We start from the raw sequence: 55483 nt of genomic DNA, 5'->3' as shown, positions 1-55483 counted from the left end.
CTACAAGACCGGTAACAAGCAACTGGCCTTCCTTCAGCATATCTATCGTGGTCTTAAGCCAGGTGGTCGTGCGGCGGTGGTGCTGCCGGACAACGTGTTGTTCGAAGCGGGTGTCGGAACCGAGGTGCGTCGTGACCTGATGGACAAGTGCAACCTGCACACCATCCTGCGCCTGCCCACCGGCATCTTCTATGCCCAGGGCGTAAAGACCAACGTACTGTTCTTCCAGAAGGGTACGCCAGCCAACCCTCGCCAGACGCAGGGCTGCACCCAACGTGTATGGGTCTATGACCTGCGCAGCAACATGCCCAGCTTTGGCAAACGCACACCGTTCGATGCGCACTACCTCGAACCTTTCGAAACCGCCTACGGCGAAGATGCGAACGGCGGCAGTGACCGTGCCGAGAATGTAGAGGGCATTGGTGAAACCAGCCGTTTCCGCGTGTTCACCCGTGAACAGGTCAGAGAACGGGGTGACTTCCTGGATATTACCTGGCTCAAGGACGCGGACAGCCTGGATCCCGCCGACTTGCCTGCCCCCGAAGTGCTGGCCAGTGAGGCGATGGCCGAGTTAACCGAGGCGCTGCACGAACTGGAAGAGCTGATGAAAGCGTTGGGGGCCGGCGATGAGGTGGCGGCTCAAAAGCAGTTGATGGCGGATATGATGGGGCTGGTGGTGGCTCAGGAGTGCGGCGATGAGTGAGTTGCCGGCGGGGTGGGTGACTTGCAGTCTGGCTGACATTGGCCAGATTGTTACCGGAAAAACCCCCAGCACAAAAGAACCGCGCTTCTATGACGGCGAAGTTCCGTTTATCAAACCCGGGGACCTTGACCACTCGGGTCCTGTTTTTCACACAGAGCGCTTCCTGACAGAAGCGGGCGCGGCCGAAGTGCCGAGCCTCCCACCGCTTAGTGTCGTGGTGAGCTGCATCGGAAACCTGGGGAAAGTAGGACTGACGACAACGAAGTCTGCAACCAACCAGCAAATCAATGCCGTTATTCCTGAAGACGGGATCAATCCAGGTTTTTTGTTCCATTTCTGCAAGACGCTAAAGCCTTGGCTTGAGGGGGAGTCCTCGGCTACAACAATTTCCATTGTTAACAAAAGCACGTTTTCCACCGCACCCATGGTATTGGCGCCACATGCAGAACAAATTCGTATCGCCGAAAAGCTCGATGAAGTTCTGACACAGGTCACCACCCTCAAAGCTCGTGTCGATGCTGTTCCGGCCCTTATCAAGCGATTTCGCCAGTCTGTACTTGCCGCTGCGGTTTCCGGGCGTTTGACGCAAGAATGGCGGGAAGCTGGTCAGCGCGGGTCGCTACTCGACTGGCGTCAAGTAACAGTAGGCGAACTGTGCACGCTTAAAAGCGGCATAGCTATTTCAGCTGAATATGAAAAAAACGCTGGCGACTACAGGTACTTCAAAGTTGGTGAGATGAATCTTGAGGGGAATGAGCTTTTCCTTCAACACACAGAGCGCTATCTGGCAAAAGGCGATGCTGCGGAAAAATCGTTGATGCCGAGCGGAAGTATTTTGTTTCCGAAGCGAGGCGGGGCAATCGCTACAAACAAAAAAAGGATTTTGAAAAAACCTGCCTTTGTAGATCTGAACATCATGGGGATTATTGTCCCGGTAGGTGTCGAGATCATGTATGTCTATCGCTGGTTCGAAACCGTTGATTTAGCCAGACTGAACACCGGCTCCACTATTCCTCAAGTCAACAATACCGATATAGCACCGCTTGAGATCCCGCTTCCTTCACAACCAGAGCAAGCCGAGATCGTTCGTCGCGTTGAACAGCTATTTGCCTATGCTGACCAGCTGGAAGCTAAAGTCGCTTCAGCCAAAAGCCGCATCGATCACCTGACCCAAAGCATCCTGGCCAAAGCTTTCCGCGGTGAACTGGTCCCCCAGGACCCGAACGACGAGCCTGCCAGCGTGTTACTCGAGCGCATCAAAGCCCAGCGTGAATCCGCACCGAAGGCCAAGCGTAGTCGTAAGGCTGCAGCAAGCAGCTAAAGGCGGGAGCTTTCTTTCAGGCATTAAAAAGCCGGCTTGTGGCCGGCTTCCAGGGGACGGCTTTGGCTAATTTATGGTAAGCCGCAACCGTCTTCAAAACGTTGTCTGGCGCGAGGGCCGACAGAAAGGGGCAGGGTGGGCAAGCAGTGTGTTGCCTCACCAGGCTCTCAGGTGTGCGTTGCAACCTGGAGCAAATGTGCGGCGTAGCATACTGGGTATGTGGCGCATTGCCCAGCAAAAAATGCGCGGCAAACGCTCAAGACGGGCGGTTGTTGCGCAAGTGACCCCACCAGAACACCCAGCCCAGCACACTGAGCTTCTGCGCTTTACGCTGGGCCGGGGTGTAAGTCTCTGTAGGGTGCTCGTCGCTGTCGTGGCTGTGCAATCGCAAGGCGCCGTTGCGCCGCTGGCTGAGGCTGTGGATGCGCACGCGGCCATTGTGCAGCACGGCGTACAGTTCACCCTCGACAATCGTGGTCATGCTGCAGTCGATGGCCAGCGGGCTGCCGCGCGGTAGCAAGGGGCTCATGTTGTTCGACGGCATGGTCAGGCACAGGGCCTTGCCAGGGTCGACGCCGACGGCGCTGAGGGCACGCGCCGGCAGGCGCAGGTAACGGTTAACGATGGGGCTGAGTTGCCGTGATTGCATGGCGTAGAAGGGCAGTTGAATGTCGTCTGCGCTGTGGGCAGCGAGCAGGCTCGGTTCTACCGGCGCGGGGCCGGGGCCACGCAGTGCCGCGTTCAGGCGCGGCATGGGGGTGGGGTGTTTGGGGCCTTCACCAGTGCGCAGCCATTTACTGCACACGCACAGCAAGTCGGCGATTTCATCGAGGCGCGCCAAGGGCACACCACGCCTGAACCAGTTGTTGACGTGCTGCGGCGTAACTTTGCGCTGCAGGGCAAAGTCGGAAGGCGACAGGTTGCATTCGAGCAGCAGGGTTTTAAGACGATCACCGGACGTATTCATGAGATCCGAGTCTAGAGCCCATCTGCCGGGGCAGCTATAAACAGGGAGTTCATATTTTGAGTGGGAAATTGGCGAAATCCTCGGGCATTGCCTAGGGCGCCGTAGGAATATTCATTTGAAGATAATCGCTGTTGCCGTCTCGACGCCAAGGGGGTGTTCTGCCCACAATCGGTCGGCTTTTTCTGGTTCGAAGGGTTTCGGACCGATCCTACGTTCGCTGTCGACCTTTCGTTGTTGTTGCGCAATTGCATCAGGGCTAATTTCCTCGGGTCGCCGTAGTTTGGCGATTTGGGCGTGAGAACCCTGGAGGAATATAGTTGCAACGCCTTTATGGCGGCCGTGCGCGGGCAGACTTCGGTCTGGCCGAGTTTCCTATGTTCCCTCGGTTCTCACTCCGCGTACGGCTGCCACCTAATTCCGTGAGAAGGTTAGGTGGTAGCTCCACATGGAAATAGGAGCTATGTCATGAAAAAAATCGTTCCCGATCCTCCGCTTCATCCAGTGCCCAATCCCTTCATTTCCACCCCTTACTTCTCCATCCACAGCGATCTGATCCCCCCTGACTCTTTGGCATTCGCCAGTGAACTGCTGCGCGGTATCCACGAAACCACCAATGAATTCTGTCGCGCCCATTGCAGTGAGCCGGGGCAGGGCATGCTGGTGAATGTGCTGCATTCGGCCGAGATGGCCAGGGCCTTGGTCGAGCATGCGCTGGGCAAGCTGCAGGAGGGCAGGCAATGAGCCTGGAGGCCGGCAAGACGGCCGGTGTGGTGGGTTTCATCCGTAGCCCGCAATTGCCCACAGGCCTTTTTCGCATTGCGCCGGGGGTACCCTGTGATTACGCGCTGGAGCAGGCTTCAGTGGTGCTCGGGTGTGTGCACTCGCTGCTGCGGGCGGGGCTGGTGGATGAAGAGGGCGACATGATGTGGGCCGCCTATTACCTGAGCGAATTCGCCAAGGCGATCATTGATGATGTGGGGCTGGGGATGAATCGCGTCAAACCCTAGCGTCTACAGAAAACAAAAAGCCCCGCATTAGCGGGGCTTTTTGTTAAGCGGTGCTTAGCCTTTGTAGGCAGCAACCGACTTGGTGATCGCAGCACGGGCAGCGTCAGCGCCGTCCCAGCCTTCGATCTTGACCCACTTGCCCTTCTCCAGATCCTTGTAGTTGGCGAAGAAGTGCTCGATCTGCTGGATCAGCAGCGCTGGCAGGTCGGTGTATTCTTTGACGTCGACGTACAGTTGCGACAGTTTGTCGTGCGGTACGGCGATGACTTTGGCGTCGCCGCCGCCGTCGTCGGTCATGTTCAGGATGCCGACCGGACGGGCACGGATAACCGAGCCTGGGGCAACCGGGTACGGGGTAACAACCAGCACGTCCAGCGGATCACCGTCGTCAGCCAGGGTGTTCGGGATGTAACCGTAGTTGGCCGGGTAGAACATCGGGGTGGCCATGAAACGGTCAACGAACAGGCAATCGCTGTCTTTGTCGATCTCGTACTTGATCGGGGCGTGGTTGGCTGGAATCTCGATGGCGACGTAGATGTCGTTCGGCAGGTCTTTGCCAGCCGGAATCTTGCTGTAGCTCATTGGGCAGTGCCCCCATGTTTGGCCAAAAATTGGTCGCGATTATAGGCACATTCCGCAGGGCTTGCCACGTCCGCCCTGATGTCCGGCAGCGTCAGTCGTGTGGCTGCTGGTAACGGGGGTGGTTGTGCTGCAACTGCTGCAGGCGCGCGAGCGGGTCCTGGCGGTAAAAACCGCGCAATTGCTGGTACACCGCGGGGTAGGCTTCGTTGAGCAGGTCGGGGGCGCTGAAGAAGTATTCGCTGGTGACGGCAAAAAATTCTGCCGGGTTTTCCGCCGCGTAAGGGTCGATGGCCGTTTCGGCGTCCGGGTTGCGGTCAAGCTGGCGGTTGAGGTCGTCGTAGGCCTCCTGCATGGCCTGCGCCCAGTCGTTGACGCGCATGTCGTTGTGCAGTGGCGGCAAGCCATTGGCATCGCCGTTGAGCATGTCGAGCTTGTGCGCCAGCTCGTGGATGACCAGGTTGTAACCTTCCCAGCCGCCACTCGCCAGCACACCCGGCCAGGCCAGAATTACCGGGCCCTGTAGCCAGGCTTCGCCGCTGTGTTCACCGTCCCATTCGTGTTCCACGCCGCTGGCGTCGCGATGGCGCTGGGGGCTGAGGAAGTCGTCGGGGTAAAGGATGATCTCGTGAAACCCCTGGTACCAGTTCAGCGCACCCAGGTGCAGCAAGGGCAGTTGTGCCTGGGCCGCCAGAAACAGCCGCTGTTCGCCGTCCAGCTCAAGCCCGGGCAGCGGGCTCAGGTGCTTGTCGGCGAGAAACAGTACGCAGGCTTCGCGTAGCCAGCGGTCTTCTTCGGCGCTTATGCCGTCGAGCATCGGCAGACGCGCGCGAACCCGCTGCCAGCGCTGCGGGTCGACAGGGTGGCGGGCCAGGGTGCGGCGACGGCGCCAGGCGCTGAGTGACCACATGGCCAGGGCTTAGTGGACTTTGGCGGTTTTACGGCTCAGACGGCCGCGCACCAGGCCAATGATCATCGGCAGCAGCGACAGCAGGATGATCGCCACGATCATTATCGACAGGTTCTGCTTGATGAATGGCACGTTGCCGAAGAAGTAGCCCAAGGTGACCAGGCCGCCTACCCACAGCACGGTGCCGGCAACGCTGAAGCCGAGAAAACGCGGGTAGTGCATCTTGGCGATGCCGGCGACGAAGGGCGCAAAGGTCCGCAGGATCGGCAGGAAGCGCGCCAGGGTTACGGTTTTGCCGCCATGGCGCTCGTAGAAGTCGTGGGTTTGCTGCAGGTAGTCGCGGCGGAAGATTTTCGAGTTGGGGTTACTGAACAGTTTTTCACCCGCGGTTCGGCCGATGACGTAGTTGGTACTGTCGCCAAGAATGGCCGCCGCCATCAGCAGGCCGCCAAGCAGCACCGGGTCCATGCCACCGCCTGCAGCCACGGCGCCGGCGATGAACAGCAGGGAGTCACCCGGCAGGAACGGCATGACCACCAGACCGGTCTCGCAGAAGATCACCAGGAACAGGATCGCGTAGATCCACGGGCCATAGTTGTTGACCAGCAGGTCCAGGTAAGTGTCGAGATGCAGAATCAGATCCAGCGGGTTGAAGTCCATGTACAGCACCTGTTGTCTTTGCCCCGCGCGGGGGTGTGCGATGTCTGGCTATGCGGGCGCGATCAACGGCTACCCATGCGATGGGTAAAGTTTCACACATTATGAGGGGGCGTATTATACGGAGGCGATAAGAAAGTGCCTGCGCAGTTTGTAGCGGCGGATTTCCGGGGCGGGGTTCGGGTTATTGGGGCCGCTGGGCGGCCCATTGCAGGCTGCGCCAGCTCCCACAGGAATTGCCGAGATCAGTCGGAATTGATCGGCAGGATGTAGCTTTTGAACTCGGTGTCTTCGTGAAAACCGATGGACTCGTAGGTCTTCATCGCCACTTCATTGTTGCTGCTGGTGGAAACCCGCATGCGCACGGCGTTGGTTTCCTTGGCCATTTTCTTGGCTTCGCGCATCAGGTGATCGGCGACCAGCATGCGGCGGGAGTCTTCGGCGACAAAAATGTCATTGAGGATCCATACACGCTTGAGCGACAACGACGAGAAGCTCGGGTAGAGCTGGCAGAAGCCCATCAGTTTGTTGTCGTCATCGTCCGCCAGGGCGAGGTAAATGACAGACTCATCATGCTTGAGGCGTTTCTCCAGAAACGCGCGGGAAGAGTCAGGAAATGGCAGCTGGCCATAAAATTCGCGATACCTGACAAACAACGGGGCAAGCAGGTCCAGATGTTCCAGGGTGGCTTTGATGATCCGCATAAGCAGGCCTCAGGGTCCATGGGAATGTGCGGCAAATCGCCAGCCGCCTTGGCAGATGCTGCCTCAAGAGAATTAGAAAGCGCAATCTACAAACGATTGCGCCTCAGGGTTTGCTCAACAGGAAGTTGCCCTTGTTCGGAGTATGGGGATCCGCCTCCAGCGTATGCACTTGCGCCTCATCCTTGAGGTTGACCCCGGACAGCTGCCGACGACAGGCCTCGCGCATCAAATACAACAGGCGATGGGCGGCCATGCCGTAGCTGAGCCCCTCCAGGCGCACGTTGGAAATGCAGTTGCGGTAAGCGTCGGTCAGGCCGACCTTGGGGTTAAAGGTGAAGTACAGGCCAAGGCTGTCGGGGGAGCTCAGGCCCGGGCGCTCACCGATCAGGATCACGGTCATTTTTGCCCCGAGCAATTCGCCCACTTCATCCGCTACTGCTACTCGGCCTTGCTCCACCAGGATTACCGGTGAGGTCGACCAACCATCGGCGGCCGACTGTTCTTCAAAACGGCTCAGAAACGGCAGGGTATGGCGGTGTACGGCCAGCGCCGAAAGGCCGTCTGCGACGACTATGGCAAGGTCGACGCCGCCGGGGTTGGCCTGGGCATGCTCACGCAGTTGCCGGGCCGACTCCGGGTGCAGGCGTCGGCCCAGGTCAGGGCGTTGCAGGTAGCTGTCGCGGTCAGGGGCGGCGCTGTGCAGCAGCAGGCTGGCGCGTTGGCGCTCGCTCAGTTGAGCCTGCAGCCCTCGGTGGTCGAACGCCAGGTGCACGGCATCGCGGGCCTGGGCATGGGCGTACTGGAAATCGAGCTGGGCACTGGTCGGCAGGCTGGTGCCGGTGCGGCCCAGGGCAATGCGTGCCGGGGTCAGGCGGCGCAGTTCCAGCCAGGGGTTGGTGCTGTTGTCATGTTGCGGGGTGTTGGCCATGGTCGCCTCGCTTATCCCAGTTGTGCCAGGGCCTGGCGGAACGCCGGCGGCAGGTTGTCGCCGAAGCGTATGCGGCCATCGGCCTGGGTGAAGATGCCGGTGCGCGCCAGCCAGGCCTCGAATTCCGGCGCCGGTTTCAGGCCCAGGGTCTGGCGGGCGTAGAGCGCATCGTGGAACGAGGTGGTCTGGTAGTTGAGCATGATGTCGTCGGAGCCCGGGATGCCCATGATGAAATTGATCCCGGCCACGCCCAGCAGGGTCAGCAGCGTGTCCATGTCGTCCTGGTCGGCTTCGGCGTGGTTGGTGTAACAGATGTCGCAGCCCATGGGCACGCCCAGCAGCTTGCCGCAAAAGTGGTCTTCAAGGCCGGCACGAATGATCTGCTTGCCGTTGTACAGGTACTCGGGGCCGATGAAGCCGACCACGGTGTTCACCAGAAACGGTTTGAAGTGCCGGGCCACGGCGTAGGCGCGGGTTTCGCAGGTTTGTTGGTCGACACCGTGATGGGCGTTGGCAGACAGCGCGCTGCCCTGGCCGGTCTCGAAGTACATCAGGTTCTGGCCGAGGGTGCCGCGGTTGAGGCTCAGGCCGGCCTCGTAACCTTCCTTGAGCACGTTGAGGTTGACGCCGAAGCTGGCGTTGGCCGCCTCGGTGCCGGCAATCGACTGAAACACCAGGTCCAGCGGCACGCCGCGGTTGATCGCCTCGATCGAGGTGGTCACGTGGGTCAGTACACAGGCCTGGGTGGGGATTTCATAGCGCTGGATGATGGCGTCGAGCATTTCCAGCAGGGCGCAAATCGACGAGATGCTGTCGGTGGCCGGGTTGATGCCGATCATGGCGTCGCCGTTGCCGTACAGCAGGCCGTCGAGAATGCTGGCGGCAATGCCCGCCGGTTCGTCGGTGGGGTGGTTGGGCTGCAGGCGGGTCGACAGGCGCCCGCGCAGGCCCATGGTGCCGCGAAAACGGGTGACTACGCGGATTTTCTGGGCCACCAGCACCAGGTCCTGTACGCGCATGATTTTCGAGACGGCGGCGGCCATTTCCGGGGTCAGGCCCGGCGCCAGGGCGCGCAGGCTGGTTTCATCGGCCTGGTCGCTGAGTAACCAGTCGCGAAAGCCGCCCACGGTCAGGTGGCTGACGGGGGCAAAGGCGCTGGCATCGTGAGTGTCGATGATCAGGCGGGTGACTTCGTCCTCTTCATAAGGAATCAGGGCTTCGCTGAGAAAATGCGTGAGCGGGATGTCCGCCAGGGCCATCTGCGCCGCTACACGCTCGCCATCATTGCTGGCTGCAACGCCAGCGAGAAAGTCGCCGGAGCGGGCCGGGCTGGCCTTGGCCATGACCTCTTTGAGGCTGTCGAAACGGTAGGTTTGCTGGCCTACCGTGTGTACAAAACTTGCCATACAGAATCTCCAGAACGCCGCAGGTCGGGCCTGCGGCGTAGATGGCGTTGATCAGTGCAGGGCCTCTTCGGCCTTCTGGATCGCGGCAAACTCTTCTTCCGGCGTTCCCGCCACCAGGTGGTGGCGGCTGTAGAACGCAAAGTAGGCAATCAGTACGCCATAGATTACTGCCGCACCTATCACTACCCGAGGGTCGACCAGGAAGCCTGCGACGACAGCGATGCAGGCCAGCACCAGCGCCACGCCAGAAGTGAAGACGCCGCCCGGGGTGCGGTATGGGCGCTCCATTTTGGGGCGTTTGATGCGCAAGGTGATGTGCGCGGCCATCATCAGTACATAAGACAGCGTAGCGCCGAACACCGCCACGAGGATCAGCAGGTCACCCTGGCCGGTCAGCGACAGAGCAAAACCGATGATGCCGGGTATCACCAGCGCCAGTACCGGGGCTTTGCTCTTGTTGGTTTCCGAGAGCTTGCGCGGCAGGTAGCCGGCACGCGAGAGGGCGAAGATCTGCCGCGAGTAGGCGTAGATGATCGAGAAGAAACTGGCGATCAGGCCAGCCAGGCCCACCAGGTTGACGAAGCTGCCCATCCAGGTCGAGCCGCCATAGGCTTTGGACAGCGCTTCGACCAGCGGGTTGCCCGAGCTTTTCAGGGCTTCGGCACCGGCGCCACCAGGGCCGACCACCAGGATCAACAGGGCAAACGCCAGCAGTACCAGCATGGCGCCGATCAGGCCGCGGGGCAGGTCACGCTTGGGGTTTTTGGTTTCTTCGGCGGCCAGCGGCACGCCTTCTACGGCGAGGAAGAACCAAATGGCGTAGGGAATCGCCGCCCAAACGCCGACGTAGCCGAACGGCAGGAAGCTGCTGGCGCCCACGGCGTCGGTCTTGGCGATGTCGAACAGGTTGTTGACGTCGAAGTGCGGCACCATCGCCACCAGGAACACGCCCAGGGCAATCGCGGCCACAGCGGTGATGATGAACATCAGCTTCAGGGCTTCACCGACGCCGAAGATATGGATGCCGATGAAGACAATGTAGAACGCCAGGTAAATCATCCAGCCGCCGATACCAAACAGCGACTCGCAGTAGGCACCAATGAACACGGCGATGGCGGCGGGGGCAATGGCGTATTCAATGAGGATCGCGGTACCGGTGAGGAACCCGCCCCAGGGGCCGAACGCGCTGCGGGCAAAACCGTAGCCGCCACCTGCGGTAGGGATCATCGATGACAGTTCGGCCAGGGAAAAACACATGCACAGGTACATGGTGGCCATCAGCAATGTGGCCAGGAACATGCCGCCCCAGCCGCCCTGGGCCAGGCCGAAGTTCCAGCCGGCATAGTCGCCGGAAATCACATAGGCAACGCCCAGGCCCACCAGCAATACCCAGCCGGCTGCGCCCTTTTTCAGTTCACGTTGTTGGAAGTAATCGGTGCCGACCTTTTCAAAGTCAACAGAAGAGCCTGCCGGCAGGCTGCCGGTGTGATCGCTTGGCATAGGGTTCACCTGTTTTTTTATCGTCACCGGCGGGTGCCGGATTATCGGGTGATGGTCTTGCAGGAAGCGAGCCAGAGCGGCCCCGTGTGGGGCCGCCCGGTATGGGGGTTAGAAGAAGCCCAGTGGATTGATGTCGTAACTGATCAGCAGGTTTTTGGTCTGCTGGTAGTGGTCGAGCATCATTTTGTGGGTTTCACGGCCGACGCCAGACTTTTTGTAGCCACCGAACGCGGCGTGCGCCGGGTACAGGTGGTAGCAGTTGGTCCATACACGACCCGCCTTGATGCCGCGGCCCATGCGGTAGGCGCGGTTGATATCGCGAGTCCAGACCCCGGCACCGAGGCCGAACTCGGTGTCGTTGGCGATGGCCAGGGCTTCGGCTTCGTCCTTGAAGGTGGTGATGCTCACTACCGGGCCAAAGATCTCTTCCTGGAACACGCGCATCTTGTTGGTGCCCTTGAGCAGGGTCGGCTGGATGTAGTACCCGGTCGACAGGTTGCCCTCGAGTTTTTCCACCTTGCCGCCGGTCAGCAGTTCGGCGCCTTCTTTTTCGGCAATTTCCAGGTAGGAGAGGATCTTGTCGAACTGTTGCTCGGACGCCTGGGCGCCGACCATGGTGTCGGTGTCCAGCGGGTCACCGCGTTTGATCTGTTTGATTTTCTTCATCACCGCTTCCATGAAGGAAGGGTAGATGGACTCCTGCACCAGGGCGCGCGACGGGCAGGTGCACACTTCGCCCTGGTTGAAGAAGGCCAGTACCAGGCCTTCGGCGGCTTTCTCGATGAACGCAGGCTCGGCCTGCATGATGTCTTCGAAGAAGATGTTCGGCGATTTTCCGCCCAGCTCAACGGTAGACGGAATGATGTTCTCGGCCGCGCATTTCATGATGTGCGAGCCCACCGGGGTGGAGCCGGTGAAGGCAATTTTGGCGATGCGCTTGCTGGTGGCCAGGGCTTCGCCGGCTTCGCGACCATAGCCTTGCACCACGTTAAGCACGCCAGGTGGCAGCAGGTCGCCGATGACTTCCAGCAGCACGCTGATGCCCAGCGGGGTTTGCTCGGCCGGCTTGAGTACCACGCAGTTGCCGGCGGCCAGGGCGGGCGCAAGCTTCCAGGCGGCCATCAGGATCGGGAAGTTCCACGGGATGATCTGGCCGACCACGCCGAGGGGTTCATGGAGGTGATAGGCGACGGTGTTGCCGTCGATTTCTGCTGCGCCGCCTTCCTGGGCGCGCAGGCAGCCAGCGAAGTAGCGGAAGTGGTCAGCGGCCAGCGGGATGTCGGCGTTGAGGGTTTCGCGGATGGCTTTGCCGTTGTCCCAGGTTTCGGTAATGGCCAGCAGTTCGAGATTCTGCTCGATGCGGTCGGCGATTTTCAGCAGGACCAGCGAGCGCGCCTGCGCCGAGGTCGTGCCCCAGGCGTCTGCGGCGGCATGGGCAGCGTCCAGCGCTTTTTCCACGTCTTCGGCGGTGGAACGCGGGAACTCGGCAATCAGCTGGCCGTTAACCGGCGAGGTGTTCTCGAAGTACTGCCCTTTGACCGGAGCTACGAACTCGCCACCGATGTAGTTCCCATAACGGCTCTTGAAAGAAACTTTGGCGCCTTCGGTACCGGGATGTGCGTAACGCATGGTGTGTCTCCTGGCTTTTGTGTTTGTTGGGAGGTTATTAACAGCATAGAGCAAGGCTTGGGCCAGTGTTGCCGGGGCTAGGTAAATCAAGGGGTTGCGGGATTTTTCCACAGGCTGGAGGCTGCGTGTGTGGCAGTGTCGGTACAGGGCGGGTGACACTTTGTACCGTTAATGGCACAGCCTGTGACTCGACGGTCAAGCCGGCATTGCAATGCGCGGGCGGGTGGAGGATGCTGGGTCCACTCGTCTGCGGAGAACAATAAAAAGTGCAGAACAACCACCTCAGCCGGCACGCCCGGCAAGTGCTCACGGTGACCCAGGGCAAAGCGCAGGTGCATGGGCCGGGCAGCGACCCGTCGATTGCCCGTTCATGGTTGCGCTGCCTGGAGGATTACCACCTCGACCCGGCGCAAAGCATGGCGCCCACCGTGCTTGAGCACGGCCGTGTGCTGGAGAGCCGCGAGCGTCTTCAGCAGGTATTGCAGATCGCCGGCAACGAGATGAACAGCTTGCACCAGCAGCTCTCCGGAGCCGGTCACGCGGTGCTGCTGACCGATGCCCGCGGGGTGATCCTCAATTGCGTCACCGCGCCCACCGAACGCCGTGGTTTCGAACGTGCCGGGCTGTGGCTGGGCGCCGACTGGAGCGAGGCCCGCGAGGGCACCAACGGCATCGGCACGTGCCTGGTCGAGCGCCAGGCGCTGACCATCCATCAGGACGAACATTTCCGTGGCCGCCACACCGGCCTGACCTGCTCGGCAAGCCCGGTGTTCGATCCGCATGGCGAACTGCTGGCGGTACTCGATGTGTCGTCGGTGCGCCCGGATGTTTCCCGGCAGAGCCAGTTCCATACCATGGCCTTGGTGAACCTCTCGGCGAAGATGATCGAGAGCTGTTATTTCCTGCGCTATTTCGAGAACCAGTGGCTGCTGCGTTTTCACCTGCAGGCCGAATCGGTTGGCCTGTTCAGTGAAGGCTTGCTGGCCTTTGACGGCGACGGGCGAATCAGTGCGGTCAACCAGAGCGCCTTGAACCTGCTCGGTACCATTCGCGGGGGCGCGCTGGGCAAACCGGTGGAGAGCTTCTTCGATTGCGCCCTGGACGAGTTGTTCAGCCGTGCCACAGCGCAGGCCAGCACCAGCTGGCCACTGCGTACCCGCGATGGCCGCCTGGTGTTCGCCAGCCTGCGTGGGCAGGTGCGCACGCCGGTACAACCTGCGCTACCCATTCAGGCACCCGTCGCCCAGGCCGAGAAAGCCGGGCGCCTCTGCCTGCTCGACCCTTTGCTGCAGAATGAATTCCGGCGCGCCGTACGCGTGTTCGAACGCGATGTTCCGCTATTGATAAATGGCGAAACCGGCAGCGGCAAAGAGGCGTTTGCCAAGGCCGTGCATCAGGCCAGCCAGCGCCGTGATCGGGCCTTTGTTGCCTTGAACTGCGCTTCCATCCCGGAAAGCCTGATCGAAAGCGAGCTGTTCGGATATCGCGGTGGCAGCTTTACGGGTGCGCGCAAGGAAGGCATGCGCGGCAAGCTGCAGCAGGCCGATGGCGGCACCTTGTTGCTGGATGAGATCGGCGACATGCCGCTGGCCCTGCAGACCCGCCTGCTACGGGTGCTGGAAGACCGCATGGTGGTGCCCATCGGGGGCGAACCGCAGGCCGTCAACGTGCGCATTATCAGCGCCACGCACCGTAACCTGCTGGAACGGGTCGAAGACGGCAGCTTTCGCGAAGACCTTTATTACCGGCTCAATGGCCTGGAGATCGAACTACCGGCCCTGCGCGAGCGCAGCGACAAATCGCAACTGCTCGATTTCCTCCTCGCCGAAGAGGCGGGCAAGCAAAGCGTCAGCCTCGAGCCCGAGGCACGGCGTGCGCTGCTTGAGTTCGCCTGGCCGGGGAACGTGCGCCAGTTGCGTAATGTGTTGCGTACCTTGGTGGCGCTATGCGAAGACGGGCGCATCAGCTTCAGCGAACTGCCGCTGGTGGTGCGCCAGGCGCCACAACCGGGCCGGCACGCCGAGGCTGTGGATAACCCCGCACCGCTGCTCGATAGCGCCGAACGCAATGCCTTGCTCAGCGTACTGGAGCAGCAACGCTGGCACATGACCCACGTGGCCGCGCAGTTGGGGGTTAGCCGTAATACCTTGTATCGAAAACTTCGCAAGCACGGGATTGCCCGCAGCCTTTGAGTGAAACTCAGGATGCGAATTCCTGCGCCCTGGGCTACCCTGCCTCGACGTTTTGCGAGGTCGATAATGCACATTCATATTCTTGGTATCTGCGGCACTTTCATGGGTTCACTGGCAGTGCTGGCCAAAGAACTCGGGCATCGGGTGACAGGCTCCGACGCCAATGTCTATCCACCCATGAGCACCCAGCTTGAAGCCCAGGGCATCGAGTTGACGCAAGGCTATGACGCCGCGCAACTGGACCCGGCGCCTGACCTGGTGGTGATCGGCAACGCGCTGTCGCGCGGCAACCCGGCGGTGGAGTATGTCCTCAACAAGGGTTTGCCGTACGTTTCCGGCCCGCAGTGGCTGGCCGATCACGTGCTGCAGGGCCGTTGGGTTCTGGCGGTAGCGGGTACCCACGGCAAGACCACCACCAGCAGCATGCTGGCCTGGGTGCTGGAGCATGCCGGGATGAGCCCGGGCTTTTTGATCGGTGGCGTTCCACAGAACTTCTCGGTGTCGGCTCGCCTGGGCGGCACGCCGTTCTTCGTGGTCGAGGCCGATGAATACGACAGCGCGTTTTTCGACAAGCGCTCGAAGTTCGTTCACTACCGCCCGCGTACCGCGATCCTCAATAACCTTGAGTTCGACCACGCGGATATCTTCCCGGACCTGGCGGCCATCGAGCGCCAGTTCCACCACTTGGTGCGGACCATCCCGAGCGAAGGCCTGGTGATTCATCCCACCACCGAACCTGCGCTTGAGCGGGTGATCAAGATGGGTTGCTGGACCCCGGTGCAAACCACCGGCGAAGGCGGGCAGTGGCAGGTCAAACTGCTCAGTGCCGACGGTTCGCGCTTTGAAGTCAGCTTCGAGGGCGAAACCCAGGGCGTGGTCGAATGGGAGCTGACCGGTCAGCACAACGTCGCCAATGCCTTGGCGACCCTGGCCGCCGCTCGCCATGTCGGTGTGGTGCCGGCGCTGGGTATTGCTGCACTGAGCGCGTTCAAAAGTGTGAAGCGGCGCATGGAGAAAGTCGCTGAAGTGCAGGGCGTGACGATCTACGACGACTTCGCCCATCACCCGACAGCCATTGCCACCACCCTCGACGGCCTGCGCAAACGCATTGGCGATGCACCGCTGATCGCGGTGATCGAACCGCGCTCCAATTCGATGAAGCTCGGTGCTCACCGTGATGGCTTGCCGGAAAGCGTCAACGATGCCGACCAGGTCATCTGGTATGCGCCGCCGAACCTTGGTTGGGACCTGGCCGCCACCGCCGCTGAGTGCAAGGTACCTTCGGTTGTCGCCGACAGCCTGGAAGCCATTATCGAGCGGGTAAAAAGCCAGGCCAAGCCGGGCACCCAGGTGGTGATCATGAGCAACGGCGGCTTTGGCGGATTGCATGGCAAGTTGGCCGAGGCACTGAAATGAGCGGGCCGGAACGCATCACCCTGGCCATGACCGGGGCATCGGGGGCGCAGTACGGGCTGCGCCTGCTCGATTGCCTGGTGCGCGAAGACCGCGAGGTGCATTTCCTGATCTCCAAGGCGGCGCAACTGGTGATGTCGACCGAGACCGATGTGCTGCTACCGGCCAAGCCTCAGGCAATCCAGGCCTTTCTGACCGAATACACCGGTGCTGCCGCGGGGCAGATCCGTGTGTACGGCAAGGAAGACTGGATGTCGCCGGTGGCATCAGGTTCCGGTGCGCCAGCGGCGATGGTGGTGGTGCCATGCTCCACCGGGACCCTGTCGGCGATTGCCACCGGGGCCTGCAACAACCTGATCGAGCGCGCTGCGGATGTCACCCTCAAGGAGCGCCGTCAGTTGATTCTGGTGCCGCGCGAGGCGCCGTTTTCGACCATTCACCTTGAGAACATGCTCAAGCTGTCGAACATGGGCGCGGTGATCCTGCCGGCGGCACCGGGGTTCTACCATCAGCCACAGACCATCGATGACCTGATCGATTTCGTTGTGGCGCGGATTCTCAACCTGCTGGACATTCCCCAGGACATGCTGCCGCGCTGGGGCGAGCATCATTTCGGCGCCGATGAATGAAGCGACTGCCTGGCGTAGTGCTGCTCGCGGTGCTGCTCGGTGGTTGCGCTACGGTACGCACCCTCGATGCGGCCAAGCCGGGTGCGCCGCTGGTGTATAGCGGCACGCGCCTGGATATTTATGCGTTGCAGGGTGGTTGCTGTGCCATGGACCGCTTTGGTGCCGAAGCGCCGCATTATCCCGGGCTGGATCTGCCGGGCAGCCTGCTGCTCGACACCCTGTTGCTGCCCTTGTCGGCCTTGACGGCACTGGGGATCGGGTTTCAGGCAACGGGCGGGTTGTAACCTATTCGCGGATAAATCCGCTCCTACAGAGTCAGTGCAGTTCTCCAGAGTTGCACCGAACCTGTGGGAGCGGGTTCACCCGCGAAGGGGCGCCGCGGATTACTTCCCCAGACGCCGAAGCTCATCGGATTCGACAATGCGAATCCCGTCCTGCTCTTCCAGCGCCAGGCGCCACAACGCCCGGGCCAGCTGGCAGGCTTCGATGCCGCGGTACTTGCCGGGGATCAGTTTCGAGAAGGGCCCGGCCACGCGTTCGGCCAGCCGTGGCTCGGTACGCTCGCCGAGCAACAGCGAAGGGCGGGCAATGGTTAGCTGCGGCCAGTCTTGGGCCTTCAGCGCATACTCCATTTCCCCCTTGACCCGGTTGTAGAAAATCGGCGATCGGCGGTCGGCGCCTAGCGCGCTGACTACCAGCAGATGGCGCGCCCCCATTTCCCGGGCGCGCTTGCCAAACGCCACGACCATGTCCAGGTCAACTGCGCGGAAGGCGGGCTCGGAGCCGGCCTGCTTGATGGTGGTACCCAGGCAGCAGAATGCAATGTCGACGCGCCCGGCCAGTTGCGGCAGGAAAATCGCCGGGTCACCGACCGGGTTTTCCAGGTGCGGGTGCTCGGCCAGGGGGCGGCGGGTTGGGGCCAATACCCGGCTGACGGTCGGCTCGTTAAGCAACCGGTCAAGCAGGTGTTCACCGGTAAGGCCCGTCGCTCCGGCAAGCAAGATGTGCTGAGGCGTCAAGTACATGATGTCTCTCCCTTGTTACACTCAGCTTAGTGGTTGCCAACACTTTTTGCATGCTCTGTCTCGTTCACGGCACTGCTCTGCAGGGCTTTACGGGCCTGCTGTTGGCGCAATCGTTGCCAATGTGCCAGTACTTCGCCCGGGGCCCAGATTTGCGGTTCGGATGCTTCAAATCCTTCAGCCGCCTCACGCTCGGCGACGGTGGCGCGGGCCCTGTCAAACGCTTGGCGCAAGTCGTCCGTCTGGTTCAGTGCCTGGGCGAACAAGGCGTCGCCGAAATAGGTGAAGTCAGCCTCTTCAGAACATCCGAACGAGACCCGGTCGGCACGCGATGCGGTCATGATCAGGGTCTTGTTGTCTTTCAGGGCGTCGATGTAGCCACCGGAATAGCAGGCCGAGATGACAATCACCTTGTCGCGCTCCTTGAGCGGTGCCAGGGCGCTGGCCAAGGCGTCGGCCGGCAGGTCGGCCAGTTGCAGTCGCGGCACATCCAGCACCAGCTCGTGCTCATGGCTGCCGTGGCTGGTCAGGTAGATGAACACCAGGTCTTCGGGCCCGCTGCGTTCGGCCAGGGTGCGTGCCGCCTGGCTAAGGTTTTCGCGTGTGGCCATTACGCGGTCGTCGAGGTGGTCGCGGTGGTTGACCAGGTTGATCTGGCCTACCGCACCAAAGCGGCCCTTGAGCAGGCCGCTTACATAATCGGCTTCGCGCAGGAACACGCTTTGATTGCCATCGCCGGCAAGGGTCAGGCTGTACAGTTCGATCTGCGGAGTTGACGCCGGAACCTTGGCAAGCGCCTGTTCCAGCAAGTGCCCCTGGTTGAGCAAGGCCAGCTCGAGCGGGTCCGGCAGCAGGCGACCCTGATCATCGCGCACCAATTGGCCATTGACCCAGTAACCACTCTGGCTGCTGCCATCGGTCAGGCTCAAGCGGCCATGGCCCTGGTAGGTGTCGTTGTCGAACCCGCCGACGTAAAGGCTGCCATCGCTCAATTGCAGGCGGCCCTTGCCAAAGAAGCGCCAGTCACGAAAGTTGCCGGTGTAATGGCTGCCGTCGCTGCCGATCAATTCACCCTTGCCGTTGAGTGTTCCGTCCTTGAACTGGCCGATCCACACGTCGCCATCGGCATTTTCGTAGCGGCCACGGCCTTCCAGGTGATTGTCCCGGAATGCGCCGATGTACTGGTCGCCTTCGGCGCTGTTGAAGGTGCCGCTGCCTTCGAGCTGGCCATTGACGAAGCGGCCGCTGAACTGGTTGCCGCTGGCATCGCTGCGGATGCCTTCGCCATTGGGTTTGCCACGGGCAAACAGGCCTTGATACTGACTGCCGTCGGCCAGTTCCAGGTGGCCGGCGCCGCTGTACTGGTCGTCCTTGAACTGGCCGCGGTACAGCGAGCCGTTTTCTTTCAGGGTGCCTTCGCCCTCGCGACGGCCCAGTTTGAAGCCGCCCGAATAACTGCTGCCCGGAGTTTTCAGGGTGCCCTGGCCGTGGAACAGGCCCTGCTGGAACTGGCCACGGTACACCTCGCCATTGCTGCCATGCCATTCGCCCTGGCCGTCCCATTGGCCGTTGAGGAAGTTGCCGGCGTACCAGCTGCCATTGGGATAGTCGATGCGCCCTGCGCCTTGCAGCAGTCCATCGACCACCTGGCCCCGGAAGCGGCCACCGTCGGGCAGGCGAGCGTCAGGTGGAGACAGTGGTTCACCGTCGCCGCAGGCGGCGAGCAGCAAGGTCAGGGCAAGCGGAACGAGTGGGCGCATGACGGGGTCCAGACGGGTGAGGCCCAGAGTATGCCGTACAACGCAGGGGCTGAAACAGCCGCAGGGGCTGTTTCAGTGCGCGGCGGGCTCAGACAAAGCAGAGCGTCAGCGGCTCGGCAATGTAGGCGGGTTTATCCTGGCCTTCGATTTCCAGGGTGGCGGTGAACTTGAGTAGCCATTGGCCGGGCTTTTTCTCGAAGGCTTCGGTCAGGTCGACCTTGAGGCGAACCTTGCTGTCGACTTTTACCGGCTGGATGAAGCGCACGCTGTCCAGGCCATAGTTGACGACCATCTTCAGCCCTTCAGGCAGTACCAGGATGCCTTCCATGAGTTTGGGGATCAGCGACAGGGTCAGAAAGCCATGCGCAATGGTGCTGCCAAATGGCGTTTTTGCCGCCTGCTCCGGGTCCACATGAATGAACTGAAAGTCGCCTGTGGCTTCAGCAAACAGGTTGATACGGGCCTGATCGATGGCCAGCCATTCGGAACGTCCCAGTTCCTTACCAACGTACTGCGACAGCTCTGCAACAGGTACTAGGGGCATCGTGACTCTCCAGATGTTTTTGGTTTTCTTATGACTTGGGTATATACGAAAGTCTAAGATCACCACGCCTTTAAAAAGCGGTCAAGTCGCCATGTTTTCGGCGAATATCAGGTTATAGGCAGGTCGTTAGCATGCTTATAATGGCCGTCAGGCCCCAAGGAGAGTCTTATGCTGTTGCGTGGTTTGACCTGGCTGGTGTTGTTTCAATTGCTTGGCACGGCGATCAATCATCTGTTTGTGCCGATCCTGCCCGGGCCGATCATCGGCTTGTTGCTGCTACTGGTGTTTCTGATGATGCGCGGAGAGGTCGGGGCCCCCCTGAGCGAGGCGGCCAATAGCCTGCTGCGCTATCTGCCGTTGCTGTTGGTGCCGCCTGCCGTCGGGGTGATGGTGTATGCCAGCGACATTGCCGCAGACTTCTGGGCCATTGTCGGGGCATTGTTGATTTCGGCCCTGGTCACCATGGCCTTTGTCGGGGTGCTGATGCACAAGCTCATCGCTCGCCAACACAAGCGTGAGGAGCGCTCATGAGCCTGGATTGGAGCGGCGCACTGGACGCTGTGGTTCACCACCCGTTGTTCGGCATCGGCATCACCCTGGGGGCTTACCAGTTGGTGCTGGCGGCCTACGAGAAAACACGCTGGATCTTCCTGCAGCCTGTGCTTGTGTCGATGCTGGTGGTCATTGGCGTACTGCTCGCATGTGGCTTGACCTACAGCGAATACCGAAAAAGTACCGAGATCATGAGCATCCTCCTCGGGCCGGCCACGGTAGCGCTGGCGGTACCGCTTTACCTCAATCTGCGGCGGATTCGTCAGCTGTTCTGGCCGACCTTTACTACGCTGGTAATCGGAGGGGTGTTCGCCACGGGGGCCTGCCTGTTGCTCGGCTGGTGGTTTGGTGCCGAACACATGATCCTGATGACCATGGCGCCGAAGTCGGTGACGTCGCCCATTGCCATGCTGGTGGCGGAGCAGATCGGCGGGGTGGCCGCTCTGGCGGCAGTATTCGTGTTGATCACCGGTGTGATCGGCGCCATCTTCGGCCCTGGGTTGTTGACGCTTTGTGGCGTGCATAGCCCGGAAGCACGAGGTATGGCACTGGGTGTAACCGCGCATGCGGTGGGCACTTCGGTGGCCCTGCAGGAAAGTGACGAGTGCGGGGCGTTTGCCGCCCTGGCGATGAGCCTGATGGGGGTTGCCACCGCGGTATTCCTGCCGTTGGCAGTCAGCCTGGTTGTGTGAGGAGTTGCAATGACGTTACCGCTGTTTCCGCTCAATACCGTGTTGTTTCCGGGCTGTTACCTCGATTTGCAGATCTTCGAGGCGCGCTACCTGGACATGATCGGCCGCTGCATGAAGCAGGGCGGCGGCTTTGGTGTCGTCTGCATTCTTGAGGGCGAGCAGGTCGGCAAGGCACCTGATGGCTATGCCTCGATTGGCTGCGAGGCGGTGATTCGCGACTTCCAGCAACAGGACAACGGTCTGCTGGGCATTCGCGTGGAAGGCACGCGGCGATTCCGGGTGGATCAGGCCGAGGTGCAAAAAGACCAGCTGTTGCTGGCGCAGGTGCAGTGGCTGCAGGAAATGCCCGACACGCCGCTGCGTGACCAGGATGACGACCTGCTGGCCTTGCTCAAGGCGCTGGGCGAGCATCCGATGGTGGCCGCGTTGGGCATGCCGACCGAGGTGGGCGGCCAGCAGTCCCTGGCCAATCAGCTGGCCTACCTGCTGCCCTTTATCGAAGAAGACAAGCTCGACCTGCTGGCCATCGACTCACCCGTGCAACGCCTGGATGCCATCCAGGCGTTGCTTGATCGCTTGCAGGGCGAATTGTTCGCCTGAGTCGTCAGTACTGATAGCGCAGTAGCGCGTCGGGCAGTGAGTGCAGGCTGAAGAACGCCAGCAAGGCGATGCAGGCTGGCAGGATCAACCACCACACCTTCTGTGGCAGGGTGGTCAGCGGCTCGCGGTGCTGGATCAGCGTCAGGCTGGTGGCACAGATGCAGCAGGCCAGCATCGCGCCGGCAAGCACGTCAGTCGGCCAGTGAGCCCCCAGGTACACCCGCGACAGCGCAATCGCCAGCGCCGGCAAACAACCGAGCATGATCCAGGTCAGGCGCATGCGCGCCGGCTGACCGCGTCCGGCCAGTACTGCCAGCACCAGAAAGAATGCAAAGGCTGCGGAGCTGTGACCACTGGGCATGCTGTAGGTGGTCAGCGGGTCGTGCAGGACTTCCGGGCGGGCGCGGGCGAACAGCCATTTCAGGCTGCCATTGGCCACAGCGGTGCCAATGAGCGTGGCGCCGGCGAAGAGTGCCGGGCGCCATTGCCGTGCCAGCAATAGCAGGCCGGTCAGCAGGCCGCCAAGCAGGAACTGGGTACGAAAATCGCCCATGCGCGTGATCAGTACCACACTGCCGTCGATAACACTGCTGCGATGCTCCTGGATCAAGGTCATCAGACCCTGGTCGAATTCATGCAGGTAAGGCCAGCCAACAAACAGCCCGGTCAACGCCAGAAGGCTTAGCCCGGCAATCACCCGCGTCCCGCGGCGCAGGCTGCGCAAACTGCAGTTGATGCTGATGCCGATCAGCGCCGCGAGGCTGGCGGTAATGATCCCGGCGTCGAGCCAGAAGCCTTCGGGCAACGGCAGGCGCATGGCCGCACCGGTGGCCCAGCCGGGCAGCAGGTAAGCCACCGACCAGCCGGCGCCGGCCAGCAGGCTGACCATAATGAAGCGCGGCAGCGGCATGTCGAACATTCCCGCGACCATGGGCAGCATGGGGCGCAGCGGGCCGATGAAGCGACCCACCAGCAGGCTGGCGATGCCGTAGCGCTGGAAGTAGGTTTCGGCGCCGCCGATCCACTCGGGGTGGTGACGCAGCAGGGGCAGTCGACGAATGTTCTGATGAAACTTGCGCCCCAGCGTGTAGGAAATCGCGTCGCCGAGTATGCCGCCGAGAAAGCCCAGCAACAGGGTTTCACCCAGCGATAGCGCGCCGCTGCCGGCCAGCACGGCAACGCCGAACAGCAGCACGGTGCCGGGCACGATGATCCCGGCGATGGCCAGGCACTCCACGCAGGCCACCAGAAAAATCGCCAAGCCAAGCCATTGCGGGTTGGCGCCAAGCCAGCCGGTCAGGCTATCGAGCCATTGGCCCATCGTGTCAGTTTCCTTGTGTCAGTAAAAAGTAGTCCAGGCCTTCGACTTGACCCCGGCGCAGCGGGTTCCGTGTGCAATGACGGGCAAAGTCGGCGTCGACGAAACGAAACGGCAGATCTTCATCGCGGCCGGAGGGAATGCCTAGCCGGGTGGTCTGGATAATGTGTTTCACTTTGATACCGCAATCCTCGACGAACAGTTGCTCGGCATCGAAGCGTTTGCCATCCCAGTGCGGCACTTTCAGGCCCAGTGCCTTGCAGAGTAGCGTCTGCCCGTTGCACAGGCGCTCGATGGCGCGCGGTTGGCCGCTGGCGTCGGGGTTGTTGAGCTGCATCTGCGCCAGGCTGTTGGCATCGGAGATGGCGTCCATGAAGGGGTAGGCGGATTTGATCAGCACGGCATTGCCCGGGCCATGGGCGCTGAAGTTCAAGGAGTCGCCCCCACGGGCGTAGTACATATAGATGTGGCCGCCATCGAGGAATAGCGCCTTGCGTTTTTCCGTATAGCCCAGCGACGCGTGACTGCCTTTGTCACTCAGGTAATAGGCTTCGGTCTCGATGATCCGCGCCGACAGCCAGCAGGCGCCGTGGCGGTGGCGGATGATCTTGCCCAGCAGGGCCTTGGCCAGTTCCTGCGCATCGCGGTCGAAGAAGCTGTCGGGCAGGGCCTGGAACGGGCAGGGGGCTGAGTCGGGCATGCGGGCGAATTCGCGTTGGTAAGGCCGGCGATGATAGCAATTTCTGTCTGAATCGAGGCTGAACGGCTGTGTTGGCGGCGTCAGGCAGCCCAATTTATGACTGTTTTTGACCATCCGCCTGTGACCGCTGGGCGTGGGACGGTGTGCCAGTTATAATCAGCCGATTTCCCCTTCGCCAAGACACTGAGCCCATGACTGAGTCCGTTCTTGACTACATGACCCGTTTGGGTCGCGCAGCCCGTGAGGCCGCCCGCGTCATCGCCCGCGCCAGCACCGCGCAGAAGAACCGCGCCCTGCAGGCCGCCGCCAACGCGCTGGACGCCGCGCGCGCCGAGCTGTCTGCCGCCAACGAGCTGGACTTGGCCGCAGGCCGCGCCAATGGCCTGGAGCCAGCCATGCTTGAGCGCCTGGCGCTGACCCCAGCGCGCATCGACGGCATGATCGTCGGCTTGCGTCAGGTGGCAAGTCTGCCAGACCCGGTCGGTGCGATTCGTGACATGAGCTACCGGCCTTCGGGTATTCAGGTAGGCAAGATGCGCGTGCCGCTGGGCGTGATCGGGATCATTTACGAGTCGCGGCCAAACGTGACCATCGATGCTGCCAGCCTGTGCCTGAAGTCGGGCAATGCCACCATTTTGCGCGGCGGTTCCGAAGCCATTCACTCCAATCGTGCCATTGCTGCCTGCATCCAGCGCGGTCTGGCTGAGGCCGGTTTGCCGGCTGCGGTTGTGCAGGTGGTGGAGACCACGGACCGCGAAGCGGTCGGTGCGCTGATCAGCATGCCTGAGTACGTCGATGTCATCGTGCCGCGTGGCGGCAAGGGCCTGATCGAGCGCATCAGCCGTGATGCGCGGGTGCCGGTGATCAAGCACCTGGACGGTATCTGCCACGTTTATGTGGCTGCACACGCCGAGCTGGACAAGGCCCGACGCATTGCCTTTAACGCCAAGACCTACCGTTATGGCATTTGCGGTGCGATGGAAACCTTGCTGGTCGATCAGTCGGTTGCTGCAGACTTCTTGCCGGAAATGGCCCGTCAATTTCGGGAAAAAGGCGTCGAACTGCGCGGTTGCGAACGCACCCGGCAGATTATCGATGCGGTGCCCGCGACCGAAGAAGACTGGAACACCGAATACCTGGCAGCGATCTTGTCGATTCGAGTGGTCGATGGCCTGGATCAGGCCATTGAGCACATCAACCACTATGGCTCGCACCATACCGACTCCATCGTCACCGAGCATCAGGGGCAGGCCCGTCAGTTCACGGCCGAAGTCGATTCGTCGTCGGTCATGATCAACACGCCGACCTGCTTTGCCGACGGATTCGAGTATGGCCTGGGGGCGGAAATCGGTATTTCCACCGATAAGCTGCATGCCCGTGGCCCAGTGGGTCTCGAAGGCCTGACCTGCGAAAAATACGTGGTGATCGGCGACGGTCAACTGCGCGGACAGGAGTCGATCTGACTTGGCCGAGCGCAAACCGCTCGCCCACGTCATGACGAAGTCGCCCGGCCGACGTGTCGGCGTGCTTGGCGGGACCTTCGACCCGATTCACATCGGTCACCTGCGCAGCGCGCTTGAGGTGGCCGAAGGCTTGACGCTGGACGAGCTGCGGCTGATGCCGAATGCGCGTCCGCCGCATCGCGATACGCCGCAAGTGTCGGCCCAGGACCGTCTGGAGATGGTTCGCTGCGCGGTGGCGGGAGTGCCGATGCTGTCGGTGGATGCCCGCGAACTGGCACGCGACACACCGTCGTATACCATTGAGACACTTGAATTGATGCGCGCCGAAATGGCCGCTTCAGATCAGCTGTTTCTGCTGCTGGGCTGGGACGCATTTTGCGGCCTGCCCAGTTGGCACCGTTGGGAAGAATTGCTGCAACACTGCCACATCCTGGTGCTGCAACGCCCGGATGCCGACGTCGAGCCACCGGATGCCCTGCGCAACCTGCTGGCCGCCCGTTCAGTCAGTGATCCGCAGGCCCTGGCAGGGCCGGCGGGAAATATTGCATTCGTCTGGCAGACCCCGCTTGCGGTGTCAGCCACGCAGATCCGACAGCTGCTGGCCAGCGGCAAGTCGGTGCGGTTTCTGGTGCCGGACGCAGTACTGGCCTACATCGATGCGCACAACCTGTACCGTGCGCCGAACTGAAGGTGCTGTGAAGCGCCTCACACTATAGAGTTGAATGAGTTTTATATGACCAAGCAAAAAATCAGTGCCGTCAGTGCCGAAGAACTGGTCGAACTGACCAAAGACGCCCTGGCAGAAGTGAAGGCCCAGGACATCCAGGTGATCGACGTGCGTGAAAAGCACAGCCTCACCGACTACATGATCATCGCTACCGGTACCTCCAACCGCCAGATCAGCGCGATGCTGGAAAAGGTCCGTGAGCAGGTCAAGGCCAAGGGCGTTCAGCCGCTGGGCGAAGAAGGCAAGGGCGATAGCGACTGGGTGCTGCTCGACCTCAACGACGTCATCGTGCACATGATGACTGCCGCTGCCCGTCAGTTCTACGACCTCGAGCGTCTGTGGATGGGTGCCGAGCAGAGCCGCGCCGCCGATGGCAAGCACCACAGCCCGGAAAACGACCACGCCTACTCGGCGAACCTCAAAGACCGGGAATAAGGAAGGCTTGTGCGTCTGCGTCTGATCGCGGTCGGCTCGCGCATGCCCAAGTGGGTCGAGGACGGCTGGCATGAATATGCCAAGCGCCTGCCCTCGGAGCTGTCGCTGGAGCTGGTGGAGATTCCGCTCAACACCCGGGGCAAGAATGCCGATGTCGCCCGCCTGATCCGTCAGGAGGGCGAGGCCATGCTCGCCAAGGTCCAGCCAGGGGAACGGATTGTCACCCTGGAGGTCCATGGCAAGCCCTGGAGTACCGAGCAACTGGCGGTCGAACTGGACCGCTGGCGGCTGGACTCGCGTACCGTGAACTTCATGGTCGGCGGCCCCGAAGGGCTGGCGCCGGAAGTCTGCGCGCGTGCGGAGCAGCGTTGGTCGCTGTCGCCGCTGACGCTGCCACACCCGTTGGTAAGGATACTGATCGGCGAACAGCTGTACCGCGCCTGGACCGTGTTGTCCGGGCACCCTTACCACAAATGAACCTGTAAGCCTTTCAATGACGCAGCCGATTCGCCTCAAGGATCACGAGAAAGACGCCCGTTTGGTGCGCAGTCGCGTCGTGGTCGGTGCCGTGGCGATCGTCCTGCTGATCTGCGTGCTGATCGCTCGCCTGTACTACCTGCAAGTGATCCAGTACGAGTATCACTCCACCCTGTCGGAAAACAACCGGGTGCACGTGCAGCCGATTCCACCGACCCGCGGGCTGATTTTTGACCGTAATGGCGTGATCATCGCCGATAACCGGCCAAGTTTCAGTTTGAGCATGACCCGTGAGCGCTCGGGCGACTGGCAGCAAGTACTCGATGTGATCGTCGAAGTGCTCGAGCTGACGCCGGATGACCGTACCCTGTTCGAGAAACGCATGCGCCAGGGGCGCCGGCCATTCGAGCCGGTGCCGATCCTGTTCGAGCTGACCGAAGAGCAGATCGCCCGGATCGCGGTGAACCAGTTCCGCCTGCCCGGGGTGGAGGTGGTTGCCCAGCTGGTGCGGCATTACCCGCAGGGCGCGCATTTTGCGCACTCGGTCGGTTACGTCGGGCGGATCAACGAGAAAGAGCTCAAGACCCTCGACCCGGTCAACTACAGCGGTACCCACCATATCGGCAAAACCGGTATCGAGCGCTTCTACGAGCCGGAACTGCATGGCCAGGTGGGCTATGAAGAGGTCGAGACCAACGCCCGTGGCCGGGTGCTGCGTGTGCTCAAGCGTACCGACCCGATTCCTGGCAAGGACATCGTCCTGAGTCTCGACATCAAGTTGCAGGAAGCGGCCGAAGCAGCACTGGCCGGGCGCCGTGGTGCCATCGTTGCGCTTGATCCGAATACCGGTGAAGTGCTGGCAATGGTCAGTCAGCCGAGCTTCGACCCGAACCTGTTTGTGACCGGCATCAGCTTCAAGGCCTATGCCGAATTGCGTGATTCGATCGACCGGCCGCTGTTCAACCGCGTGCTGCGTGGCTTGTATCCACCGGGTTCGACGATCAAGCCGGCGGTGGCGATTGCCGGTCTGGACAGTGGCGTAGTGACGGCATCGAGCCGGGTGTTCGACCCGGGCTACTACCAACTGCCCAACTACGACCACAAGTACCGTAACTGGAACCGCACCGGTGATGGCTGGGTCGACCTCGATACGGCGATCATGCGTTCCAACGACACCTACTTCTACGACCTGGCGCATAAGATGGGCATCGATCGCCTGTCTACCTACATGAACCGCTTCGGTATCGGCCAGAAGGTGTCGCTGGACATGTTCGAGGAGTCGCCGGGGCTGATGCCGTCACGTGAATGGAAGCGCGCGACCCGCCGCCAGGCCTGGTTCCCGGGTGAAACCCTGATTCTGGGTATCGGCCAGGGCTACATGCAGGCCACGCCGCTGCAGCTGGCACAGGCCACTGCGCTGATCGCCAACAAGGGCAAGTGGAACCGTCCGCACCTGGCCAAGACCATCGAAGGCCTGCCGCCGGTGGATGAGAACCCGATCGACGACATCGTTCTGCGCGACAAGTCCGACTGGAACAAGGTCACCCATGGCATGGAGCAGGTGATGCACGGTGCTCGCGGTACCGCGCGCAAGGCCTCGATCGGTGCGCAGTACCGGATTGCCGGCAAGAGTGGTACGGCTCAGGTAGTAGCGATCAAACAGGGTGAGAAGTACGACCGCAACAAGCTGCAGGAACGCCATCGCGACCACGCCTTGTTTGTCGGTTTCGCCCCGGCCGACAACCCGAAGATCGTGGTGTCGGTGATGGTCGAGAACGGCGAGTCCGGCTCTGGTGTCGCCGCACCTGTAGTGCGTCAGGTAATGGACGCCTGGCTGCTCGGCCCGGATGGCCATCTCAAGCCCGAATTCGCTAACCCGTCCATTGCGCAGGAATCTGCCCCGTGATGAGTAATTTCGATCGCATGCTCTCCAGTGAGGATGTGATGCGCCGTCGCGCCAGCTTCTTGCAGCGCATCCATATCGACGGCCCTTTGCTGATTTTGCTACTGACCCTCGCGGCCGGCAGCCTGTTCGTGCTCTATTCGGCCAGCGGCAAGAACTGGGACCTGCTGCTCAAGCAGGCCAGTTCTTTCGGTATCGGCCTGGTGTCGATGTTCGTCATCGCCCAGCTTGAGCCGCGATTCATGGCGCGCTGGGTGCCGGTGGCGTACATCTTCGGGGTGATCCTGTTGGTGGTGGTGGATGTCATGGGGCACAACGCCATGGGTGCCACGCGCTGGATCAATATCCCTGGGGTCATACGCTTCCAGCCCTCTGAGTTCATGAAAATCATCATGCCGGCGACCATTGCCTGGTACCTGGCCAAGCGCTCCCTGCCGCCCAACCTCAAGCATGTGATGATCAGCCTGATCATGATTGGCGTGCCGTTCATCCTGATCGTGCGCCAGCCCGACCTGGGTACCGCGCTGCTGATCCTGGCATCGGGCGCCTTTGTGCTGTTCATGGGTGGCTTGCGCTGGCGCTGGATCCTCAGTGTGATTGCCGCTGCGGTGCCGGTGGCCGTGGCCATGTGGTTCTTCGTCATGCACGACTACCAGAAGCAGCGGGTACTGACCTTCCTCGACCCGGAAAGCGATCCGCTCGGCACCGGCTGGAACATCATCCAGTCCAAGGCGGCCATCGGCTCTGGCGGTGTGTTTGGCAAAGGCTGGTTGCTGGGTACCCAGTCGCACCTGGACTTTCTTCCGGAAAGCCATACCGACTTCATCATCGCCGTGATGGGCGAGGAGTTCGGCCTGGTCGGTATCTGCGCCTTGCTGTTGATCTACCTGCTGCTGATCGGCCGTGGCCTGGTGATTACCGCCCAGGCCCAGACGCTTTACGGCAAGCTGCTGGCAGGCAGCTTGACCATGACGTTCTTCGTTTATGTGTTCGTCAACATCGGTATGGTCAGCGGCTTGTTGCCTGTAGTGGGCGTGCCGCTGCCCTTCATTAGCTATGGCGGAACTTCGTTGGTGACGCTGCTGTCAGCGTTTGGCGTATTAATGTCGATCCATACGCATCGCAAATGGATTGCGCAAGTTTGAATAAGGTGAAGAATTACATGCAAGCAATGCGTGGCTGGGCCGCTCGTTGCGCGCCTTGGGTCGGCCTGATCGGTCTGCTCGGTGGTGTTCAGCAAGCGACCGCCGGGGACTATGACGGTTCGCCGCAGGTGGCCGAGTTCGTCGGTGAGATGACCCGCGATTACGGCTTTGCCGATGAGCAATTGATGGAGGTGTTTCGCGACGTTCAGCGTAAACAGTCGATCCTCGATGCGATTTCCCGGCCGGCCGAACGTGTGAAGCCCTGGAAAGACTATCGGCCGATGTTCCTCACCGATGCCCGGGTGGCCCGTGGCGTGGATTTCTGGCGCCAGCACGAGGCAACCCTGGCCCGTGCCGAGCAGGAGTACGGTGTACCGGCGCAGGTGATCGTGTCGATCATCGGTGTTGAGACCTTTTTTGGCCGCAATACCGGCAACTATCGGGTGATCGATGCGCTTTCGACCCTGGGCTTCGATTATCCGCCACGTGCCGAGTTCTTCCGCAAGGAGCTGCGCGAGTACCTCCTGCTGGCACGTGAAGAGCAGGTTGACCCGCTGACACTCAAGGGCTCCTATGCCGGCGCCATGGGTCTGCCACAGTTCATGCCCAGCAGCTTTCGCGCCTATGCCGTGGACTTTGATGGTGATGGCCACATCAACATCTGGAACAATCCGGACGACGCCATCGGCAGTGTCGCCAGCTACTTCAAGCGTCATGGCTGGGTAGCGGGTGGACAAGTGGTCAGCCGTGCCACCGCCACTGGCGAGCGCATCGACGAAGGGTTGAGCCCCGGTATTGACGCAGTCAAGACGGTCGGGGAGTTGCGGGCATTGGGCTGGTCAAGTCATGATGCGCTGCGCGATGATCTGCCGGTCACCGCTTTCCGGCTCGAAGGCGATAATGGCCCGGAATACTGGCTGGGCCTGCAAAACTTCTACGCGATCACTCGCTACAACCGCAGTGTGATGTACGCCATGGCGGTATATCAGCTGTCGGACCTGCTGGTTCAAGCACGGGGCGCCAAGTAATGCGCGTATTGTTTACAGATGCATCTCTCAAACTGATTGGCTGTGCGGCCCTGGGCCTGATGCTGGTCAGCTGCTCGTCGAATCGCCCGGCGCAGCAAAGCAACAACAATGTCGTGCGTGCCAAGCCCGGGCTGGACATCAACCGTGCCCACAAGGACGGCGCGCCCTGGTGGGACGTGGATGTCTCGAAGATACCCGACGCCACGCCCACGGTGCATACCGGCAACTACAAAGCCAACCCCTATACCGTGCTGGGCAAGACCTACTTCCCGATCCAGGACTCGCGCAATTACCGCGCCGAGGGCACGGCGTCGTGGTATGGCACCAAGTTTCATGGTCAGAACACCGCCAACGGCGAGGTCTATGACCTGTATGGCATGAGCGCGGCGCACAAGACCCTGCCACTGCCGGCCTACGTGAAAGTTACCAATCTGGACAACCATCGCAGTGTGATCCTGCGCGTCAACGATCGGGGCCCGTTCTATTCGGACCGCATTATTGACTTGTCCTACGCGGCGGCGAAGAAACTGGGGTATGCCGAAACCGGTACCGCGCGGGTGCGTGTGGAAGGGATCGACCCGAAACAGTGGTGGGCCCAGCGTGGCCAGCCGGCGCCGATGGTGCTCGATCAGCCGCAGGTGGCCCAGACTCAGGCGCTGTCGGCTAGCACCGGCACCGTCGAGCAATGGACACCGCCACCGCAACAGCATGCCGCAGCCGTTGTGCCGGTACAGATCGCCAGCAACAGTGGCATGGCCAGTAATGGTCTTTACTTGCAGGTCGGCGCTTTCGCCAACCCGGATGCGGCCGAGCTGCTGCGCTCCAAGCTCAGCGGCATGGTCAGCGCGCCGGTGTTCATCAGCTCCATCGTGCGCAATCAGCAAACCTTGCACCGTGTACGCATGGGGCCGATCAACAGCCAGGGTGAAGCCCAGCAGATGCAGGACAGTGTGCGCCTGGCCAATCTTGGCCAGCCGAAAGTTGTTACGGCGGACTGACCGGGGGGACTGGTCGGTTTGTCATGCAAGCGGGCGGAACAGCCATGTACAATGGCCGTTTTGCTCGCAAGGCCGCGAGCCTGAAAACGTTTTGCCCATAAGGGCATGAGCCCATTAGCCATTTCGAGAGACGGATGAACATCACCACCTTTGCCAAACGCCTTTGCCTGCTTGTACCGCTGATGATCACCCCTGCCGCCTTCGCGGCAGAGCAGATGATGCCGTCGCCGCCGCAACTGGCAGCCAAGTCCTACGTGCTCATGGAAGCTTCCAGCGGTAATGTCCTGGTCGAGAACAATGGTGACGAGCGTCTGCCGCCGGCCAGTCTGACCAAGCTGATGACCGCCTACATCGCGACCCTGGATATCCGTCGCGGGCAGATCGGTGAGAACGACCCGGTAACCGTCAGCGAGAACGCCTGGCGCACCGGTGGTTCGCGCATGTTCATCAAAGTCGGTACCCAGGTCAGCGTCAGCGACCTGCTGCACGGCATCATCATCCAGTCGGGTAACGACGCCAGTGTCGCCCTGGCCGAGCACATTGCCGGCAGCGAAGATGCCTTCGCCGACATGATGAACAAGACCGCCGCCGATCTGGGCATGAGCAACAGCCACTTCATGAACCCGACCGGCCTGCCGAACCCCGAGCACTACTCCTCGGCGCACGACATGGCCGTACTGGCACGCGCGATCATCCACGAAGACCCTGCGCACTACGCGATCTACTCGCAGAAAGAGTTCTTCTGGAACAATATCAAGCAGCCTAACCGCAACCTGCTGCTGTGGCGCGACAAGACCGTCGATGGCCTGAAAACCGGTCATACCGACGAAGCTGGTTACTGCATGGTGTCTTCGGCCGTACGGGACGGCATGCGCCTGATCGCCGTGGTCTTCGGTACCAACAGCGAGCAATCCCGTGCTGCCGAAACCCAGAAGCTGCTGACCTACGGTTTCCGCTTCTTCGAAACCCAGACTTTCTACCAGAAGGGTACCGAGCTGGCTCAGGCGCAAGTCTGGAAGGGCGCCAGCAACCAGGTCAAAGCCGGCCTGGCTCAAGACCTGAGCATGACTTTGCCTAAAGGCCAATTGAAAAAGCTGGCGGCAAGCATGACCATGAACCCGCAACTGACCGCACCTATCGCCAAAGGTGACGTGATCGGTAAAGTGGAAGTCAAACTGGATGACAACGTTGTACACAGCGCTGATCTGATCGCGCTGGATGCAGTCGAGGAAGCTGGTTTCTTCGGCCGGGTGTGGGATAGCATTCGGCTATTCTTCTACGGGCTGTTCAACTGATATCGTGACCTGCCACGCCCCCGCCAACTCACGCGGGGGCGTTGTTGTTGCCACGGCTTACGAGGCCGTCATTGCCATGACCGAAGCTGACAAATCGCACAAAATCGAATTCCCTTGCGCCGATTATCCGATCAAGGTGATCGGCGACACCGTGGTCAATTTCAAGGACACGGTGATCGAGATCCTCAAGAAATACGCTGAGGTTGATCTCAAGACCCTGGCAGAGCGTCAGAGCAAGGAAGGCAAGTACACCACCGTTCAGTTGCACATCGTCGCCACCGGCGAAGAGCAGCTGCACAACATCAATAGCGCGCTGCGCGCTACCGGCATCGTGAAAATGGTGCTCTGATGCCGAAAAGCCTCGGCTTTCGCGACCTTGGACTATTGCCTTACGAGCCGGTGCTCGAAGCCATGCGCCGGTTTACCGACCAGCGTGGCCCGCAAACCGGTGACGAGATCTGGCTGGTAGAGCACCCGGCGGTGTTCACCCAGGGCCAGGCGGGCAAGGCCGAGCACCTGTTGGTGCCCGGCGATATTCCTGTGGTGCAGACCGACCGGGGCGGCCAGGTGACCTACCACGGCCCAGGCCAGCTGGTGGCTTACCTGTTGCTGGATGTACGCCGGCTCGGGTTTGGCGTGCGTGATCTGGTGTCCCGGATCGAACGCTGCCTTATCGAGTTGCTGGCCAGTTATGACGTTGTGGCGGCGGCCAAGGCCGACGCCCCCGGCGTCTATGTCGATGGGGCCAAAATCGCCTCCCTCGGCCTGCGGATTCGCAATGGCTGTTCTTTCCATGGCCTTGCCTTGAACGTGGACATGGACCTTGCGCCATTCCGCCGGATTAACCCCTGCGGGTATGCGGGGCTGGCCATGACCCAGCTGCGCGACCAGGCAGGCTCGATCGAACTCTCTGAGGTAAGGGCAAGGCTGCGCGGGCAGCTGGTCAAGCACCTCGACTATGCTGAGCAGACGACCCTTACGGGCGGAATTTTCTGAATATGACTACTGTTGTGCAAGAACCAGTGCAAAGTGTGACACCAGCGCCCCGGCCCAAGGTCGAGGCGGGTGTCAAACTGCGTGGCGCGGAAAAAGTCGCGCGTATTCCGGTAAAAATCATCCCTACCGACGAACTGCCGAAGAAGCCTGACTGGATCCGCGTGCGCATCCCGGTTTCGCCGGAAGTCGACCGTATCAAGCAACTGCTGCGCAAGCACAAGCTGCACAGCGTCTGCGAAGAGGCGTCCTGCCCGAACCTGGGCGAGTGCTTCTCCGGCGGTACCGCGACCTTCATGATCATGGGTGACATCTGCACCCGTCGTTGCCCGTTCTGTGACGTGGGTCATGGCCGGCCGAAGCCACTGGATGTCGACGAGCCAAAAAACCTCGCCGTCGCCATTGCCGACCTGCGCCTGAAGTACGTGGTGATCACCTCGGTAGACCGTGACGACCTGCGTGACGGCGGTGCCCAGCACTTTGCCGACTGCATTCGTGAAATTCGTGCCTTGTCGCCGGGCGTCCAGCTCGAGACCCTGGTCCCGGACTACCGCGGCCGGATGGATGTGGCCCTGGCCATTACCGCCGAGACCCCGCCGGATGTGTTCAACCACAACCTGGAAACCGTGCCGCGCCTGTACAAGGCTGCGCGCCCGGGCTCCGACTACCAGTGGTCGCTGACCCTGCTGCAGAAGTTCAAGGAACTGGTGCCGCACGTACCGACCAAGTCGGGCCTGATGCTCGGCCTGGGTGAAACCGACGAAGAAGTGATCGAAGTGATGCACCGCATGCGCGAGCACAACATCGACATGCTGACACTGGGCCAGTACCTGCAGCCATCGCGCAGTCACTTGCCAGTACAGCGCTTCGTGCACCCGGACACCTTCGCCTGGTTCGCCGAAGAAGGCTACAAAATGGGCTTCAAGAACGTCGCCTCCGGTCCGTTGGTGCGTTCCTCGTACCATGCTGACCAGCAGGCACACGAGGCCAAGATCAAGCTCTGACGCCTGGTCGTGATCAATGCCGATGCCCGCTTGCCGGCGGCATCGGCATTTTTGTATCTGGCATTTTTCCCGCTGCCGTTTGACCTTCAACCGCACCAGGATTGATGCTCATGTCCAAACAAGGAGCCGTCTGGATGAACCTTCCTTTCGATCATCAGCCAGAGCTGTCCAGGGGGGCGTCGATGTTGCCCAAGGCACTGTCGCGAGGCGGGCGTATCGCCATCATCGCGCCGGCCGGGCCCGGTCAGCTGGAAACGCTCAAGGCGATCCAGTGGTTTGAGGCGCGCGGCTACCAGTGCCGTATCTATCCCGGAGTGCTTGAGGAGCAGGGCTACCTGGCCGGCGACGATGCCTGTCGGCTGGCCGACCTGCATGCCGCGTTTGCGGCCCCGGATGTCGATGCGATCATCTGCTTGCGCGGCGGCTACGGCAGCATGCGCCTGCTGGATGGTCTGGACGCTGCGCTGTTACGCAGCCACCCAAAACCCTTTGTCGGCTACAGCGATATCACCGCGTTGCACAACGCAATTGCCCGTCAAGCGGGGTTCGTGACCTTTCATGGGGCGATGCTCAAGTCCGAGTTGCTGGCCAGTAAGCAGGAACCAACGCTTTCTTCGTTGTTCGAGCTCCTCAGCGGGCGTCTGCGGGCCGGTGACGTCTTGCAACATCCACAGGCCTACCCGCTGGCCACTATCGTGCCTGGCGCCGCCTCAGGGCGTTTGGTGGGCGGTAACCTGGCGATGCTCTGCGCAACCCTGGGAACCTCGGCAGAAGTGCACTGCCAGGACGGCATTCTGTTCATCGAAGATGTTAACGAGCCCTTGTACCGCATTGACCGCCTGCTGACGCATTTACGCCTCGTCGGCAAGTTCCAGGGGCTGCGGGGTGTGCTGGTCGGCGATTTTGCCGGGCTGACGGTGCAGGCGCTGACGCCGCTATTGCGGGAAATGTTCGAACCTTTGCAGATCCCGGTGCTGGCCGGCTGGCGTAGCGGTCATTGCGACCCCAACATCACCTTGCCGCTGGGCGCGCAGGTGCATCTGGACGCCGACACCCGATGCCTGACACTGCAGCAGGATATTTTCTGCGGATAAAAAAACGCCCCTGATCAGGGGCGTTTTCATTTAGCGCTGGCGCAGGCTGTCCAGCAACTTGTGGGTTGGATAACCATCGGCCGGCCAGCCCAAGGCCTGTTGCGCGGTACGGATGGCCTTGCGGGTGTTGGCACCGATGATGCCGTCGGCCGCCCCGGCATCGTAGTTTTTGGCGCTCAGCAGCGTCTGCAACTCGACGCGCTCGCTGCGGCTCAGCGGCAGGTCATCTTTGGGCCAGGCGCCGGCAATGTAGCCCGAACCATAGAAACGCTCGCTAAGCAGGCCCACCGCCATCGCATACGACGACGAGTTGTTGTACTTGAGGATGGCGCGGAAGTTATCCAGCACCAGGAACGCTGGGCCGCGGTAACCGGCTGGCAGCAGCAGGGCGGCGGAAAGCTGTTCGCTACCGGCGGGCAGGCGAACGCCAACGGGCAGCTTCAGGCCCATTTGCATCCATTCGGACACCGTCTTGCGCTGAGCGCCATCGGCCAGCCAGTAGTCGAAGCCTGGTGCCAGTTGCACTTCAAAACCCCAGGGCTCGCCGCGTTTCCAGCCGGAGCTTTGCAGGTAGTGGGCGGTGGACGCCAAGGCGTCGGCGGAGCTGTTCCAGATGTCCCGGCGACCGTCGCCGTCGAAGTCCACGGCATGGGTGTTGTAGGTCGTGGGAATGAACTGGGTCTGGCCCATGGCGCCGGCCCAGGAGCCTTTCATGGCTTCGGGCTGCACATCGCCGTGTTGCAGGATCTGCAGGGCAGCGATCAGCTGAGCCTGGGCAAAGGCCGGGCGGCGGCCTTCATAGGCCAGGGTGGCCAGGGAGCGAATGACCGACTTGTTGCCCTGGAACTGGCCAAAGTTGCTTTCCATGCCCCATACCGAGACCAGCACATCGCGATCGACGCCATAACGTTGCTCGATCTGGCTCAGGAGCTCGGCATGTTTTTCCAGCAGGGCTTTACCATTGCGCACGCGCACTGGCGACAACGCGCCGTCGAGGTATTCCCACACCGGGCGGGTGAATTCAGGCTGGCTGCGGTCGGCCTTGATCACATCCATGTCGGGGGTGACGTCAAAGAATGCGCGGTCGAAGGTCGTGGCGTTGATGCCGGCTTGCAGCGCTTGCTGGCGAAAACCCGCCTGCCATTGGGCAAAGGACTGCAGGGGCTGGATTTCGGTGCTGGGGTCGACAGCGGGGTTGGGCACGGTCACGACCGGAGCGGGCTGGGCAGGTGCCAGCGGCAGCGCATCGGCAGCAGTAGGCTTTTCCGCGCAGGCGACAAGCAGGATGAGGCTGGAGGCAGCAATCAGCTGGCGTGGTTGCCAACGATGGGAAAGACAAAAGGGCATGCACAGGTCCAGGTATTACAGGTCAGGTGTCGACCATACCATGCCTGTCGGAATCTTGCTTTTATGCAGCCAAAAAGTAAGAAGCCTCCCAATCTCTCGATTGGAAGGCTTCGCGGCGGTAGCTGCCTTTGCCTTTACCTGCGCGCTCCTGGCGGCTGCGGAACAGGGGTTGGGCGATAATTGACTTGGCCTTGTTGGGCCCGTGCTTTGCGGGTTTCTTGCTCATGACAGGGTGTCCTGCTGGGTGGGGTTGCGGCGCAATATAGGCGCTCAACCCATCGCTGGCAAGCCAGTGGGCACACGCCCCTGTGTCACTCCGCCGGCAGAGGCAGACGTTGGCCGGCCATCAACAGCGTCAACCGCGCGAGGCTGGTCCAGGGCGAGCCTTGGGCCTGGCCCTTGATCTGCGCATCGATGCGCTGGGCATCCTGCAACAGTTGGCTCCATCGCTGCGCCGAAAGGCGCTGCAGGGCTTTGCTCATCAGGGGTTTGCGCTTGTCCCAGACCGGTGGCCTGGCCTGGCTGAAAGCCTTGTCCAGCGGCACGCCCTGGCTGTATTGCTGGGCAAGCCCCGCCAGTACCCGCAGTTCACGGGCCAGGGCCCAGAGAATGACCGGTGGTTCGACGCCTTCGCCGCGCAGGCCTTCGAGCATGCGCAGGGCGTGAGCGGCCTCGCCGTTGAGAATGGCATCGACCAGACCAAACACGTCAAAACGCGCGCTGTCGGCAACTGCCGCCTGCACGGTTTCAAGCGTAATCTGATTGCCTTCGGCCAGCAGCTTGAGCTTCTCTATTTCCTGGGCTGCGGCCAACAGGTTGCCTTCAACCCGGGCGGCGATCAGGTCCACCGCATCGCGCTGGGCAGACAGTCCCGCCTGCGACAGGCGCTGGTTGATCCACTGTGGCAACTGCTGGGCGTCGACGGGCCAGATCTGGATGAACTGGACATCCTGGCCCTCGATCAGCGCCTTGCCCCACTTGGTTTTCTGCGCACTGCCATCGAGCTTGGGCAAGCTGATCAGCAGCAGGGTGTCTTCGGCGGGGCGCGAGCAGTATTCGATCAGCGCTGCGGCGCCCTTGTCACCGGGTTTGCCGGAGGGCAAGCGCAACTCCAGAAGGCGGCGCTGGGCAAACAGTGACAGGCTGGCACCGGCCTGGAGCAAGGTGCCCCAGTCGAAGTTGGCATCGGCACTGAACACCTGACGTTCGTCGAAACCTTGCTGGCGGGCGGCGGCGCGCACAGCATCGGCGGCCTCCTGGCACAGTAGCGGATCATCGCCACTGATCACATAGACCGGCGCAAGGCTGCCTTGCAGGTGTTTGTTAAGCTGGGCAGGAGTGAGTTTCATAGGGGCAGACGGGGCACCGAAGTGCCCCGTTCAATCTCACTGGATTGGCAGTTGCAGAGGCGACTGCTGAGGCGTTTCGTCCTGGGCGCGGCGGGCCGCTTCCTGGGCCTGGGCTTCGGCTTTGGCACGCTCGTCGGCTTTGAGTTGCAGTTGCTCGAGTTGCGCCGGAGTCAGCAGTTGCAGACGTACCATCATGTTCTGCACCAGGTTGCGGCGCATTTCATTACGGGTTTGCAGGGCGCTCTGGGTGGAGCCGGTAATGTTGTTGCCGTCATACACGTAGACCTGACGGACTTCGATCTTGTCGTTCAGCAGGTTGGCACTGTTGAGGCCATTGATGCTGTAGTTCAGCACGGTGGTCAGCTCGTACTCGGCGGAGCGTCCGGAGCCGCCTGCGTAGGTGGCGGCACGCTGGGTCTCGACTTCGCTGGTCAGGACCAGCTCGTACGGTGCGCCGGCATGTACGTTGACGCCGCTGCTTTGCAGGGCCTGGCGCATCTGGGTCACGGTTTCGCCGTAGGCGTTGCGTGCGCTCAGGTCCAGTTCCTTGATCGACATTTCGTTGGTGCCGGTACCACGCAGCTGGAAACCGCAGGCACTGAGCATCACAGCCAGGCCCATTACCAGCAGATTGCGTTTGATCATCTTGTTGCTCCCTTGTGGGCCGATTCTGTGTACCGGCCCGCTGTTCAGGCGGGCCGGTAATCCTTTCAGTTGGCGACGATGTTGACCAGCTTGCCCGGTACCACGATGACCTTGCGGATGCTCAGGCCTTCGGTGAAGCGCAGCACGTTTTCGTTGCTGCGGGCCGCGGCTTCGACGTCTTCACGGCTGGCTCCCGCCGGCATTTCAATCTGGCCGCGCAGCTTGCCGTTGACCTGGATGACCAGCACGATGCTGTCCTGAACCAGGGCGCTTTCGTCTACTGCAGGCCAACCGGCGTCGATAACGGCACCCTGGTGGCCCAGGCGATGCCACAGCTCGTGGCTGATGTGCGGGGTGATCGGCGCGAGGAGCAGGGCGACCGTTTCCAGGCCCTCCTGCAGCAGGGCGCGGTCTTGTTCGCTGGCTTGCGGGGCTTTCTCCAGCACGTTCATCAGGGTCATCACCTGGGCGATGGCGGTGTTGAACTTGTGGAACTGGCCGACATCGGTGCTGGCCTGTTTGATGGCCGCGTGAATGGAGCGACGGACCACCTTCTGTGCATCATCCAGCGCGGCAATGTCGAGCTTGCCCGGCAGACCCTGGCTGATGTGGGCCTGAGCCAGGCGCCAGACGCGACGCAGGAAGCGGTTGGCACCCTCAACGCCGGAGTCGGACCATTCCAGGCTCATGTCGGGCGGCGAGGCGAACATCATGAAAAGGCGGCAGGTGTCGGCGCCGTAGGCTTCGATCATGGCCTGCGGGTCAACGCCGTTGTTTTTCGACTTGGACATCTTTTCGGTGCCGCCGATCTCGACCGGCAAGCCGTCGGTTTTCAGGCGGGCGCCGATGATCTTGGCCTTGGCATCACGCTCGACTTCGACGTCGGCCGGGTTGAACCAGTCCTTGCCACCGTTGCTGGCAACGCGGTAGTAGGTTTCGGCAACCACCATGCCCTGGGTCAGCAGGTTCTTGAACGGCTCGTTGGAGGTCACCAGGCCTTCGTCACGCATCAGCTTGTGGAAGAAGCGCGCGTAAAGCAGGTGCAAGATGGCGTGTTCGATACCGCCAATGTACTGATCGACCGGCAGCCAGTGGTTGGCCGCTTTCGGATCGACCAGGCCACCCTCGTAGTTCGGCGAGGCGTAACGGGCGAAGTACCAGGACGACTCGACGAAGGTGTCCATGGTGTCGGTTTCGCGCTTGGCTGCCGTGCCACATTTAGGGCAGGTGCACTCGTAGAACTCAGGCATGCGGGCCAATGGCGAGCCTGCGCCGTCCGGCACCACATCCTCAGGCAGCTTGACCGGCAGCTGGTCTTCAGGCACCGGCACGTCGCCGCAGGAAGGGCAGTGGATGATCGGGATCGGGCAGCCCCAGTAGCGCTGACGGCTGATGCCCCAGTCGCGCAGGCGGAACTGGGTGCGGGATTTGCCCAGGTCTTTCTTGATCAGGGCGACTTCCATGGCGTCGAACGCACCCGGGAAGTCCAGGCCGTCAAACTCACCGGAATTGATCAGCACGCCGTGTTCGCCACAGGCAGGGTCCCACTCGGCAGCGACTTCGTCGCCCAGGCTGGTACGCACCACGGCCTTGAACGGCAGGTTGTACTTCTTGGCGAATTCGAAATCGCGCTCGTCGTGCGCCGGAACAGCCATTACTGCGCCATCGCCGTAGTGCATCAGTACGTAGTTGGCGACCCATACCGGCAGTTTTTCGCCGGTCAGTGGGTGCAGCACGAACAGCGAAGTGGCCAGGCCTTTTTTCTCCTGGGTGGCAACGTCGGCTTCGGCGACGCTGCCGCTCTTGCATTCATCAATGAACGCTTGCAGCTCGGGGTTGCCCTGGGCGGCCTGGGTGGCCAGCGGGTGCTCGGCGGCAACGGCCACGTAAGTGGCGCCCATCAGGGTGTCCGGACGGGTGGTGAAGACTTTCAGTGCTCCGGCGTGGCCAATGCTGGCCTGGTCGAAGGGGAACTGTACTTCCATGCCACGGGACTTGCCGATCCAGTTGCGCTGCATGGTCTTGACCTGTTCAGGCCAGCCCGGCAGCTCGTCGAGGCTTTCCAGCAGCTCGTCGGCATAGTCGGTGATCTTGAAGTAGTACATCGGAATTTCGCGCTTCTCGATCAGCGCGCCCGAACGCCAGCCGCGGCCGTCGATGACCTGCTCGTTGGCCAGTACGGTCTGGTCGGCCGGGTCCCAGTTCACTGTACCGTTTTTACGGTAGATCACGCCTTTTTCGAACAGGCGGGTGAACAGCCACTGTTCCCAGCGGTAGTAGTCCGGCTTGCAGGTGGTGACTTCACGCGACCAGTCGAAGGCCAGGCCCAGGCTCTTGAGCTGGGTCTTCATGTACTCGATGTTTTCGTAGGTCCACTTGGCCGGCGCGACATTGTTTTTCATCGCGGCGTTTTCGGCCGGCATGCCGAAGGCGTCCCAACCCATTGGTTGCAGGACATTCTTGCCCTGCATGCGCTGGTAGCGGGCGATCACGTCGCCGATGGTGTAGTTGCGCACGTGGCCCATGTGTAGCTTGCCGCTCGGGTACGGGAACATCGATAGGCAGTAGTAAGACTCCTTGCCTAGTTGTTCACTGACTTCAAAGGACTTTTGCTCGTCCCAGAAGGACTGGGCGGCGGCTTCGATTTCACGGGGCTGATAGAGTTCGTGCATGGCTACTTTGCGCTTAGAGATGAGAGACCTTATCCAGGCAGCGGGAAAACCGCTGCATCGGCAATCCGGTGTCGAAATGGTGAACGGCCTAGCATACATGACCCCTGTCCATCGAGGGAAACCCTGATTGCACCGGTAGAGCTGCTGCGGGCCGTTGGTCGCTGGGTCCGGCTGCTTTTGTGAGTGGCGCTAAGCTCACATTTGGGGGGAGATATTTTATCTTCAATGAGGTGAACGGATGGGAGAGTCGCAGCAACAAGTAACGAAACCTGAGCTTTACGAACGGCTGATCGATCGTCTGGGGCTCGCCCTGGAAGTCGCCAGGACGTCTGTTCGGTTACGCGATGAAGTGCCTGCTGAATTGGAACTGCGGGGCCTGAGCCGCGCAGAGTTCGATGTGATCAAGGCCTATCTGGATTCTCTACCAGAGGGCAGGCATGGATGCGCTGGCGCACAGCTATCACCGGAGCCAACCCCTTCAGCCAGTGTAGTCTGGCTCAAGGACCAAAAGCGCTCCACTACCCGGGCAAAATCCAGGACGCTGCGATTCAAGTAGCCGTTCGGACCCCCAGACGCAAAGCGGAGTGCGTCCCCTTGAAAAACCGGATGATCGGCGCCTGGCTATTGTTGCCAGGTGCCGATCCTCTTAGGCTGGCCACCTCCATGGAGGTGTCCCGTGCCTGTTCGCTATCTCATCAAACAATTGCTGCTCCCGCCTGGCGTCCTGTTCCTGTTGCTTATCGCTGCCTGGTGGCTGCGGCGCTCCTGGCCGCGCTTGTCCGCTGGCTGCTTTGTGCTGGGGCTCGGTGGCCTGTGGCTGATGAGCCTGCCGGTTGTCGTCGAGCGTTCGGCACGCGCTCTGGAGACCGAGCCCGCTTTGAACCCGGCGCATTGGGCGCAGCTGGCGCAGCAGGCCGATGCCATTGTCATCCTTGGCGCAGGGCGTGAGCGGGGAGACCCTGCTTGGGGACTTGCAGACCAACCCACAGGGGTGGCCATGGAGCGCATGCGCTATGCCGCGCAACTGGCAAAGGCCTCGGGATTGCCGCTGCTGACCAGTGGCGGGCTGCACTACGGTACCCCGCCCAGCGAGGCGCAATTGATGGCTGATGCGTTGCAGCGTGACCTGGGCGTCAGTGTGCGCTGGAAGGAGGAGCGCAGCCGCACGACCTGGGAAAACGCCCGGATGAGCGCCGAAATCCTGCAGCCGCTGGGCATCAAGCGCGTGGTGGTGGTTACCCAGGCCTGGCACATGCAGCGCTCGCGCTGGAGCTTTGAACAGGCGGGATTTGAAGTGGTGCCGGCGCCAGTCGGCTTTCTGGGGCGCGAGCATGCCCGGCCATTTGGCGGCTGGTTACCGGAAAGCAAGTCTATCTGGCAGAGTGGCCAACTGCTCAATGAAGCCGTTGGCCTGCTCGGTTACCGCTTGTTCTATTAAACGGTCTTGGCGATCCGGCTGGCCAGCAGGGCCCAGCCGAACAACAGCACGCAGACAATCAGCAACGGCCAGGAGCGCCATTGCAGGTACGGCGTGAGCTGCTGCATGGGCACCACTTCACCGTAGAGAATGCCGCGCTCGAACTGCGGGATCTGTGCGGTGATGCGCCCGAACGGGTCGATCAGGCCGGTAACGCCATTGTTGGTGGCACGAATCATCCAGCGCCCGGCTTCCAGTGCCCGCATCTGGGCCATCTGCAAGTGCTGCAGGGGGCCGATCGAGGTGCCGAACCAGGTGTCGTTGCTGATGGTCAGGAGCAGCTCGCTACGCGCTGCCAGGCTTGCGGCGAACTCCGGGTAGACCACTTCGTAGCAGATGTACGGGGCAATCTGATAACCCTTGGCCTGCAGCAATGTCTGGTCCGCGGGGCCGCGGGCAAAGTCCGACATGGGCAGGTCGAAGAAGGCAATCAGGCCACGGAGCATGTCCTGCAGCGGGACGTACTCGCCAAACGGCACCAGCTTTTGCTTGAGGTAGGTGCCATCGCCTTCGCCGGTCACGGTAATGCCGTTGTAGTAACGACGCTGGCCATGCACCACTTCGCGCACCGGCAAGCCGGTAATCAGTGCCGAATGACGTTCGCCGGCGAAGTTGCCCATCATGTCCAGGTAGCCTTGCGCCTGGTCCTTGAGGATCGGCACCGCTGTTTCCGGCCACACCAGCAGGTCAACGGGTTTTGAGCTGAAGCTCATGTCCCGGTACAGGGCCAGCTGGGCATTGACGTGTGCAGGATTCCACTTCATCTCCTGTTCGACGTTGCCTTGCAAGGCCGCCACTGTCAGTGGTTTGCCGGCCGGTTCGGTCCAGGCATGGTGCTTGAGCGCCAGGCCCAGCGCCCACGGGGCAATCAACAGAACGATGGCCACTGCCAGGAACGAGGTGCGCGCACGCAGGCGCGGCAGGTTGCATAGCAGCGCCGCAGACAATGCCAGGCAGAAGGAAATCAGCCACATGCCGCCGACTGGGGCCAGGCCAGACAGCGGGCCATCAAGCTGGCTGTAACCGGAGTACAGCCAGGGGAAGCCGGTGAGGAACCAGCCACGGAAAGCTTCCTGGCCGACCCACAGGGCGGCAAAGCACAGGGCGTCGGCCAATGGCGCTTCATTGCGGCGTAGCCAGCGCGCCCAGACCCAGGCCGGCAGGGCGAAGAACCAGGCAATGGCAGCAAAAAACGCAACCAGCAAGCCGGTCGCCAGCAAGGGCGTGGCACCGCCATAGGTATTGATGCTGACGTAGATCCAGCTGGTGCCGGCGGCGTACAGGCCAAAACCAAAGCACCAGCCGCGCCCCAGGGCCTGGCGTGGGCTGAGGTCGCGCAGACCGAGGTAGAACAGGCCGGCCGCCAGCAGTGCCAGTGGCCAGATGTCGAATGGCGCGAGGGCCAGAGTGGTGAGTGCACCGGCCGCCACGGCCAGCAGGTTACCGGGCCAGCCGGGGCGGGTGATCCAGCGCATGGTTGTCCTTAACGGGTGATAGGGGTCAGTCGCAGCAAATGGATCCGGCGGCTGTCGGCATTGAGAATGCGGAAACGGTACGGACCGATCTCGGTAGTCTCGTTACGCTTGGGCAGATGGCCGAACGCGCTCATGACCAGGCCGCCAACGGTGTCGAACTCATCGTCGGAGAACTGGCTGTCGAAGAACTCGTTGAAGTTCTCGATCGGGGTCAGCGCCTTGATCAGGAAGTCACCGCTTGGCAGCGGTTTGATGTAGCTGTCTTCCTCGACGTCGTGTTCGTCCTCGATGTCGCCGACGATCTGCTCCAGCACGTCTTCGATGGTCACCAGGCCCGCCACGCCGCCGTATTCGTCGATGACGATGGCCATGTGGTTGTGGTTGGCGCGAAACTCGCGCAGCAGCACGTTCAGTCGCTTGGACTCGGGCACGAAGGTGGCCGGGCGCAGCAGGTCCTTGATGTTGAAGCTGTCACCGTTCTCCTTGAGGATCAGCGGCAACAGGTCTTTTGCCAGCAACACACCCAGCACGTCGTCGTGGCTTTCACCTACCACCGGGTAGCGCGAGTGCGCGGCGTCGATCACCGCCGGCAGGAATTCGCGTGGCGACTGCGTGGCCTTGATGCTGATCATTTGCGAGCGCGGGACCATGATGTCACGTACTTGCAGGTCGGCCACCTGAATGGCGCCTTCGACAATGGTCAGCGCCTCGCTGTCGAGCAGCTTGTTCTGATGGGCTTCGCGCAGCAGCTCAAGCAGCTCCTGACGGTTTTTCGGCTCGTGGGCAAAAGCTTGGGTCAGTTTGCCCAGCCAGGACTTTTGCCCGTTGCTCGATCGATCTTCGCTCATGGCGGTTACTCGTGATCCTTTGCAGATTTCAGTGTTGGGGTGCTTCGAATTCGTCGTCGGCATAAGGGTCCGGATGACCCAGTTCTGCAAGCAACTCTCGTTCCAGTGCTTCCATTTCTTCGGCCTCATCGTCTTCGATGTGGTCGTAGCCCAGCAGGTGCAGGCAGCCGTGAATCACCAGGTGGGCCCAATGGGCTTCCAGCGACTTGCCCTGTTCGGCTGCCTCGCGCTCGACCACAGCGATACAGATCACCAGGTCGCCCAGCAACGGGATGTCGAGCATGTCGTCAGGAACATCGGCGGGGAAGGACAACACGTTAGTGGCGTAGTCCTTGTGCCTATAGGTGTGATTGAGTTCACGGCCTTCGGCTTCATCCACCAGACGGATGGTCATTTCCGAGTCGGCTGTGCGGTGGCGCAGGGCCAGCTCACACCAGCGGCGGAACTGTTGTTCGTCGGGGTGCGGGGCATCGCTTGCCAGCTGTAGATCGAGCTCAAGCATCGCGTTTTTTGCCTTCGCTGTTATCCACAGGGCGGTTTTCGAAGCGCTCGTAAGCTTCGACGATGCGCTGCACCAAAGGATGGCGGACCACGTCTTTGGGCAGGAAGTGGGTAAAGCTGATACCCGGTACATCCTTGAGTACTTCGATCACGTGTGCCAGGCCCGACTTCGTGCCGCGTGGCAGATCGACCTGGGTGATGTCGCCGGTGATCACTGCGGTGGAACCGAAGCCGATACGGGTCAGGAACATTTTCATCTGTTCGACCGTGGTGTTCTGGCTTTCATCGAGAATGATGAAGCTGTTGTTCAGTGTGCGACCGCGCATGTACGCCAGCGGGGCGATCTCGATCACCTGGCGCTCGATCAGCTTGGCCACGTGTTCAAAGCCGAGCATCTCGTACAGGGCGTCGTACAGCGGGCGCAGGTACGGGTCGATTTTCTGTGCCAGGTCACCGGGCAGGAAGCCGAGCTTTTCGCCCGCTTCGACCGCCGGTCGCACCAACAGAATGCGCCGCACCTGTTCGCGTTCCAGGGCATCGACAGCGCAGGCGACGGCGAGGTAGGTCTTGCCGGTACCGGCCGGACCGATGCCGAAGTTGATGTCGTTGCCGAGAATCTCCTTCACGTAGCGCTGCTGGTTCAGGCCGCGCGGACGAATCATACCCTTGCGCGTGCGCAGGGAAACACTGACTTCGTTGACTGCGGGATTTTCCAGCTCCTGGACCGCCGACTCCTGCAGGAACAGGTGGACCATTTCCGGCGACAGCTCGGTGGCCTTGGTCTCACGGTAGAGACGGCGCAGCAGTTGCTCGGCAGAGGAGGTGTGCCTGGGTTCGCCGATCAGTTCGAATTGATTGCCGCGATTGCGGATTTCGATGGCCAGGCGCTGTTCGATCAGGCGCAAGTGCTCGTCGAACTGCCCGCACAGGTTGGCGAAGCGATGGGCCTCGAAGGGCTCGAGGATGAAACGATGAGGTTCTATGGGTGCGTTCAAGGTTGTTTTTCAGCCGCCCGACGGCAATGGATATGGACTCAAGGATAACCCTAGCCGCTGCAGGGCGAAAGCGCTGAAACGATCAAGGGTCGCCGGGCCACTGTTGCGGCCCGGTTGGACAGGTCACTGCGCCAGCGAGCCGAACAGCGAATGCGGGCGTGCGTCGTCAATATGGATGTCGACGAACTGGCCGATCAGTTTCGGATTGTCGCAGCGGAAGTTGACGATACGGTTATTCTCGGTGCGGCCCTGCAACTGGCCGGGGTCGCGCCGTGAATAATCGGTGACCAGGATGCGCTGGATCGTCCCGACCATTTGTCGGCTGATCTCGAAGCCCTGGGTGTCGAGGCGATGCTGCAAGGCCTTGAGCCGCTCCTTTTTCACCTCTTCCGGGGTGTCGTCGGGCAGGTCGGCGGCCGGTGTGCCCGGGCGCTGGCTGTAGACGAAGGAATAGGAGAAGTCGAAACCGACGTCGGCCACCAGCTTCATGGTTTGCTCGAAGTCTTTCTCGGTTTCCCCCGGGAAACCGATGATGAAGTCGGAGCTGATGCAGATGCCCGGCACGGCGGCCTTGAGCTTGCGCAGCTTGGACTTGTACTCGAGCACGGTGTGGTTGCGCTTCATCGCGGCCAGCACGCGGTCGGAGCCCGACTGCACGGGCAGGTGCAGGTGTTTGACCAGCTCGGGGACCTCGGCGTGGGCCTGGATCAGGCTGTCGGAAAATTCCAGCGGGTGCGAGGTGGTATAGCGGATGCGGTCGATACCATCGACGGCTGCCACTACGCGGATCAGCTCGGCGAGGTCCGCCAGTCGGCCGTCGTGGGTCTGGCCGCGATAGCCGTTGACGTTCTGCCCCAGAAGGGTGATTTCACGCACACCGTTTTCAGCCAGGTGAATGACTTCGGACAGCACATCGTCGAACGGTCGGCTGACTTCTTCACCGCGGGTGTAGGGCACCACGCAGAAGGTGCAGTACTTGCTGCAGCCTTCCATGACCGAAACATAGGCGGTCGGCCCATCGATACGCGGTTCCGGCAGATGGTCGAACTTCTCGATTTCCGGAAACGACACGTCAACCTGAGGCAGGCGTGTGGTGCGTGCGGCATCGATCATTTCTGGCAGCCGGTGCAGCGTTTGCGGACCGAATACCACATCGACATAAGGCGCGCGCTTGCGGATCGACTCGCCTTCCTGGCTGGCCACGCAACCACCGACAGCGATGACCATGTCCGGGTTCATGTCTTTCAATTCGCGCCAGCGACCCAGCTGGGAGTAAACCCGGTCCTGGGCGCGCTCGCGGATTGAGCAGGTATTAAGCAGGATCACGTCGGCATCTTCGGCACGAGCAGTGACCTCCAGGGCTTGATGTTCGCCCAGCAGGTCGACCATGCGCGAGCTGTCGTACTCGTTCATCTGGCAGCCGTGGGTTTCGATGTAAAGCTTCTTGGCCATGGGAGATCATCAGGTAATTCGAATAACCGCGCATTATAGGGGGGCGGGGCGGTTGATCCTAGCGTTGTCGGTCTGGGGGCTATGTTATAGTTTGCGCCATCTTTACAACCTGTGATTGTTCCCGCCGAAATGACCAAACGCGAAGCGCCTATCTACAAAGTGATCTTTCTCAACCAGGGTCAGGTGTTCGAGATGTACGCCAAGCAGATCTACCAAAGCGATCTGTGGGGCTTTCTTGAAATTGAAGAATTTGTTTTTGGTGAGCGCACCCAGGTGGTGGTCGATCCGAGCGAAGAAAAGCTCAAGGCGCAATTCGAAGGCGTGGTACGCAGCTTCGTGCCCATGCACTCGATTGTGCGTATCGATGAAGTAGAGCGTCTGGGTACGCCGAAAATCAGTGAAGCGCGCGGTGTCAGCAACGTGATGCCGTTTCCGATGCCAATGCCGGAAAAGTAAGCGCAGACTCAGGGGAGTGGCGAGAACGGCGTACGGCCTTCGGCTGTTTGCAGCTCCAGCAGGTATTTGCGGAAGATTTGTCCCAATACCTGGGTGGCCACTTCCAGATCTTCCCGCGGCATCTGCTCAGACACCTCATCAGCCAGGTCCAGCGCGTCTTCGGCGCCGTTGACCGCGGCCATCTTCAGCACGATGTAGGCCTGCACATTGTTGGCTGCAACCCCTTCACCCTTGAAGAACATGGTTCCCAAACGGTACTGGGCCTGGGCGTGGCCTTGCAGCGAGGCCTGCTCGAAGTAGCTCAGGGCCTGCTTGAGGTCCCGTGGGGTATTGGTGCCTTCATAGTAGAACTCACCCAGCTCGTATTGAGCTTGTGCATCGCCGCTTTGCGCAGCCTGCTGGCACGCCGCCAGGGCCTGGGGCAGGTCTTCTGGCTGGGAATTGAGGGTGCAGCGGCCCGTTGCCGGAATCAGCAACGAGTTACCGCCTGCCAAGGCCAGCAGGGGCTGAAGAAGCAACAGGCAGCCCAGGGCAAGGGCGCGGCCGGTGCGGTTCATGGGGATCGACTTACCTCTGCAAAGCTGCGGCCAAAGTGTCTGGTGGCACATTATGGGATAAGCAGCGCCTACCTTACAAAGTCTTTACTCGATTTTCTGCTTGTAGGAGCGGATTCATCCGCGATGGGGCGCAAAGCGCCCCCCTTTATTGGAAGTGGAGACAACGTTGTCGTCCATCGCGGGAGGGCGGCGGACCGATGATCCGCTCCTGCAGACAGTATCAGCCCTTGAGCTTGGCGAACGCCCGCTCGGCGGCATCCAGGGTGATCTTCAGCTCGGCTTCGCCGTGGGCGATCGAGGTGAAACCGGCCTCGAAGGCGCTCGGCGCCAGGTACACGCCGCCTTCAAGCATCAGGTGGAAGAAACGCTTGAAGCGATCGGCATCGCTGGCCATCACATCGTCGAACGTAACGATGTCGTCGGCGCCGCTGAAGTACAGACCGAACATGCCACCCGCCTGGGTGGTGACGAACGGAATGCCAGCAGCATCGGCGCGCTGCTGCAGGCCATCGAGTAGGCGGCTGGTGTAGGCGCTGAGCTCGTCATGGAAGCCCGGGCGGCTGATCAGCTTCAGGGTGGTCAGGCCGGCGGCCATGGCCAGCGGGTTGCCCGACAGGGTGCCGGCCTGGTAGACCGGGCCCAGCGGCGCGATCTGTTCCATGATGGCACGCTTGCCGCCGAAGCAGCCCACCGGCATGCCGCCGCCGACGATCTTGCCGAAGGTCGACAGGTCGGGGGTGACGCCGTAGTGCGCTTGTGCGCCGCCCAGGGCTACGCGGAAACCGGTCATCACTTCGTCGAAGATCAGTACCACGCCGTGCTTGTCGCACAGGGTGCGCAGGCCTTCAAGGAAGCCCGGCGCCGGCGGCACGCAGTTCATGTTGCCGGCAACAGGTTCAACGATGATGCACGCCACGTCCTGGCCAACTTTGGCAAGCATGCTCTCGACGGCGGCGATGTCGTTGAACGGCAGGGTCAGGGTGTGTTTGGCAAATGCCGCCGGCACGCCTGCGGAGCTCGGTACGCCCTGGGTCAGCAGGCCGGACCCGGCTTTGACCAGCAAGCTGTCGGAGTGCCCGTGGTAGCAACCTTCGAACTTGATGATGCTGTCGCGGCCAGTGTAGCCACGGGCCAGGCGGATGGCGCTCATGGTGGCTTCGGTGCCGGAGCTGACCATGCGCACCATTTCCATTGACGGCACGATCGAGCAGACCAGGTCGGCCATCTCGGTTTCCATCGCGGTCGGCGCGCCATAGGACAGGCCGTGCTCCAGCTGCTTGCGCACCGAATCGAGGACATCCGGGTGGCTGTGGCCGAGAATCATCGGCCCCCAGGAACCGACATAGTCGACGTAACGCTTGTCATCTTCGTCGGTGACGTAGGCACCTTCGGCATGTTTGAAAAACAGGGGCGTGCCGCCAACGCTCTTGAACGCCCGTACCGGCGAGTTGACACCCCCGGGGATGTGTTTTTGGGCGTTGGCAAACAGGGTTTCGGAACGAGACATGATGGGCTCTCTCAATCAGGCAGATGCATACAGGGCGTTGAAGGCGCGCGCACGACGGGTCACTTCTTGCGTGCTGTCGGCGCCGAACAGGCCATGAATCACCGCCAGCAGGTCGGCGCCATGGGCGACCAGCGGGGCGGCGTTGTCCAGGGTGATGCCGCCGATCGCACAGATCGGCAGTTTGAGCCGGGTGCGGGCGAGGTCCAGCAAGGCGGTATCCGCCGTCGGTGCGCCCGGTTTTGTCACGGAATTGAAGAAGCGACCGAAGGCGACGTAGCTGGCACCTTCGTGGGCAGCTTGTTCGGCCAGCGCGAGGTCGGCGTGGCAGGTCGAGCCAACGATCGCTTCGCGCCCGAGCAGGGTACGTGCCGGCGTCAGCGGGCCATCGGTCTGGCCCAGGTGTACGCCGACGCCCAGGCGTGCGGCCAGCTCGGCGTCGTCGTTGATGATCAGGCGGGTCTTGTAGCGGCTGCACAGGTCAGCAAGGGCCTCGGCTTCGCGCAGACGGCGCGCCTCGTCCTGGCTTTTGTCACGGTATTGCAACAAGGTCACGCCACCGTCAAGGGCGGCTTCGACATAAGGTAGAAACCTGCCCGCCAACAGTTGACTGTCGGTAATGGCATACAGACCGCGTAGCTTCATCAAGGGGCCTCGGGCTCAGGAACAGAAATCCAGGGGTAGACGACGTGGCACGAATTGGCCTTTACCCAGTTGTTCGGCGTCGCGCAGGGTGCGCCAGGTGTAGTCCAGGGCTGAGCGTACTGCACTGTGCAGCTGTTCACCCAGTGCCAGGCGTCCGGCGAGGGCGCTGGCCAGTGTGCAGCCCGAGCCGTGATAGCTGCCGGGCAGGCGCTGGCAAGTCCAGGTGTGGCGTTGGCCGTCGCGGCTGTACAGGCGGTTGTGGATTTCGTGCTCGTCGCCGTGACCACCGGTGATCAGCAGGTGTCTGACAAAAGGCAGGAGTTTTTCGGCGCATTCGTCGGCGCTGCCATCCGGCAGCTCGGCCAGGATGCGGGCTTCGGGCAGGTTCGGAGTGGCGATGGTGGCCAGGGGTAGCAGGCGTTCGCGCATGGCGTAGCCGACTTCGTCCTTGCCTAGGCGGCCACCGCCGCCCGCGCGCAATACCGGGTCGCAGACCAGCGGCAGGTGCGGATGGGCGCTGAGCAGTTCGACGACGGTATCGACCATTTCAAGCGAGCCGAGCATGCCCAGCTTGACTGCGGCTACCGTCGAGTCGGCAAGCACGGCATTGGCCTGGGCCAGTACCCACTCGCGGTCAAGCACGCGGAAGTCGCTGACATTGACAGTATCCTGAACAGTCAGGGCGGTCACCGCGGGGGCGGCGTGACAACCTTGGGCGATCAGGGCTTCGATATCTGCCTGCAAGCCGGCGCCGCCACTGGGGTCGTGGCCGGAGAGACAGAGGACAACGGGGCGGGAGCTGTAGGTATTCATGGTGCGCGAGCTTACCATCAAACGCTTTTGTCGCGTCTGCCCCTGAATCCGGTTTTTTTGATCAAGTGGTCAGGAAATTATTTTGTTTTCTTCTGAAAGTAGCGTACTAGAGCCTTCGGTTCTAAATTTTCAGTGGCTTATTGCCACCCTGAAAAGCTATGCTAGAGTGCTCGAATATACCGATAACGGTTACTGCCGGATCGCGTCGCCTCAAACGGACAGGAGGCTAGCGCGACACGACCGGTACAGACCATGCTGGGGCTGTATGCGCTATTTGCTGATTGTTGTGCTGGGCTGGTTACCACTGCTGGCCGCAGCGGTCGATTTCGACGACTCAACGCGCAGCCTGCCCTTGGGCCGGGTGATGCATGTGTTTGAAGACCGTGATGGCAATGCCAGCATTGCACAGGTCAGTGCCCCTTCGTTCAGCGAGCATTTTCGCCCGCATCAGGCCGATGTATTGAATGCCGGGTATTCGACCTCGGTATTCTGGATCCGGCTCGACTTGCGCTACACCGCCAAACCGTCGGCCACGCCGCGAAGCTGGCTGCTGGAACTGGCCTATCCGCCGCTTGATCATCTGGAACTTTACCTGCCCGATAGTGCTGGCGGCTTTTACCTGGCGCAACGCACCGGCGATGCACTGCCGTACTCCAGTCGTCAGATTGAACAGAACAACTACCTCTTCGAATTGCCGTTCGTCCCCGGGCATACCACCACGGCCTATCTGCGCCTGCACAGTCAGGGCTCGGTGCAGGCACCGCTGACGTTATGGTCGACCGAGGCCTACCTGGAAGCGCAGCCGACCCGACTTTACGTGCTCGGCCTGATCTACGGCGTGCTGTTGGGGATGCTGGTCTACAACCTGTTCATCTACCTCAGCGTCCGCGACACCAGTTACCTTTATTACATTCTCTATATTGCCTCGTTCGGTCTGTACCAGGTGTCGGTCAACGGTGCTGGCGTGGCGTATTTCTGGCCTGACAATCCCTGGTGGGCCAACGCGTCGACACCGCTGTTCATCGGCGCCGCCGGGCTGTTTGGTTGCCAGTTCGCGCGCAGCTTCCTGCGCATGGCTCAGCACAGTCGCGCCTTCGATGGCCTGCTCAAGCTATTGATGGTCAGTGGCGGCGTGGTCATGTTGCTGTCGCTGGTCAGCAGCTACGGGCTGGCCTTGCGCCTGGCCACGGCCCTGGCGTTGCTGTTCACCGTGAGCATCTTTGCCGCCGGCCTGTATGCCTGGTGGCGCGGTATGCGCGTCGCGCGTTATTTCATCATTGCCTGGTCGGCCTTTTTGCTTGGCGGTCTGGTCAATACCTTGATGGTGCTGGGGTACCTGCCCAATGTCTTCCTGACGATGTACGCCAGCCAGATCGGCTCGGCACTGGAAGTCGGTTTGCTCTCGTTGGCGCTGGCTGACCGCATCAACACCATGCGCAACCAGCAGGCGCAGGCATTGCGCGAAACCGGGCGGGCGCTGGAGATGCTCAACCAGCAGCTGGCCAACAGCAACCGTTTGAAAGATGAGTTCCTGGCCACCGTGACCCATGAACTGCGCACACCGATGAATGGTGTGATCGGTTCGCTGGAGCTGATGCAGACGGTGTCCATGGACCGTGAACTGGCCCAGTATCAGCACACCGCCAGTGCCGCCGCCCAGGACATGATGGGCATGGTCGACGACATTCTGATCCTCACCGAGTTGCAGGCCGGTCGCCTCAGTGCGCAGAACGCGCCGTTCGCCTTGCGCGGGTTGTTGCAGGAATTGCGTGCCAAATACGCGGCCGCTGCACTGAGCAAAGGGCTGTACCTGAACCTCGACGCACCTGCCGACCTGCCTGAAATGCTCATTGGCGACCGGCACAAGCTGGCCTTGTGCCTCGGTTACCTGCTCGACAACGGCATCAAGTTCACCCATCAGGGCGGTGTCATGTTGCAGGTGCGTGGTCGCCTGCAAGGGCCGGACGTACTCGGCCTGAGCATCAGTGTCAGCGACAGCGGTATCGGCTTTGACCGCCTGGCCGAACCCGGTCTGTACCAGCGGTTCTTCCAGGTCGATGGCTCGATGAGTCGCCAGTACGGTGGCCTGGGCATTGGTCTGGCGATCTGCCGGCAGCTGGCCGAACTGATCGGCGCACGTTTGCAGCACGAGTCGAATCCCGGGCAGGGCAGCCGTTTTGAACTGGGCTTGAGCCTGGCGCTGAGTCAACCGCAGGCCCTGTCCAGGCAAGGGCTAAATCGCGGGTAGTTAGGCGTTTTTGTCACTTTGACCGGGGGGCGCGGCGTGATTCACTGAATTCACGTTCTGACTCAGGAAGCCCCTCGATGAACCTCCACCAGTACGCTGAAACCCACGATGTCACCAACCAGCCGCCCTCGCTGGACGGCGCCAACCTCTACCGCATCGACCTGCCGCTGCAGCAATGGTCGCGGTACTTTGGTGCAGGCTGGG

General features: G+C 61.5%; 57 protein-coding genes (2 of these 57 cut by a window edge). 29 read left to right on the top strand and 28 right to left on the bottom strand.

Features of this window, described 5'->3' with window-relative positions; all coding sequences use genetic code 11:
• A protein-coding gene (locus DM813_RS09255; RefSeq protein WP_128323118.1) for an N-6 DNA methylase crosses the window boundary here: on the top strand, window positions 1-703 show its final stretch. Its footprint begins 845 nt before the window's first position; the window shows 703 of its 1548 coding nt (coding positions 846-1548); the start codon falls outside the window, past its left edge; its stop codon occupies window positions 701-703.
• Window positions 696-2024, top strand: coding sequence for a restriction endonuclease subunit S (locus DM813_RS09250; protein ID WP_128323117.1), 1329 nt, complete (start codon window positions 696-698; stop codon window positions 2022-2024). The genes DM813_RS09255 and DM813_RS09250 overlap by 8 nt, the downstream gene beginning before the upstream one ends.
• A 256-nt stretch (window positions 2025-2280) precedes the next feature.
• On the opposite strand, the gene DM813_RS09245 is transcribed toward DM813_RS09250, so the two are convergent.
• Window positions 2281-2991 carry a LexA family transcriptional regulator gene (locus DM813_RS09245; protein ID WP_128323116.1) on the bottom strand — a complete coding sequence of 237 codons (711 nt, stop codon included), beginning with the start codon at window positions 2989-2991 and terminating at the stop codon, window positions 2281-2283.
• 465 nt (window positions 2992-3456) lie between these two features.
• Here DM813_RS09245 and DM813_RS09240 point away from each other — a divergent pair, with 465 nt between their 5' ends.
• Together DM813_RS09240 and DM813_RS09235 are read left to right on the top strand one after the other, a co-directional pair.
• Window positions 3457-3732 (top strand): hypothetical protein, encoded by a 276-nt coding sequence (locus DM813_RS09240; protein ID WP_128323115.1) that lies wholly within the window; start codon window positions 3457-3459, stop codon window positions 3730-3732.
• Entirely contained in the window at window positions 3729-3998 is a 270-nt protein-coding gene (locus tag DM813_RS09235; RefSeq protein WP_128323114.1) for a DUF3077 domain-containing protein, read from the top strand. Before DM813_RS09240 ends, DM813_RS09235 begins: the two co-directional genes overlap by 4 nt.
• A 54-nt stretch (window positions 3999-4052) precedes the next feature.
• Here DM813_RS09235 and ppa read toward each other — a convergent pair whose 3' ends face one another.
• The 8 genes from ppa to exaC form a co-directional block, all read right to left on the bottom strand.
• Window positions 4053-4580 (bottom strand): inorganic diphosphatase, encoded by a 528-nt coding sequence (gene ppa, locus DM813_RS09230; protein WP_007933577.1) that lies wholly within the window; start codon window positions 4578-4580, stop codon window positions 4053-4055.
• Between the two features lie 91 nt (window positions 4581-4671).
• Window positions 4672-5487 carry a zinc-dependent peptidase gene (locus DM813_RS09225; RefSeq protein ID WP_128323113.1) on the bottom strand — a complete coding sequence of 272 codons (816 nt, stop codon included), beginning with the start codon at window positions 5485-5487 and terminating at the stop codon, window positions 4672-4674.
• Between the two features lie 9 nt (window positions 5488-5496).
• Complete coding sequence (locus tag DM813_RS09220; RefSeq protein WP_128323112.1) at window positions 5497-6147, bottom strand: DedA family protein; 651 nt, start codon at window positions 6145-6147, stop codon at window positions 5497-5499.
• A 242-nt stretch (window positions 6148-6389) separates the two neighbouring features.
• Window positions 6390-6848 (bottom strand): GNAT family N-acetyltransferase, encoded by a 459-nt coding sequence (locus DM813_RS09215; protein WP_128323111.1) that lies wholly within the window; start codon window positions 6846-6848, stop codon window positions 6390-6392.
• 103 nt (window positions 6849-6951) lie between these two features.
• On the bottom strand, window positions 6952-7776 hold the full coding sequence (eutC, locus tag DM813_RS09210; protein WP_128323110.1) for an ethanolamine ammonia-lyase subunit EutC: 825 nt from the start codon (window positions 7774-7776) through the stop codon (window positions 6952-6954).
• Window positions 7777-7787: 11 nt separating this feature from the next.
• On the bottom strand, window positions 7788-9182 hold the full coding sequence (locus DM813_RS09205; RefSeq protein ID WP_128323109.1) for an ethanolamine ammonia-lyase subunit EutB: 1395 nt from the start codon (window positions 9180-9182) through the stop codon (window positions 7788-7790).
• A 51-nt stretch (window positions 9183-9233) separates the two neighbouring features.
• Complete coding sequence (gene eat, locus DM813_RS09200; protein WP_128323108.1) at window positions 9234-10682, bottom strand: ethanolamine permease; 1449 nt, start codon at window positions 10680-10682, stop codon at window positions 9234-9236.
• A 108-nt stretch (window positions 10683-10790) separates the two neighbouring features.
• Complete coding sequence (exaC, locus tag DM813_RS09195) at window positions 10791-12311, bottom strand: acetaldehyde dehydrogenase ExaC (protein WP_128323107.1); 1521 nt, start codon at window positions 12309-12311, stop codon at window positions 10791-10793.
• Window positions 12312-12577: 266 nt separating this feature from the next.
• On the opposite strand from exaC, the gene DM813_RS09190 reads away from it, so the two are divergent.
• From DM813_RS09190 to DM813_RS09175, 4 genes are all read left to right on the top strand, one after another.
• Window positions 12578-14503 (top strand): sigma-54-dependent Fis family transcriptional regulator, encoded by a 1926-nt coding sequence (locus DM813_RS09190; RefSeq protein WP_128323106.1) that lies wholly within the window; start codon window positions 12578-12580, stop codon window positions 14501-14503.
• A 66-nt stretch (window positions 14504-14569) separates the two neighbouring features.
• On the top strand, window positions 14570-15919 hold the full coding sequence (gene mpl, locus DM813_RS09185; RefSeq protein WP_128323105.1) for a UDP-N-acetylmuramate:L-alanyl-gamma-D-glutamyl-meso-diaminopimelate ligase: 1350 nt from the start codon (window positions 14570-14572) through the stop codon (window positions 15917-15919).
• A complete protein-coding gene (gene ubiX, locus DM813_RS09180) occupies window positions 15916-16545 on the top strand; it encodes a flavin prenyltransferase UbiX (protein ID WP_128323104.1) in 630 nt (209 codons plus the stop codon). Before mpl ends, ubiX begins: the two co-directional genes overlap by 4 nt.
• Window positions 16542-16829 carry a YceK/YidQ family lipoprotein gene (locus DM813_RS09175; RefSeq protein ID WP_128323103.1) on the top strand — a complete coding sequence of 96 codons (288 nt, stop codon included), beginning with the start codon at window positions 16542-16544 and terminating at the stop codon, window positions 16827-16829. The genes ubiX and DM813_RS09175 overlap by 4 nt, the downstream gene beginning before the upstream one ends.
• Window positions 16830-16928: 99 nt before the next feature.
• Here DM813_RS09175 and DM813_RS09170 read toward each other — a convergent pair whose 3' ends face one another.
• From DM813_RS09170 to DM813_RS09160, 3 genes are all read right to left on the bottom strand, one after another.
• A complete protein-coding gene (locus DM813_RS09170; RefSeq protein ID WP_128323102.1) occupies window positions 16929-17570 on the bottom strand; it encodes an oxidoreductase in 642 nt (213 codons plus the stop codon).
• Between the two features lie 26 nt (window positions 17571-17596).
• Window positions 17597-19327 (bottom strand): C13 family peptidase, encoded by a 1731-nt coding sequence (locus tag DM813_RS09165; protein ID WP_128323101.1) that lies wholly within the window; start codon window positions 19325-19327, stop codon window positions 17597-17599.
• A gap of 88 nt (window positions 19328-19415) precedes the next feature.
• Complete coding sequence (locus DM813_RS09160; protein ID WP_128323100.1) at window positions 19416-19871, bottom strand: MaoC family dehydratase; 456 nt, start codon at window positions 19869-19871, stop codon at window positions 19416-19418.
• 168 nt (window positions 19872-20039) lie between these two features.
• Here DM813_RS09160 and DM813_RS09155 point away from each other — a divergent pair, with 168 nt between their 5' ends.
• The 3 genes from DM813_RS09155 to DM813_RS09145 are packed head-to-tail and all read left to right on the top strand — an operon-like array spanning window position 20040 to window position 21715.
• A complete protein-coding gene (locus DM813_RS09155; RefSeq protein ID WP_128323099.1) occupies window positions 20040-20402 on the top strand; it encodes a CidA/LrgA family protein in 363 nt (120 codons plus the stop codon).
• 2 nt (window positions 20403-20404) lie between these two features.
• Window positions 20405-21115: an LrgB family protein gene (locus DM813_RS09150; RefSeq protein ID WP_197878300.1), complete on the top strand. Its 711-nt coding sequence runs from the start codon at window positions 20405-20407 to the stop codon at window positions 21113-21115.
• A 9-nt stretch (window positions 21116-21124) separates the two neighbouring features.
• Window positions 21125-21715 (top strand): LON peptidase substrate-binding domain-containing protein, encoded by a 591-nt coding sequence (locus tag DM813_RS09145; RefSeq protein WP_128323097.1) that lies wholly within the window; start codon window positions 21125-21127, stop codon window positions 21713-21715.
• A 4-nt stretch (window positions 21716-21719) separates the two neighbouring features.
• Here DM813_RS09145 and DM813_RS09140 read toward each other — a convergent pair whose 3' ends face one another.
• A complete protein-coding gene (locus tag DM813_RS09140) occupies window positions 21720-23036 on the bottom strand; it encodes a bifunctional DedA family/phosphatase PAP2 family protein (protein WP_128323096.1) in 1317 nt (438 codons plus the stop codon).
• Between the two features lie 4 nt (window positions 23037-23040).
• Complete coding sequence (locus DM813_RS09135; protein WP_128323095.1) at window positions 23041-23733, bottom strand: DNA-3-methyladenine glycosylase; 693 nt, start codon at window positions 23731-23733, stop codon at window positions 23041-23043.
• Window positions 23734-23924: 191 nt separating this feature from the next.
• Here DM813_RS09135 and DM813_RS09130 point away from each other — a divergent pair, with 191 nt between their 5' ends.
• The 13 genes from DM813_RS09130 (at window position 23925) to DM813_RS09070 (ending at window position 36295) form a co-directional block, all read left to right on the top strand.
• Window positions 23925-25196, top strand: a complete 1272-nt coding sequence (locus DM813_RS09130) for a glutamate-5-semialdehyde dehydrogenase (RefSeq protein WP_128323094.1) — start codon at window positions 23925-23927, stop codon at window positions 25194-25196.
• Between the two features lie 31 nt (window positions 25197-25227).
• Window positions 25228-25884, top strand: a complete 657-nt coding sequence (gene nadD, locus DM813_RS09125) for a nicotinate-nucleotide adenylyltransferase (RefSeq protein WP_128323188.1) — start codon at window positions 25228-25230, stop codon at window positions 25882-25884.
• Between the two features lie 45 nt (window positions 25885-25929).
• Window positions 25930-26358, top strand: coding sequence for a ribosome silencing factor (gene rsfS, locus DM813_RS09120; protein WP_128323093.1), 429 nt, complete (start codon window positions 25930-25932; stop codon window positions 26356-26358).
• A gap of 9 nt (window positions 26359-26367) precedes the next feature.
• Window positions 26368-26835, top strand: a complete 468-nt coding sequence (gene rlmH, locus DM813_RS09115; RefSeq protein WP_010222895.1) for a 23S rRNA (pseudouridine(1915)-N(3))-methyltransferase RlmH — start codon at window positions 26368-26370, stop codon at window positions 26833-26835.
• Between the two features lie 16 nt (window positions 26836-26851).
• The gene (gene mrdA / locus DM813_RS09110) at window positions 26852-28741 is read left to right on the top strand and encodes a penicillin-binding protein 2 (RefSeq protein ID WP_128323092.1); all 1890 of its coding nucleotides are present in this window, start codon (window positions 26852-26854) and stop codon (window positions 28739-28741) included.
• 38 nt (window positions 28742-28779) lie between these two features.
• A complete protein-coding gene (gene rodA, locus DM813_RS09105; protein WP_164897225.1) occupies window positions 28780-29883 on the top strand; it encodes a rod shape-determining protein RodA in 1104 nt (367 codons plus the stop codon).
• Between the two features lie 17 nt (window positions 29884-29900).
• Window positions 29901-30911 carry a lytic murein transglycosylase B gene (gene mltB, locus DM813_RS09100; protein ID WP_128323090.1) on the top strand — a complete coding sequence of 337 codons (1011 nt, stop codon included), beginning with the start codon at window positions 29901-29903 and terminating at the stop codon, window positions 30909-30911.
• Entirely contained in the window at window positions 30911-31909 is a 999-nt protein-coding gene (locus tag DM813_RS09095; RefSeq protein ID WP_128323089.1) for a septal ring lytic transglycosylase RlpA family protein, read from the top strand. Before mltB ends, DM813_RS09095 begins: the two co-directional genes overlap by 1 nt.
• 134 nt (window positions 31910-32043) lie before the next feature.
• On the top strand, window positions 32044-33204 hold the full coding sequence (locus DM813_RS09090; RefSeq protein ID WP_128323088.1) for a D-alanyl-D-alanine carboxypeptidase family protein: 1161 nt from the start codon (window positions 32044-32046) through the stop codon (window positions 33202-33204).
• Window positions 33205-33280: 76 nt separating this feature from the next.
• Entirely contained in the window at window positions 33281-33553 is a 273-nt protein-coding gene (locus DM813_RS09085; protein ID WP_128323087.1) for a DUF493 domain-containing protein, read from the top strand.
• On the top strand, window positions 33553-34200 hold the full coding sequence (gene lipB / locus DM813_RS09080) for a lipoyl(octanoyl) transferase LipB (protein ID WP_128323086.1): 648 nt from the start codon (window positions 33553-33555) through the stop codon (window positions 34198-34200). Before DM813_RS09085 ends, lipB begins: the two co-directional genes overlap by 1 nt.
• A gap of 2 nt (window positions 34201-34202) precedes the next feature.
• Window positions 34203-35201: a lipoyl synthase gene (lipA, locus tag DM813_RS09075; protein ID WP_010222903.1), complete on the top strand. Its 999-nt coding sequence runs from the start codon at window positions 34203-34205 to the stop codon at window positions 35199-35201.
• A 134-nt stretch (window positions 35202-35335) separates the two neighbouring features.
• A complete protein-coding gene (locus tag DM813_RS09070) occupies window positions 35336-36295 on the top strand; it encodes a S66 peptidase family protein (RefSeq protein ID WP_128323085.1) in 960 nt (319 codons plus the stop codon).
• Between the two features lie 30 nt (window positions 36296-36325).
• On the opposite strand, the gene DM813_RS09065 is transcribed toward DM813_RS09070, so the two are convergent.
• From DM813_RS09065 to leuS, 5 genes are all read right to left on the bottom strand, one after another.
• Window positions 36326-37642, bottom strand: coding sequence for a lytic murein transglycosylase (locus tag DM813_RS09065; RefSeq protein ID WP_128323084.1), 1317 nt, complete (start codon window positions 37640-37642; stop codon window positions 36326-36328).
• 61 nt (window positions 37643-37703) lie between these two features.
• Window positions 37704-37868: an alternative ribosome rescue factor ArfA gene (arfA, locus tag DM813_RS09060; RefSeq protein ID WP_128323083.1), complete on the bottom strand. Its 165-nt coding sequence runs from the start codon at window positions 37866-37868 to the stop codon at window positions 37704-37706.
• 85 nt (window positions 37869-37953) lie between these two features.
• Window positions 37954-38991, bottom strand: coding sequence for a DNA polymerase III subunit delta (gene holA, locus DM813_RS09055; protein ID WP_128323082.1), 1038 nt, complete (start codon window positions 38989-38991; stop codon window positions 37954-37956).
• Window positions 38992-39027: 36 nt separating this feature from the next.
• The gene (gene lptE, locus DM813_RS09050) at window positions 39028-39636 is read right to left on the bottom strand and encodes an LPS assembly lipoprotein LptE (protein WP_128323081.1); all 609 of its coding nucleotides are present in this window, start codon (window positions 39634-39636) and stop codon (window positions 39028-39030) included.
• A gap of 65 nt (window positions 39637-39701) precedes the next feature.
• On the bottom strand, window positions 39702-42308 hold the full coding sequence (gene leuS / locus DM813_RS09045; RefSeq protein ID WP_128323080.1) for a leucine--tRNA ligase: 2607 nt from the start codon (window positions 42306-42308) through the stop codon (window positions 39702-39704).
• Window positions 42309-42546: 238 nt separating this feature from the next.
• On the opposite strand from leuS, the gene DM813_RS28625 reads away from it, so the two are divergent.
• Together DM813_RS28625 and DM813_RS09035 are read left to right on the top strand one after the other, a co-directional pair.
• The gene (locus DM813_RS28625; RefSeq protein WP_128323079.1) at window positions 42547-42864 is read left to right on the top strand and encodes a hypothetical protein; all 318 of its coding nucleotides are present in this window, start codon (window positions 42547-42549) and stop codon (window positions 42862-42864) included.
• Window positions 42865-42984: 120 nt separating this feature from the next.
• On the top strand, window positions 42985-43746 hold the full coding sequence (locus tag DM813_RS09035; protein ID WP_128323078.1) for a YdcF family protein: 762 nt from the start codon (window positions 42985-42987) through the stop codon (window positions 43744-43746).
• On the opposite strand, the gene lnt is transcribed toward DM813_RS09035, so the two are convergent.
• From lnt to miaB, 5 genes are all read right to left on the bottom strand, one after another.
• A complete protein-coding gene (gene lnt, locus DM813_RS09030) occupies window positions 43743-45260 on the bottom strand; it encodes an apolipoprotein N-acyltransferase (protein WP_128323077.1) in 1518 nt (505 codons plus the stop codon). The two genes, DM813_RS09035 and lnt, sit on opposite strands and share 4 nt — an antisense overlap.
• An 8-nt stretch (window positions 45261-45268) precedes the next feature.
• Window positions 45269-46108, bottom strand: a complete 840-nt coding sequence (locus tag DM813_RS09025) for an HlyC/CorC family transporter (protein WP_028944390.1) — start codon at window positions 46106-46108, stop codon at window positions 45269-45271.
• Window positions 46109-46136: 28 nt separating this feature from the next.
• The gene (gene ybeY / locus DM813_RS09020; RefSeq protein WP_128323076.1) at window positions 46137-46610 is read right to left on the bottom strand and encodes an rRNA maturation RNase YbeY; all 474 of its coding nucleotides are present in this window, start codon (window positions 46608-46610) and stop codon (window positions 46137-46139) included.
• A complete protein-coding gene (locus DM813_RS09015; RefSeq protein WP_128323075.1) occupies window positions 46603-47604 on the bottom strand; it encodes a PhoH family protein in 1002 nt (333 codons plus the stop codon). The genes ybeY and DM813_RS09015 overlap by 8 nt, the downstream gene beginning before the upstream one ends.
• 123 nt (window positions 47605-47727) lie before the next feature.
• Window positions 47728-49056 (bottom strand): tRNA (N6-isopentenyl adenosine(37)-C2)-methylthiotransferase MiaB, encoded by a 1329-nt coding sequence (miaB, locus tag DM813_RS09010; RefSeq protein WP_128323074.1) that lies wholly within the window; start codon window positions 49054-49056, stop codon window positions 47728-47730.
• A 129-nt stretch (window positions 49057-49185) separates the two neighbouring features.
• Here miaB and DM813_RS09005 point away from each other — a divergent pair, with 129 nt between their 5' ends.
• A complete protein-coding gene (locus DM813_RS09005) occupies window positions 49186-49512 on the top strand; it encodes a DUF1820 family protein (protein ID WP_038606593.1) in 327 nt (108 codons plus the stop codon).
• An 8-nt stretch (window positions 49513-49520) separates the two neighbouring features.
• Here DM813_RS09005 and DM813_RS09000 read toward each other — a convergent pair whose 3' ends face one another.
• The 4 genes from DM813_RS09000 to DM813_RS08985 all read right to left on the bottom strand — a co-directional run bounded on the left by DM813_RS09000 (window position 49521) and on the right by DM813_RS08985 (window position 53031).
• Window positions 49521-50069, bottom strand: coding sequence for a tetratricopeptide repeat protein (locus tag DM813_RS09000; RefSeq protein WP_128323073.1), 549 nt, complete (start codon window positions 50067-50069; stop codon window positions 49521-49523).
• Between the two features lie 220 nt (window positions 50070-50289).
• Window positions 50290-51576, bottom strand: coding sequence for a glutamate-1-semialdehyde 2,1-aminomutase (gene hemL, locus DM813_RS08995; protein ID WP_128323072.1), 1287 nt, complete (start codon window positions 51574-51576; stop codon window positions 50290-50292).
• 15 nt (window positions 51577-51591) lie between these two features.
• Window positions 51592-52218 carry a thiamine phosphate synthase gene (thiE, locus tag DM813_RS08990; protein WP_128323071.1) on the bottom strand — a complete coding sequence of 209 codons (627 nt, stop codon included), beginning with the start codon at window positions 52216-52218 and terminating at the stop codon, window positions 51592-51594.
• Between the two features lie 15 nt (window positions 52219-52233).
• Window positions 52234-53031, bottom strand: coding sequence for a hydroxymethylpyrimidine/phosphomethylpyrimidine kinase (locus tag DM813_RS08985; RefSeq protein ID WP_128323070.1), 798 nt, complete (start codon window positions 53029-53031; stop codon window positions 52234-52236).
• A gap of 265 nt (window positions 53032-53296) precedes the next feature.
• Between DM813_RS08985 and DM813_RS08980 the strand changes: the two genes are divergently transcribed.
• Window positions 53297-55279: a sensor histidine kinase gene (locus DM813_RS08980; protein WP_128323069.1), complete on the top strand. Its 1983-nt coding sequence runs from the start codon at window positions 53297-53299 to the stop codon at window positions 55277-55279.
• A 77-nt stretch (window positions 55280-55356) separates the two neighbouring features.
• A protein-coding gene (locus DM813_RS08975; protein ID WP_128323068.1) for an acyl-CoA dehydrogenase family protein crosses the window boundary here: on the top strand, window positions 55357-55483 show its beginning. The gene runs 1526 nt beyond the window's last position; the window shows 127 of its 1653 coding nt (coding positions 1-127); its start codon is at window positions 55357-55359; its stop codon lies off the right edge, out of view.

The sequence above is a fragment of the Pseudomonas alkylphenolica genome (assembly GCF_004025535.1).
Lineage (GTDB): Bacteria > Pseudomonadota > Gammaproteobacteria > Pseudomonadales > Pseudomonadaceae > Aquipseudomonas > Aquipseudomonas alkylphenolica_A.
Note: the sequence above shows the minus strand (reverse complement) of the source record. Positions and strands in the feature narration are given on the sequence as shown.

Excerpts from the sequence above, each read along its gene's own strand:
- DM813_RS09065 (WP_128323084.1), bottom strand. The coding sequence starts at position 37,642 with ATGCCCTTTTGTCTTTCCCATCGTTGGCAACCACGCCAGCTGATTGCT.
- exaC (WP_128323107.1), bottom strand. The coding sequence starts at position 12,311 with ATGCGTTACGCACATCCCGGTACCGAAGGCGCCAAAGTTTCTTTCAAG.
- hemL (WP_128323072.1), bottom strand. The coding sequence starts at position 51,576 with ATGTCTCGTTCCGAAACCCTGTTTGCCAACGCCCAAAAACACATCCCC.
- DM813_RS09225 (WP_128323113.1), bottom strand. The coding sequence starts at position 5,487 with ATGTGGTCACTCAGCGCCTGGCGCCGTCGCCGCACCCTGGCCCGCCAC.
- ybeY (WP_128323076.1), bottom strand. The coding sequence starts at position 46,610 with ATGCTTGAGCTCGATCTACAGCTGGCAAGCGATGCCCCGCACCCCGAC.
- DM813_RS09155 (WP_128323099.1), top strand. The coding sequence starts at position 20,040 with ATGCTGTTGCGTGGTTTGACCTGGCTGGTGTTGTTTCAATTGCTTGGC.
- DM813_RS09070 (WP_128323085.1), top strand. The coding sequence starts at position 35,336 with ATGAACCTTCCTTTCGATCATCAGCCAGAGCTGTCCAGGGGGGCGTCG.
- DM813_RS09000 (WP_128323073.1), bottom strand. The coding sequence starts at position 50,069 with ATGAACCGCACCGGCCGCGCCCTTGCCCTGGGCTGCCTGTTGCTTCTT.
- arfA (WP_128323083.1), bottom strand. The coding sequence starts at position 37,868 with ATGAGCAAGAAACCCGCAAAGCACGGGCCCAACAAGGCCAAGTCAATT.
- miaB (WP_128323074.1), bottom strand. The coding sequence starts at position 49,056 with ATGGCCAAGAAGCTTTACATCGAAACCCACGGCTGCCAGATGAACGAG.
- DM813_RS09135 (WP_128323095.1), bottom strand. The coding sequence starts at position 23,733 with ATGCCCGACTCAGCCCCCTGCCCGTTCCAGGCCCTGCCCGACAGCTTC.
- DM813_RS09215 (WP_128323111.1), bottom strand. The coding sequence starts at position 6,848 with ATGCGGATCATCAAAGCCACCCTGGAACATCTGGACCTGCTTGCCCCG.
- rsfS (WP_128323093.1), top strand. The coding sequence starts at position 25,930 with ATGACCAAGCAAAAAATCAGTGCCGTCAGTGCCGAAGAACTGGTCGAA.
- DM813_RS09140 (WP_128323096.1), bottom strand. The coding sequence starts at position 23,036 with ATGGGCCAATGGCTCGATAGCCTGACCGGCTGGCTTGGCGCCAACCCG.
- mrdA (WP_128323092.1), top strand. The coding sequence starts at position 26,852 with ATGACGCAGCCGATTCGCCTCAAGGATCACGAGAAAGACGCCCGTTTG.
- DM813_RS09085 (WP_128323087.1), top strand. The coding sequence starts at position 33,281 with ATGACCGAAGCTGACAAATCGCACAAAATCGAATTCCCTTGCGCCGAT.
- DM813_RS09005 (WP_038606593.1), top strand. The coding sequence starts at position 49,186 with ATGACCAAACGCGAAGCGCCTATCTACAAAGTGATCTTTCTCAACCAG.
- DM813_RS09090 (WP_128323088.1), top strand. The coding sequence starts at position 32,044 with ATGAACATCACCACCTTTGCCAAACGCCTTTGCCTGCTTGTACCGCTG.
- DM813_RS09205 (WP_128323109.1), bottom strand. The coding sequence starts at position 9,182 with ATGGCAAGTTTTGTACACACGGTAGGCCAGCAAACCTACCGTTTCGAC.
- mpl (WP_128323105.1), top strand. The coding sequence starts at position 14,570 with ATGCACATTCATATTCTTGGTATCTGCGGCACTTTCATGGGTTCACTG.
- DM813_RS09240 (WP_128323115.1), top strand. The coding sequence starts at position 3,457 with ATGAAAAAAATCGTTCCCGATCCTCCGCTTCATCCAGTGCCCAATCCC.
- DM813_RS09235 (WP_128323114.1), top strand. The coding sequence starts at position 3,729 with ATGAGCCTGGAGGCCGGCAAGACGGCCGGTGTGGTGGGTTTCATCCGT.
- ppa (WP_007933577.1), bottom strand. The coding sequence starts at position 4,580 with ATGAGCTACAGCAAGATTCCGGCTGGCAAAGACCTGCCGAACGACATC.
- DM813_RS28625 (WP_128323079.1), top strand. The coding sequence starts at position 42,547 with ATGGGAGAGTCGCAGCAACAAGTAACGAAACCTGAGCTTTACGAACGG.
- DM813_RS09160 (WP_128323100.1), bottom strand. The coding sequence starts at position 19,871 with ATGCCCCTAGTACCTGTTGCAGAGCTGTCGCAGTACGTTGGTAAGGAA.
- DM813_RS09250 (WP_128323117.1), top strand. The coding sequence starts at position 696 with ATGAGTGAGTTGCCGGCGGGGTGGGTGACTTGCAGTCTGGCTGACATT.
- DM813_RS09025 (WP_028944390.1), bottom strand. The coding sequence starts at position 46,108 with ATGAGCGAAGATCGATCGAGCAACGGGCAAAAGTCCTGGCTGGGCAAA.
- eat (WP_128323108.1), bottom strand. The coding sequence starts at position 10,682 with ATGCCAAGCGATCACACCGGCAGCCTGCCGGCAGGCTCTTCTGTTGAC.
- DM813_RS09170 (WP_128323102.1), bottom strand. The coding sequence starts at position 17,570 with ATGTACTTGACGCCTCAGCACATCTTGCTTGCCGGAGCGACGGGCCTT.
- rodA (WP_164897225.1), top strand. The coding sequence starts at position 28,780 with ATGCGCCGTCGCGCCAGCTTCTTGCAGCGCATCCATATCGACGGCCCT.
- lipB (WP_128323086.1), top strand. The coding sequence starts at position 33,553 with ATGCCGAAAAGCCTCGGCTTTCGCGACCTTGGACTATTGCCTTACGAG.
- lptE (WP_128323081.1), bottom strand. The coding sequence starts at position 39,636 with ATGATCAAACGCAATCTGCTGGTAATGGGCCTGGCTGTGATGCTCAGT.
- DM813_RS09095 (WP_128323089.1), top strand. The coding sequence starts at position 30,911 with ATGCGCGTATTGTTTACAGATGCATCTCTCAAACTGATTGGCTGTGCG.
- nadD (WP_128323188.1), top strand. The coding sequence starts at position 25,228 with ATGACGAAGTCGCCCGGCCGACGTGTCGGCGTGCTTGGCGGGACCTTC.
- lipA (WP_010222903.1), top strand. The coding sequence starts at position 34,203 with ATGACTACTGTTGTGCAAGAACCAGTGCAAAGTGTGACACCAGCGCCC.
- DM813_RS09245 (WP_128323116.1), bottom strand. The coding sequence starts at position 2,991 with ATGAATACGTCCGGTGATCGTCTTAAAACCCTGCTGCTCGAATGCAAC.
- mltB (WP_128323090.1), top strand. The coding sequence starts at position 29,901 with ATGCAAGCAATGCGTGGCTGGGCCGCTCGTTGCGCGCCTTGGGTCGGC.
- DM813_RS09220 (WP_128323112.1), bottom strand. The coding sequence starts at position 6,147 with ATGGACTTCAACCCGCTGGATCTGATTCTGCATCTCGACACTTACCTG.
- lnt (WP_128323077.1), bottom strand. The coding sequence starts at position 45,260 with ATGCGCTGGATCACCCGCCCCGGCTGGCCCGGTAACCTGCTGGCCGTG.
- ubiX (WP_128323104.1), top strand. The coding sequence starts at position 15,916 with ATGAGCGGGCCGGAACGCATCACCCTGGCCATGACCGGGGCATCGGGG.
- thiE (WP_128323071.1), bottom strand. The coding sequence starts at position 52,218 with ATGAAGCTACGCGGTCTGTATGCCATTACCGACAGTCAACTGTTGGCG.
- DM813_RS09130 (WP_128323094.1), top strand. The coding sequence starts at position 23,925 with ATGACTGAGTCCGTTCTTGACTACATGACCCGTTTGGGTCGCGCAGCC.
- DM813_RS09145 (WP_128323097.1), top strand. The coding sequence starts at position 21,125 with ATGACGTTACCGCTGTTTCCGCTCAATACCGTGTTGTTTCCGGGCTGT.
- holA (WP_128323082.1), bottom strand. The coding sequence starts at position 38,991 with ATGAAACTCACTCCTGCCCAGCTTAACAAACACCTGCAAGGCAGCCTT.
- DM813_RS09165 (WP_128323101.1), bottom strand. The coding sequence starts at position 19,327 with ATGCGCCCACTCGTTCCGCTTGCCCTGACCTTGCTGCTCGCCGCCTGC.
- eutC (WP_128323110.1), bottom strand. The coding sequence starts at position 7,776 with ATGGCCAACACCCCGCAACATGACAACAGCACCAACCCCTGGCTGGAA.
- leuS (WP_128323080.1), bottom strand. The coding sequence starts at position 42,308 with ATGCACGAACTCTATCAGCCCCGTGAAATCGAAGCCGCCGCCCAGTCC.
- DM813_RS08985 (WP_128323070.1), bottom strand. The coding sequence starts at position 53,031 with ATGAATACCTACAGCTCCCGCCCCGTTGTCCTCTGTCTCTCCGGCCAC.
- DM813_RS09175 (WP_128323103.1), top strand. The coding sequence starts at position 16,542 with ATGAAGCGACTGCCTGGCGTAGTGCTGCTCGCGGTGCTGCTCGGTGGT.
- DM813_RS08980 (WP_128323069.1), top strand. The coding sequence starts at position 53,297 with ATGCGCTATTTGCTGATTGTTGTGCTGGGCTGGTTACCACTGCTGGCC.